Source organism: Kitasatospora cineracea (assembly GCF_003751605.1).
GTDB lineage: Bacteria > Actinomycetota > Actinomycetes > Streptomycetales > Streptomycetaceae > Kitasatospora > Kitasatospora cineracea.
In genome coordinates this window covers 339925-397595 of record NZ_RJVJ01000003.1, presented here as the reverse complement: position 1 = coordinate 397595, position 57671 = coordinate 339925, and the positions used below count along the sequence as shown (strand labels likewise).

General features: G+C 72.4%; 47 protein-coding genes (1 of these 47 running past the window's edge). 27 read left to right on the top strand and 20 right to left on the bottom strand.

The features are described from left to right. A protein-coding gene (locus tag EDD39_RS35935; protein WP_162870329.1) for an OmpL47-type beta-barrel domain-containing protein crosses the window boundary here: on the bottom strand, positions 1-2700 show its 5' portion. 423 nt of this gene lie to the left of the window's left edge; only the first 2700 of its 3123 coding nucleotides appear in the window; it begins with the start codon at positions 2698-2700; its stop codon lies off the left edge, out of view. A gap of 359 nt (positions 2701-3059) precedes the next feature. On the opposite strand from EDD39_RS35935, the gene EDD39_RS35930 reads away from it, so the two are divergent. From EDD39_RS35930 to EDD39_RS35905, 6 genes are all read left to right on the top strand, one after another. Beyond that, positions 3060-4355 (top strand): extracellular solute-binding protein, encoded by a 1296-nt coding sequence (locus tag EDD39_RS35930; protein ID WP_123563770.1) that lies wholly within the window; start codon positions 3060-3062, stop codon positions 4353-4355. An 11-nt stretch (positions 4356-4366) separates the two neighbouring features. Continuing rightward, the gene (locus EDD39_RS35925) at positions 4367-5392 is read left to right on the top strand and encodes a carbohydrate ABC transporter permease (protein WP_123563769.1); all 1026 of its coding nucleotides are present in this window, start codon (positions 4367-4369) and stop codon (positions 5390-5392) included. Continuing rightward, complete coding sequence (locus EDD39_RS35920) at positions 5392-6234, top strand: carbohydrate ABC transporter permease (RefSeq protein WP_123563768.1); 843 nt, start codon at positions 5392-5394, stop codon at positions 6232-6234. The genes EDD39_RS35925 and EDD39_RS35920 overlap by 1 nt, the downstream gene beginning before the upstream one ends. Positions 6235-6271: 37 nt before the next feature. Next, positions 6272-7771, top strand: a complete 1500-nt coding sequence (arfA, locus tag EDD39_RS35915; RefSeq protein ID WP_123563767.1) for an arabinosylfuranosidase ArfA — start codon at positions 6272-6274, stop codon at positions 7769-7771. Positions 7772-7841: 70 nt separating this feature from the next. Then, positions 7842-9359: a glycoside hydrolase family 43 protein gene (locus EDD39_RS35910; protein ID WP_123563766.1), complete on the top strand. Its 1518-nt coding sequence runs from the start codon at positions 7842-7844 to the stop codon at positions 9357-9359. 276 nt (positions 9360-9635) lie between these two features. Further along, the gene (locus tag EDD39_RS35905) at positions 9636-10331 is read left to right on the top strand and encodes a VC0807 family protein (RefSeq protein ID WP_123563765.1); all 696 of its coding nucleotides are present in this window, start codon (positions 9636-9638) and stop codon (positions 10329-10331) included. A 124-nt stretch (positions 10332-10455) separates the two neighbouring features. Here EDD39_RS35905 and tpg read toward each other — a convergent pair whose 3' ends face one another. Further along, positions 10456-10998, bottom strand: coding sequence for a telomere-protecting terminal protein Tpg (gene tpg, locus EDD39_RS35900; protein ID WP_123563764.1), 543 nt, complete (start codon positions 10996-10998; stop codon positions 10456-10458). A gap of 61 nt (positions 10999-11059) precedes the next feature. Beyond that, entirely contained in the window at positions 11060-13396 is a 2337-nt protein-coding gene (gene tap / locus EDD39_RS35895; RefSeq protein WP_244257482.1) for a telomere-associated protein Tap, read from the bottom strand. A gap of 469 nt (positions 13397-13865) precedes the next feature. Here tap and EDD39_RS35890 point away from each other — a divergent pair, with 469 nt between their 5' ends. Further along, positions 13866-14420 (top strand): hypothetical protein, encoded by a 555-nt coding sequence (locus EDD39_RS35890; RefSeq protein WP_148089591.1) that lies wholly within the window; start codon positions 13866-13868, stop codon positions 14418-14420. A 221-nt stretch (positions 14421-14641) separates the two neighbouring features. Here the strand turns inward: EDD39_RS35890 and EDD39_RS35885 are convergent, their stop codons facing one another. Beyond that, complete coding sequence (locus EDD39_RS35885) at positions 14642-14992, bottom strand: 5-carboxymethyl-2-hydroxymuconate Delta-isomerase (protein ID WP_123563761.1); 351 nt, start codon at positions 14990-14992, stop codon at positions 14642-14644. Positions 14993-15103: 111 nt separating this feature from the next. Between EDD39_RS35885 and EDD39_RS35880 the strand changes: the two genes are divergently transcribed. The 3 genes from EDD39_RS35880 to EDD39_RS35870 all read left to right on the top strand — a co-directional run bounded on the left by EDD39_RS35880 (position 15104) and on the right by EDD39_RS35870 (position 19950). Next, positions 15104-16132, top strand: a complete 1029-nt coding sequence (locus tag EDD39_RS35880; RefSeq protein WP_123563760.1) for an SCO2583/SCO2584 N-terminal domain-containing protein — start codon at positions 15104-15106, stop codon at positions 16130-16132. A 340-nt stretch (positions 16133-16472) separates the two neighbouring features. Then, the gene (locus EDD39_RS35875; RefSeq protein ID WP_162870328.1) at positions 16473-17297 is read left to right on the top strand and encodes an ABC transporter ATP-binding protein; all 825 of its coding nucleotides are present in this window, start codon (positions 16473-16475) and stop codon (positions 17295-17297) included. 85 nt (positions 17298-17382) lie between these two features. After that, the gene (locus tag EDD39_RS35870; protein ID WP_123563759.1) at positions 17383-19950 is read left to right on the top strand and encodes an FtsX-like permease family protein; all 2568 of its coding nucleotides are present in this window, start codon (positions 17383-17385) and stop codon (positions 19948-19950) included. A gap of 225 nt (positions 19951-20175) precedes the next feature. Here EDD39_RS35870 and EDD39_RS35865 read toward each other — a convergent pair whose 3' ends face one another. The 3 genes from EDD39_RS35865 to EDD39_RS35855 all read right to left on the bottom strand — a co-directional run bounded on the left by EDD39_RS35865 (position 20176) and on the right by EDD39_RS35855 (position 23696). Beyond that, positions 20176-21543 (bottom strand): oxygenase MpaB family protein, encoded by a 1368-nt coding sequence (locus EDD39_RS35865; RefSeq protein ID WP_123564078.1) that lies wholly within the window; start codon positions 21541-21543, stop codon positions 20176-20178. A 412-nt stretch (positions 21544-21955) separates the two neighbouring features. After that, on the bottom strand, positions 21956-22807 hold the full coding sequence (locus EDD39_RS35860; protein ID WP_123563758.1) for a DUF4253 domain-containing protein: 852 nt from the start codon (positions 22805-22807) through the stop codon (positions 21956-21958). Positions 22808-22925: 118 nt separating this feature from the next. After that, entirely contained in the window at positions 22926-23696 is a 771-nt protein-coding gene (locus EDD39_RS35855) for a GNAT family N-acetyltransferase (RefSeq protein WP_123563757.1), read from the bottom strand. A 327-nt stretch (positions 23697-24023) separates the two neighbouring features. Here EDD39_RS35855 and EDD39_RS35850 point away from each other — a divergent pair, with 327 nt between their 5' ends. Continuing rightward, positions 24024-25070 carry a C40 family peptidase gene (locus tag EDD39_RS35850; protein ID WP_123563756.1) on the top strand — a complete coding sequence of 349 codons (1047 nt, stop codon included), beginning with the start codon at positions 24024-24026 and terminating at the stop codon, positions 25068-25070. Between the two features lie 95 nt (positions 25071-25165). On the opposite strand, the gene EDD39_RS35845 is transcribed toward EDD39_RS35850, so the two are convergent. Then, positions 25166-26146, bottom strand: a complete 981-nt coding sequence (locus tag EDD39_RS35845; protein WP_244257481.1) for an EamA family transporter — start codon at positions 26144-26146, stop codon at positions 25166-25168. Positions 26147-26227: 81 nt separating this feature from the next. Here EDD39_RS35845 and EDD39_RS35840 point away from each other — a divergent pair, with 81 nt between their 5' ends. The 3 genes from EDD39_RS35840 to metX all read left to right on the top strand — a co-directional run bounded on the left by EDD39_RS35840 (position 26228) and on the right by metX (position 29905). After that, positions 26228-27112, top strand: coding sequence for a LysR family transcriptional regulator (locus EDD39_RS35840; RefSeq protein ID WP_123563755.1), 885 nt, complete (start codon positions 26228-26230; stop codon positions 27110-27112). A 322-nt stretch (positions 27113-27434) separates the two neighbouring features. Next, complete coding sequence (locus EDD39_RS35835) at positions 27435-28754, top strand: bifunctional o-acetylhomoserine/o-acetylserine sulfhydrylase (protein WP_123563754.1); 1320 nt, start codon at positions 27435-27437, stop codon at positions 28752-28754. Further along, on the top strand, positions 28751-29905 hold the full coding sequence (gene metX / locus EDD39_RS35830; RefSeq protein ID WP_425269811.1) for a homoserine O-acetyltransferase MetX: 1155 nt from the start codon (positions 28751-28753) through the stop codon (positions 29903-29905). The genes EDD39_RS35835 and metX overlap by 4 nt, the downstream gene beginning before the upstream one ends. 18 nt (positions 29906-29923) lie before the next feature. Here the strand turns inward: metX and EDD39_RS35825 are convergent, their stop codons facing one another. Then, entirely contained in the window at positions 29924-30346 is a 423-nt protein-coding gene (locus EDD39_RS35825) for a DUF350 domain-containing protein (protein ID WP_123563753.1), read from the bottom strand. Between the two features lie 156 nt (positions 30347-30502). On the opposite strand from EDD39_RS35825, the gene EDD39_RS35820 reads away from it, so the two are divergent. Both EDD39_RS35820 and EDD39_RS35815 read left to right on the top strand, forming a co-directional pair. After that, the gene (locus tag EDD39_RS35820; RefSeq protein ID WP_123563752.1) at positions 30503-30844 is read left to right on the top strand and encodes a hypothetical protein; all 342 of its coding nucleotides are present in this window, start codon (positions 30503-30505) and stop codon (positions 30842-30844) included. A 5-nt stretch (positions 30845-30849) separates the two neighbouring features. Then, a complete protein-coding gene (locus EDD39_RS35815; protein WP_123563751.1) occupies positions 30850-32079 on the top strand; it encodes a glutathionylspermidine synthase family protein in 1230 nt (409 codons plus the stop codon). A gap of 47 nt (positions 32080-32126) precedes the next feature. Here EDD39_RS35815 and EDD39_RS39135 read toward each other — a convergent pair whose 3' ends face one another. Then, complete coding sequence (locus EDD39_RS39135; protein WP_148089590.1) at positions 32127-32414, bottom strand: hypothetical protein; 288 nt, start codon at positions 32412-32414, stop codon at positions 32127-32129. Positions 32415-32667: 253 nt separating this feature from the next. Between EDD39_RS39135 and EDD39_RS40030 the strand changes: the two genes are divergently transcribed. Both EDD39_RS40030 and EDD39_RS40025 read left to right on the top strand, forming a co-directional pair. Then, positions 32668-32826, top strand: a complete 159-nt coding sequence (locus tag EDD39_RS40030; protein WP_162870327.1) for a hypothetical protein — start codon at positions 32668-32670, stop codon at positions 32824-32826. A gap of 14 nt (positions 32827-32840) precedes the next feature. Then, a complete protein-coding gene (locus EDD39_RS40025; RefSeq protein WP_162870326.1) occupies positions 32841-33095 on the top strand; it encodes a hypothetical protein in 255 nt (84 codons plus the stop codon). A gap of 30 nt (positions 33096-33125) precedes the next feature. Here EDD39_RS40025 and EDD39_RS35805 read toward each other — a convergent pair whose 3' ends face one another. After that, positions 33126-36071, bottom strand: coding sequence for an ATP-binding protein (locus tag EDD39_RS35805; RefSeq protein ID WP_162870325.1), 2946 nt, complete (start codon positions 36069-36071; stop codon positions 33126-33128). Positions 36072-36603: 532 nt separating this feature from the next. Here EDD39_RS35805 and EDD39_RS35800 point away from each other — a divergent pair. Beyond that, positions 36604-37098: a DUF5709 domain-containing protein gene (locus EDD39_RS35800; RefSeq protein ID WP_123563749.1), complete on the top strand. Its 495-nt coding sequence runs from the start codon at positions 36604-36606 to the stop codon at positions 37096-37098. A gap of 36 nt (positions 37099-37134) precedes the next feature. Here EDD39_RS35800 and EDD39_RS35795 read toward each other — a convergent pair whose 3' ends face one another. Then, on the bottom strand, positions 37135-37866 hold the full coding sequence (locus tag EDD39_RS35795) for a carbon-nitrogen hydrolase family protein (RefSeq protein WP_162870324.1): 732 nt from the start codon (positions 37864-37866) through the stop codon (positions 37135-37137). Positions 37867-38176: 310 nt separating this feature from the next. Here EDD39_RS35795 and EDD39_RS35790 point away from each other — a divergent pair, with 310 nt between their 5' ends. Both EDD39_RS35790 and EDD39_RS35785 read left to right on the top strand, forming a co-directional pair. Then, positions 38177-38581, top strand: coding sequence for an SAV_915 family protein (locus tag EDD39_RS35790; protein ID WP_208765752.1), 405 nt, complete (start codon positions 38177-38179; stop codon positions 38579-38581). A 303-nt stretch (positions 38582-38884) separates the two neighbouring features. Further along, entirely contained in the window at positions 38885-40588 is a 1704-nt protein-coding gene (locus EDD39_RS35785; protein ID WP_123563748.1) for a hypothetical protein, read from the top strand. A 134-nt stretch (positions 40589-40722) separates the two neighbouring features. On the opposite strand, the gene EDD39_RS35780 is transcribed toward EDD39_RS35785, so the two are convergent. Both EDD39_RS35780 and EDD39_RS35775 read right to left on the bottom strand, forming a co-directional pair. After that, complete coding sequence (locus EDD39_RS35780) at positions 40723-42927, bottom strand: NB-ARC domain-containing protein (RefSeq protein WP_244257480.1); 2205 nt, start codon at positions 42925-42927, stop codon at positions 40723-40725. A 325-nt stretch (positions 42928-43252) separates the two neighbouring features. Beyond that, entirely contained in the window at positions 43253-44581 is a 1329-nt protein-coding gene (locus EDD39_RS35775; protein WP_162870323.1) for an MATE family efflux transporter, read from the bottom strand. 336 nt (positions 44582-44917) lie between these two features. Between EDD39_RS35775 and EDD39_RS35770 the strand changes: the two genes are divergently transcribed. Next, a complete protein-coding gene (locus EDD39_RS35770; protein WP_123563746.1) occupies positions 44918-45133 on the top strand; it encodes a heavy-metal-associated domain-containing protein in 216 nt (71 codons plus the stop codon). Between the two features lie 635 nt (positions 45134-45768). Beyond that, on the top strand, positions 45769-46776 hold the full coding sequence (locus EDD39_RS35765; RefSeq protein WP_123563745.1) for a GNAT family N-acetyltransferase: 1008 nt from the start codon (positions 45769-45771) through the stop codon (positions 46774-46776). Positions 46777-46960: 184 nt separating this feature from the next. Here EDD39_RS35765 and EDD39_RS35760 read toward each other — a convergent pair whose 3' ends face one another. Further along, positions 46961-47806 carry a spermidine synthase gene (locus EDD39_RS35760; RefSeq protein ID WP_123563744.1) on the bottom strand — a complete coding sequence of 282 codons (846 nt, stop codon included), beginning with the start codon at positions 47804-47806 and terminating at the stop codon, positions 46961-46963. A 187-nt stretch (positions 47807-47993) separates the two neighbouring features. On the opposite strand from EDD39_RS35760, the gene EDD39_RS35755 reads away from it, so the two are divergent. Further along, a complete protein-coding gene (locus tag EDD39_RS35755; protein WP_244257479.1) occupies positions 47994-48947 on the top strand; it encodes an alpha/beta hydrolase in 954 nt (317 codons plus the stop codon). 76 nt (positions 48948-49023) lie between these two features. Here EDD39_RS35755 and EDD39_RS35750 read toward each other — a convergent pair whose 3' ends face one another. The 4 genes from EDD39_RS35750 to EDD39_RS35735 all read right to left on the bottom strand — a co-directional run bounded on the left by EDD39_RS35750 (position 49024) and on the right by EDD39_RS35735 (position 53803). Beyond that, positions 49024-50046 (bottom strand): AI-2E family transporter, encoded by a 1023-nt coding sequence (locus tag EDD39_RS35750; RefSeq protein WP_244257478.1) that lies wholly within the window; start codon positions 50044-50046, stop codon positions 49024-49026. 623 nt (positions 50047-50669) lie between these two features. After that, positions 50670-51377, bottom strand: coding sequence for a glycerophosphodiester phosphodiesterase (locus EDD39_RS35745; RefSeq protein WP_123563742.1), 708 nt, complete (start codon positions 51375-51377; stop codon positions 50670-50672). A gap of 263 nt (positions 51378-51640) precedes the next feature. Next, positions 51641-52054, bottom strand: a complete 414-nt coding sequence (locus tag EDD39_RS35740) for a TOBE domain-containing protein (protein ID WP_030461193.1) — start codon at positions 52052-52054, stop codon at positions 51641-51643. 381 nt (positions 52055-52435) lie between these two features. Then, complete coding sequence (locus EDD39_RS35735) at positions 52436-53803, bottom strand: ROK family transcriptional regulator (protein WP_123563741.1); 1368 nt, start codon at positions 53801-53803, stop codon at positions 52436-52438. An 84-nt stretch (positions 53804-53887) separates the two neighbouring features. On the opposite strand from EDD39_RS35735, the gene EDD39_RS35730 reads away from it, so the two are divergent. From EDD39_RS35730 to EDD39_RS35720, 3 genes are all read left to right on the top strand, one after another. Continuing rightward, a complete protein-coding gene (locus tag EDD39_RS35730; protein ID WP_123563740.1) occupies positions 53888-55084 on the top strand; it encodes an MFS transporter in 1197 nt (398 codons plus the stop codon). Between the two features lie 251 nt (positions 55085-55335). Next, complete coding sequence (locus EDD39_RS35725; protein WP_244257477.1) at positions 55336-56340, top strand: deoxyribonuclease IV; 1005 nt, start codon at positions 55336-55338, stop codon at positions 56338-56340. Positions 56341-56349: 9 nt separating this feature from the next. Next, on the top strand, positions 56350-57123 hold the full coding sequence (locus tag EDD39_RS35720; protein WP_123563739.1) for a TVP38/TMEM64 family protein: 774 nt from the start codon (positions 56350-56352) through the stop codon (positions 57121-57123). Between the two features lie 85 nt (positions 57124-57208). On the opposite strand, the gene EDD39_RS35715 is transcribed toward EDD39_RS35720, so the two are convergent. Beyond that, positions 57209-57565, bottom strand: a complete 357-nt coding sequence (locus EDD39_RS35715; RefSeq protein WP_162870322.1) for a YrdB family protein — start codon at positions 57563-57565, stop codon at positions 57209-57211. Positions 57566-57671: the final 106 nt, after the last annotated feature.

Here is a 57671-nt window from a genome sequence, read left to right as displayed (position 1 = left end):
GACGGTGCGGGTGCACTCCGGCACCACGTCCACGGTCGCGGTGCCGGTGGCGCTGCGGTTGCCGGCCCGGTCGGTGGCCCGGTAGGCGACGGCGTGCCGGCCCGGGGCGTCGACGGCGACGGTGCCGGTGTACGGCTGCCAGCCGCCGCCGTCCAGGGCGTACTCCAACGAGCCGATGCCGGAGGCCGCGTCCCCGCCCGTCAGGGTGAGGGCCGCGGAGCCCTCGTACAGGTGGCCCAGGTCGGGTTCGGGCAGCCGGGCGGTGACGGTGGGGGCGGTGGCGTCCCGCTTGACGGTGAGGCGGGCCTCCTCGCTGGTGTTGCCCGCGGTGTCGGTCGCCCGGTAGCCGAGCTCGGTGGTGCCCTCCGGCAGGGCGAGCGGAGCGCGGTAGGGCTGCCAACTCCCTTCGCCGAGGCGGTACTCGACGCCCGCGACCCCGGAGTCGTCGGTGGCCGACAGGTCGACGGCCACCGGGCCGGTGAACCAGCCGTCCGACCCGTCGGGCGCCGCAGGGGTGGTGCGGGCCGTGACGGCGGGGGCGGTGCGGTCGGAGCCGAACCGCCAGTCGTCGACGTCGAACAGCTCGCCGGTGCCGGTGCCCTCGGCGACGAAGAAGACGTCGTGCGTGCCGGTCACCCGGGTGGTCAGGTCGGTGCGGACCTCGGTCCAGGCGCCCGCGGAGGCGGAGGCGGCGGGGACGGTCAGCGTGCCGACGGGGGTGCCGGTGGCGTCCGGGTGGTCGAGGCGGACCTGGATCCGGCCGCCGGCCTTCGGCAGCACGTCGGCGGCCAGGGCGGTGGCGCCGTCCGAACCGAAGTCGACGCCGGCCAGCGCGGTCCACTCGCCGTCGTTGACGTCGGTGAGCTTCTGCTCACCGCTGCTCTCGGCGCCGATCGGCAGCACCCGGATGCCGGACGCGGGGTCGTAGGCGTCCTGGATGCCGGAGTCCCAGGCGATCGTCTCGGCCTCGATCCGGCGGTGCGCGTCGAGCGTCCCCTGCCGGGACGGGCCCCGGTAGGTGCCGGTGATCGGCGCGATGGAGCCGTCGGCGTTGACCGTCACCTGGTCGATGTGGGTGGAGCGGTAGCCGTGGGGCTTGTCCAGGGAGCCGCCGGCGACCAGCGCCGACTGCACGGTCTGGGTGTGGTAGGTGATGTAGGTCCGGCCCTTGAACTCGAACATCGCGTGGTGGTTGTTGCCGCCCGCGCCGAAGAAGGAGCCGGGGTTGCCGAGGATCTCGCCCTGGTAGGTGAAGGGGCCCGTCGGGCTGTCGGACACCATGTAGGCGATGTTGCCGTAGCCGATGGCGTGGCCGTCGATCGTGCCGGAGTGGCTGAAGTTGGTGCAGTAGCTGTAGTAGTACTTGCCGTTGATCTTGTTGATCCCGGAGTCCTCGAACACCGCGGGCGCGTCGATGGTCGCGGCCGTGCCGACGGTGCTGACCATGTCGTCGCCGAGCCTGATCACCCGGGTGCTGCGCGGGTGGTCGGTGCCGTCGGTGGGCACGCCGCCGCCGAAGTAGAGGTAGGCCGAGCCGTCGTCGTCGACCAGGACCGCCGGGTCGAACATCCACACCACGCCGGCGGTGCCGGGCGTCGCGGGGCTCACCAGCGGCCTGCCGATCGGGTCGGTCCACGGGCCGGTGGGCGAGTCGGCGGTGAGCACGCCGATGCCGCCGCCGCTGTTGGCGAAGTACAGGAAGAACTCCTCCTTGCCGCCGACCGTCTTGTGCGCGGCCGCCGGGGCCCAGGAGTTGGCGGCCCACTTCGCGGCGCCGGGCGCGCCCGCCACCTTGACCTGGCCCTCGTTGGTCCAGTTGACCAGGTCGGCGGAGGAGATGACGGTGAGCGTCTTGATCTGCCCGTAGCCGTTGTCCTTGACGTTGCCCGCGGCGTCGTGCTCGTACGACTGGACGGCGTCGCCGTTCGCGTCGTACGACGAGCCGTCCGAGGTCAGGTACTCGTACACGCGCCCGTCGTAGACCATGGCCCACGGGTCGGCGCCGTACTGGTAGTCCATCAGGGGGTTGGCGTTGCCGACGGCCTTGGCGGGTGCGGCGTGGCCGGGCGGGTGGGCCGCCGAGGAGTCCGCCTCGGTCAGCGAGACGTCGTCGGCCGCGAAGTCCATCAGGTTGGCGGCCGGGGCGCTCGCCGGGTCCTGGACCCAGGGGGTCTCCAGGAAGAGCTGCGCGGTGCTGACGTCCTGTCCGGCCGGGACGGTGAACGTGCCCCGGACCAGCCCCCACTGGCCGCGGGGCACCGTCACCGTGCCGAGGTTGGTGTAGGTGGCGCCGCCGTAGTGCATGGTGGCGAAGAACTGCTTGGTCGCCGGGGCGGCGGGGTCGTCGTACTTGACCCGCGCGGTGACGGTGTAGCTGTGACCGGCCCTCACCTTGCCCGAGACGTCCTGCATCGGACCGGAGCCGGTGGTCTTCCGGCCGGTGACGAGCACGGCGGCGGATCCGGAGTAGGCGTCGGGGGTGAGCGACAGCGCCGCGCCGTCGGTGGGGTTGCCGTGGTTGGCCGACCAGTCGGCCAGGCCGTTCTCGAAGCCGCCGTTGGCGACGAGCTCCGGGGCGGCCGCCCCGGCAGGGGCCGCCCCGGCGAGCAGGCCGGCGGCCAGGGCGGGGGCCAGCAGGGCGGCGGCCGCGGCGATCGCCGCGGCTCTGCGACGAGTGGTTCTGAGTCGGCGTCCGTACATGGGCATCCTTGGGTGGAGGGAGTTGGCGCACCATATTGTTAGCGCTAACAAACCCTGTCAAGCCTCATGCGCGGACTCTCCGGGCCGCGAACTTCGAAATGTTTCGGTGTTATCCGGCCGTAATCTGCCGCAACTTTCGCAAGCTTTTCGGAAACAAGTTATTGACGATCGCTCCGCGCCGAGCACATACTCTCCAGCATTCGAGCCGCCCTGCCGACCGCCTCACGCCCGGTCAGACCGGTCCGCCCACCCCCCGGCCGGACCGCAGGAGCAGCGGCGACCCCCGCCTGACGTGCCCTCACTTCGCGTACTCCCACCCCGGTGCCCCCGGCGACGACGACAGAACAGGAAGTCCCACGATGACGAGAAAGACCCGCCGCACGGCGGCCGCCGCGATCGCCCTGGGCATCACGCTCGCCGTCACCGGCTGCGCCGGCAGCGACGGCGGCGGGAGCGGCGGCTCGTCCGACGGCAAGGTGACGCTGACCCTCTGGGAGAACGCCCAGCCCGGCGCGGGCGCCGAGTACTGGAAGGCGGCCGGGGCGGCGTACGAGGCCCTGCACCCGAACGTCAAGATCAACATCCAGACGATCCAGAACGAGGACCTGGACGGCAAGCTGCAGACCGCGCTCAACTCCGGCTCCGCGCCGGACATCTTCCTGCAGCGCGGCGGCGGCAAGATGCAGGCCATGGTCCAGGCCGGCCAGGTCCAGGCGCTGGACCTCACCGACGCCGACAAGGCGAACGCGGGCGCGGCGGGCATCGCCGGGTACACGATCGACGGCAAGACCTATGCGATGCCGGTCGACACCCAGCCCGAGGGCGTCTACTACAGCAAGGACCTGTTCCAGCAGGCCGGCATCACCGCGCCGCCCACCACGATGCCCGAACTGCAGGACGCCGTCGCGAAGTTGAAGGCGATCGGCGTCGCGCCGATCGCGGTCGGCGCCAAGGACGCCTGGCCGGCCGCGCACTGGTACTACAACTTCGCCCTGCGCGAGTGCAGCCAGGACACTCTGAAGAAGGCCGCCCAGTCGCTGAAGTTCGACGACCCGTGCTGGACCAAGGCGGGCGAGGACCTCGCCTCGTTCCTGAAGGTCGAGCCCTTCCAGCAGGGCTTCCTGACCACCTCCTCGCAGCAGGGCGCCGGCTCGTCCGCGGGCCTGATCGCCAACCACAAGGCGGGCATGGAGCTGATGGGCAACTGGAACCCGGGCGTGATCGCCAGCCTGACCCCCGACCAGAAGCCGCTCCCCGACCTGGGCTGGTTCCCCTTCCCCGCCGTTCCGGGCGGCCAGGGCGACCCGGCCGCCATCATGGGCGGCCTCGACGGGTTCTCGCTGTCCAAGAAGGCGCCGAAGGAGGCCCTCGACTTCCTGCGCTTCCTGGTCACCACCGACCAGCAGAAGGAGTACGCCAAGGCGTTCGTCGCCATCCCGGTGAACAAGGAGGCCCAGGCGGGCGTCACCGAGCCCTACAACGTCTCGGCGCTGCAGGCCTTCAACAAGGCCCCCTACTCGGTGCTGTTCCTCGACACCGAGTACGGCCAGAACGTCGGCAACGCGATGAACACCGCCGTGGTGAACCTGTTCGCCGGCAAGGGCGGCGGGGCCGACATCGCCAAGGACACCAACGCCGCCGCCGCGAAGGGCTGAGTGCGCACACGATGAGCAACACCCTGGGCGCTGAGCCGGCCGACGGCCACCAGTCGCAGGGCACGCCCGGAGCCGGGAACGCGGCCGCGGCCGCGCGCCCGGCTCCGCCGCCGGCGGCCACCCGCCGCCGGCGCGGCCGTGCCAAGCTGCGGTTCGAGATCGCGGTCCTGTCCGGACCGGCGATCCTCGTCTTCCTGGCGTTCGTGATCTTCCCGGTGGCACTCGCCGCGTTCTACGGCTTCTACCGCTGGCACGGCTACGGTCCGCCCACCGACTGGGTCGGCCTGAACAACTACAAGCTGATCCTCACCGACCCGGCGTTCCAACAGGTGCTGTGGCACACCGGCGTGATCCTGGTGCTCTCGCTGGCCGTCCAGGGCCCGCTGGCGATCGGCCTCGCGCTGCTGCTCAACCAGCGGATCCGCGGCCGCTCGGCCATCCGCGTCCTGATCTTCGTGCCGTACGTGGTCTCCGAGGTCATCGTCGGCACCGGCTGGAGCCTGATGCTCCAGAGCAGCGGCGCCCTCAACGACCTGCTGCGGCACCTCGGCCTGGGCTTCCTGCAGGCCGACTGGCTGTCCGACCCGAAGCTGGCCATCTGGACGCTGCTGGGCATCATCTCGTGGAAGTACATCGGCTTCGCGGTGATCCTGATGCTCGCCGGCCTGCAGTCGATCCCCGAGGAGCTCTCCGAGGCCGCCCAGATCGACGGCGCCTCGTACTGGCAGATCCAGCGGCGCATCACGCTGCCGCTGCTGGGGCCGACCATCCGGATCTGGGCGTTCCTGTCGATCATCGGCTCGCTGCAGCTGTTCGACCTCGTCTACATCATCTGGGGCCCGTACGTGGCGGGCACCGCGGGCACCTCGACCATGGCGATCTACATGGTCGGCCAGGGCCGCAACGCGGGCAACTACGGCTACGGGAGCGCGATCGCGGTCGTGATGTTCCTGATTTCGCTCGTCGTCGCACTGCTCTACCAGCGCTTCCTGCTGCGCCGCGACCTGCAGGGTGCCATCACCGAAGGAGCCTCCTGATGCGCGCGCGGACGGCCGACCGGCCGCAGAAGTGGGGCAACCCCTTCACCTACTTCGTCGCCCTGCTGTTCATCGGGATCTGCGTCGCACCGGTGCTCTACATCGTGCTCGGCGGGTTCCGCACCAACGCGCAGATCAGCACCAGCCCGGCCGGCCTGCCCGGGCCCTGGGTGGTGAGCAACTACCTGAACGTCCTGAAGTCGGTGACGTTCTGGGGCGAGTTCGCCAACTCCCTCGTGGTGGCGCTCGCCAGCACCGTCGGCACCGTGCTCCTGGGCCTGATGGTGAGCTTCGTGCTCGCCCGCTACGACTTCAGGCTCAAGGGGGCGATGTACTCGCTGTTCGCGGCCGGCCTGATGTTCCCGCTGGTCATCGCGATCACCCCGCTGTACATCGTGGTCAAGGACCTCGGCCTGGTCGACAACCTGCTCGGCGTGATCGTCCCGCAGATCGCCTTCGGCCTGCCGATGACCGTCATCATCCTGGTCCCGTTCCTGCGCGCCATCCCGAGGGAGATCGAGGAGGCCGCCGCGATCGACGGCACCGGCCGGCTCGGGTTCTTCTTCCGGATGGTCGTCCCGCTGTCGCGCCCCGGCGTGGTGACGGTCGGCATCCTCGCGTTCATCAACAGCTGGAACAACTACGTGCTGCCGCTGTACGTGCTGAACTCGCAGGCGAACTTCACCCTGCCGCTCGGCGTCCAGGCGTTCTCCTCGCAGTACTCCGTGGACACCGCGAAGGTGCTCGCCTTCACCTCCCTCGCCATGCTGCCCGCGATGGCCTTCTTCGCCGCCTTCGAGAGGAAGATCGTCGGCGGCCTCACCGGTGCCGTGAAGGGCTGAACCCGCGCCCCGCGCCGACCGTTGAAAGGACCCCCACTTGCCCCGCGCCCACATCGGACTCGACCGCCGGGCCGTCGTCGGCCCCGTCCGGCGCCGCACCTTCGGCTCGTTCGTCGAGCACCTCGGCCGCTGCGTCTACACCGGCCTGTACGAACCGGACCACCCGACCGCGAACGAGGACGGCTTCCGGACGGACGTCGTCGAACTCGTCCGGGAGCTCGGCACCACCACCGTCCGCTACCCCGGCGGGAACTTCGTCTCCGGCTTCCGCTGGGAGGACTCGGTCGGCCCGCGCGAGCAGCGCCCGGTGCGGCGCGACCTGTCCTGGCACTCGCTGGAGTCGAACCAGGTCGGCCTCGACGAGTTCGCCAAGTGGCTCAAGCTCACCGGCTCCGAACTGATGCTGGCGGTCAACGTCGCCACCCGCGGCATCCTGCCCGCCCTGGACCTGCTCGAGTACGCCAACCACCCGTCCGGCACCGCGCTCTCCGACCTGCGCATCGCCAACGGCACCCCGGAGCCGCACGACGTGCGCATGTGGTGCCTGGGCAACGAGATGGACGGGCCCTGGCAGACCGGCTTCATGACGGCCGACGACTACGGCAAGATCGCCGCCCGCACCGCCGCCGCGATGAAGGCCGCCGACCAGGACCTCGAACTCGTCGTCTGCGGCTCCTCCGGCTCCGGCATGCCGACCTTCGGCGACTGGGAGCGCACGGTCCTGGAGCACAGCTACGACTACGTCGACTACGTCTCCTGCCACGCCTACTACCAGGTGCACGACGGCGACCTCGGCTCCTTCCTGGCCTCGTCGGTCGACATGGAGTTCTTCATCGACACCGTGCTCGCCACCGCCGACCACGTCGGGCACAAGCGGCAGTCGAAGAAGCGGATGAACATCTCCTTCGACGAGTGGAACGTCTGGTACCTGGAGGAGCACAAGGCGTCCGACGAGGTCAACGACGAGTGGCGGCACGCCCCACGGCAGTTGGAGGACGTCTACACGGTGGCGGACGCCGTGGTCGTCGGCAACCTGCTGATGACGCTCCTCAAGCGCAGCGACCGGGTCACCTCGGCCTCGCTGGCCCAGCTGGTCAACGTGATCGCGCCGATCATGACCGAGCCCGGCGGCCCCGCCTGGCGGCAGACCACCTTCCACCCGTTCTCGATCACCAGCCGGCTCGCCTCCGGCGAGGTGCTCCGCCCGGTGATCGACGCGCCGACGTACCTGACGGCCCGGCACGGCGAGGCGTCCCTCGTCGACGCCGTCGCCACCGTCGACGGGGACCGGGCCGCGGTCTTCCTGGTCAACCGCGACCTGACGGAGAACGCGCAGGTCACCATCGACCTCCACGGCCTCGCCGCGACCCGGATCACCGAGGCGCTCACCCTCGCCGACGCCGACCCGTACGCGAAGAACACCCTCGCCGACCCGCTCCGGGTCGTCCCGACCGCGAACACCGGCGCCGCCCTCGCCGACGGCGTGCTCACCGTCGAACTGCCCCCGGTGTCGTGGACGGCGATCGCCCTCGGCTGAACGACAGCAACGGCAGCAACGGCAGCCGGCAGCCCGTCGAGACCGGCGGCCCGTCGAAAGGACCCGCCCCGTGCGGACGTACGACAACCCCGTGATCCCCGGGTTCCACCCCGACCCGAGCGTCTGCCGGGTCGGCGACGACTACTACCTGGTGTGCTCCAGCTTCGAGTACGTCCCCGGGCTGCCGCTCTTCCACAGCCGGGACCTGGTGCACTGGCGGCAGCTCGGCAACGTGCTCGACCGCCCCGGGCAGCTGCCGCTGCCGCTGCCCGGCAGCACCGCCTCGCGCGGCCTGTACGCGCCGACGATCCGTCACCACGACGGCCGGTTCCGGGTGATCTGCACCAACGTCACCGCGGGCGGCAACTTCATCGTGACCGCGGAGCGGCCCGAGGGCCCCTGGTCGGACCCGGTCCGGATCGACCTCCCCGGGATCGACCCGGACCTGGCCTGGGAGGAGGACGGCACCTGCTGGGCCGCCTCCACCGCCCCCGGCATCCACCTCTCCCGGATCGACCCGGACACCGGCGAGGTGCTGGAGGGGCCCTTCCCCACCTGGTCGGGCACCGGCCTCAAGTGGCCCGAGGCCCCGCACCTGTACCGGATCGGCGACTGGTGGTACCTGCTGATCGCCGAGGGCGGCACCGAACGCGGCCACGCCGTCTCGATCGCCCGCGCCCGCTCCCCGCGCGGCCCCTGGGAGGGCGCCCCCGCCAACCCCGTGCTCTCCGCGAGCGGCACCGACCGGCCGGTCCAGAGCACCGGCCACGGCGACCTGGTCACCGCGCCCGACGGCAGCTGGTGGATGGTCCTGCTCGGCACCCGCCCGCGCGGCTTCTCCCCCAACTACCACGTGCTCGGCCGGGAGACCTTCCTCACCCCCGTGACCTGGGACGAGGACGGCTGGCCGGTCGTCGCGCCGGTGGCCGAACGGCACCCCGCCCCCGGCGGCGCCTGGCACCCCCTCCCCGCCCCGCCCGTCCGCGACGACTTCGACTCCCCCGAACTCGCCCCGCACTGGATCTCCCCGCACGCCCGCCCCGCCGGCTCCTGGTCGCTGACCGATCCCCCCGGCCGGCTCTCCCTCACCGCCACCGGCCCCACCCTCGACCGCCCCGGCCACACCTTCGTCGGCCGCCGCCAGCAGCACCACGACTGCCGCGCCTCCGCCCGGATCGACCCGGGCACCGGCCGGGGCGGCCTGAGCGTGCGCCTGGACGAGGCCCACCACTACGACCTGGAGGCCGGCGCGGGCGAGGTCCGCGTCGTCGCCCGGATCGGGCCGCTGCGGCAGACCCTGGCCCGCCGCCCGGTACCGCCCGGCCCGCTCACCCTGACCGTGACCGTCCGCACCACCGACCTGGTGCCCCCGTCCGCCGAACTCGCCGGCACCGAACCCTTCGGCCCCGACACCGTCGCCTGCTGGCTCGACGACCCCGACACCCCCGGCGCCCGACCGCTCGCCGAACTGGACGGCCGCTACCTCTCCACCGAGGTCGCCGCCGGCTTCACCGGACGCGTCATCGGCATGTACGCCACCGAGGGCACCGTCGCCTTCGACTGGTTCGACTACCTCCCGACCCCGTAGCCCGCCGAACCACCGCGACCGAGGACTCCAGCGGGCGAGTTGAGCGTTGGCAGGGCAACGGCCTGCTGTCCTCGGCCCGGGGACCCGGCCGCATCGCCCGCGCGTCCTCGATCGGCCGGCACGCGGTGGCCGGTTCAGACGTTGTCCGGAACGGAATCATCCTGAAGCCGGCGATCGACGTCGCGGTCGTGCGGATGGCGCGGCCGCCTCGCCCGGACGTGAGCGGCCGGGTCCGTGAGCTCACCGGCTCGGCCCTTCTCGCCGCGGGAGGACGTCATGACCAGGCGCAACGTGCCGGCGGCGGCGCCCTCCGAGAGGCCGCCGCGGCCGAGCGGGCGACGCCTGCTGCTCGGTACCGTCTGGGACATCGCGGTCCCGGTCGCGTTGTACTACGGCCTGCGTGCCGCCGGTGTCGGCGTCTTCGTCGCGCTGCTGGCCGGCGCCTTCCTGCCGGCGCTCACCACAGCGGTGCAGTGGCTGCGCACCCGCAGCCTGGAGGGCATGGCGGGGTTCGTCGCCGGGACGATGCTGCTCGGCGTCGCAGCCGCGCTGGTCAGCGGCAGCCCCCGGTTCCTGCTGGCGAAGGACGGTTGGCTGACCGGCGTGGCCGGGCTCTGGTTCCTGATCTCGATCAGGGCCAGGCGCCCGCTGCTCTTCCACGGCGGCCGCCCCCTGCTGGAGGGGCGGTTCCGATCGGACGGCACCTCCTGGGACGTGTTGTGGGAACGCGAGCCGGCCTTCCGGCGGATCTGGCGGGTCTCGACGGCGATCTGGGGCGTGGCGATGCTGCTCGACGCCGTCGTGCGGGTCGTGATGGCCTACACCCTGCCGATGGACCTGGTCCCCGGTTTCGGCGCACTGCTCTGGCCGGTCACGCTGGTGCTGCTGCAACTGGTCAACGGCGTCTACTACGAGGTGGCCGGGCTCTGGCGGCTGACCGCCGGCACGACCACGCGCTCACCGCGAGGCTGAGGGCCGCCTTCGGTGCTTCGGCCGCACCGGGCGACTCGCCGCAGGCGCCGACGCCGACGCCGAAGCCGACGGCCCGACCGCCCGGCGGGCGACTGCCCGGCGGGCGACCGCCGGTGACGGGGCGTCAGATCTCCAGTTCCAGCCAGCCGAGGTCGTTGATCTCGGCGGTGAGGCCCTCGGCGCGGCGGCCGCGGTCCTTGAAGTAGTGCTCCTGGAGCGCCCCGGCCAGGATCCGTTCCTGCTCGCTCTCGCCGGCCCCGGCGTCGCGGGCGGCGTACAGCTCGCGGGCGACGTCGCCGGGCAGGTGCTGGGTGATCAGGCGCTCGCGCGGGTCGTCGGTGGAGCCGCCGGCCGCGGTGTAGCCGAAGCGGGCCTGGATGTGCAGCATGAAGCCCTGCTCCTCGGCCCGCCGGCGGACCCGGCGGCGCACCCCCGGCTGCCAGCCGGCCCGGACCCGTTCCTCGATCCGCCGGGCGGCGTCCGGCTTCGGGCTGATGCTGCCCTTGAGCCAGCGCTGCACGGTGCGCTGGGAGACGCCGAGCTCGTCGGCGACCGCCCGGGTGGAACCCTTGGCCCGCTTGACCAGGTACCGGACCCGGGCGGGCACCGTGTGCGGGATCGGCCGGGTCCGCTCGGCCCGTTCGAGTCCTTCGTCGATCTCCCCCACGGGGCGTCACTTCTCCTCGCTGCTGCTGGTGGGTACTGGAACCGTCCCGCTGCCGGACGGGTCACTCGTCGGCGGAGACCAGTCCGCCGGTCTTGATGTGGCGGGCCGGGTTGGCGCCGTCGGCGAGCAGTTCGCGGATCTCGGCGATCGGCCGGCTGCCCTCGAACTTGACGTGCCCGGGCGAGACGCCGAGCCGCAGCGCGGTGCTGACGCCGCCGTCGGGGCGGCGCAGCACGTCCAGCGCCGAGGGGCCGGGGGCGGCGAAGACCGCGCAGTCGGAGAGCACGGCGAGCGGCGGGGTGCCGAGTTCGGCGTGCAGCCGGGCGAGTTTGCGGTGCAGGTTGACGGTGGCGGTGTCGATCACCAGGGCACGCACCAGCGGGTCCCAGGTCGGACGGTCGAGGGCGGACCAGCGCTGGCCGGGGCGGTAGCCGAGGCCGCGGGGGCGCTCGCGGAACTTGCCGATGGTGCCCTTGGCGGTCTGCTTGATCGCGCCGAGCACGGCCAGTTCGGCCGGGTCGCCGTCGCCGAGCGCGGCCATCGCGTCCAGGAACGCCGCCGGGTCGCGGTCGGCGAGGTCGGCCGGGACGCCGAGCGCGGCCATGGTGTCCAGGTAGGCCTGCCGCAGCCGCTTGTGCCACGGGTCGAGGTACGGGCCGGACTCGTGGCGCAGCCAGCCCTCGCTGGGGCGGACGTCCGCGCCGAGTTCGACGGCGTAGGCGAGTTTGGCGGTGCTGTACCAGGCGGGGCCGGTGGGCGCGCTGCCGTCGGCGGTGAACGGGTTGGGCAGTAGCGGGTCGAGGGCGAGTCCGCTGAGGTCGGCGCGCCAACTGCCGGGCGTCTTCTTGTCGAAGGCCGGGTTCAGCTCGTGCACGGGTTCGGAGAGCGGGACGTTGAGCCGCCCGGCGGCGGCGAGGAAGGCCATGTTGACGTCGAGTCCGACGGCGAACGGCGCGGCGGCCTCCCGGTCGGTGAGCGGGCGGTGCCAGTCCCAGGCCTCGGTGACCAGGACGGCGTCGTCCTCGCGCTCGGCGGCCAGCGGGTGCTCGTCGGGGACCTCGGGCGGCGCGGCGTCGAACACCCGGTGCCGGGAGCCCTCCACCGGCCCGGACGTCCAGCCGCTGTCGGTGCGGACCGGGCGGGTCGGCGGGCGCAGCGCGGTGACGAGTTCCAGCCCGGAGACGGCGGTGGAGCCGCGCGGGGTGTGCACCCGGCGGGCGTACGTGCCGAGCAGGCGGGCGAGTTCGGGCGCGGCGAGGCCGTCCGGGAGCTTCCAGCCGGCGCCGTCCAGGGCGCCCCACGGCAGCACGCACAGCTGCACGCACTGCCGGCGGCCGGCCTCGGGTTCGCGGTAGATCCGGGCCCAGGGGCCGAACCCGCGCCGGGTGAGCTGCCAGCCGTCCTTGGCCAGCGCCTTGACCTGCTTGTGGGTGTCGGGCAGGCGGCCGATCCGGGCGACGTACTGGGTCTTCTCGTCGCGTCCGGCGGGCGGCAGGCCGAGCTCGGTGGCGGCGGCGTCGGTCAGCACCAGCAGCGGGTCGCCGTCCTTGCCGTACCGGTGCAGCCGGGCCGAGCCGAGCCGGGCCCGCAGCGCCCACTCCAGCAGCTCGGCCACCCCGCGCCCGGCCGGCCGCTCCCCGGCCGCCTCCGCACCGTCCGCCCCGTACGCGACCAGCCCGCGCCCGTCCGCCGCCACGTCGACCACGGCCAGCGGCCCCGCCGGGAAGCGCGCGGCGGCCGCCTGCTCCCAGTCCTCCGCCTCCACGGCCCGCCGCCCCTTCCCGCCCCGCGCCTCGGCACCCCGCGCCCTCGCCCGCACGGGCGCCGACTCCGGCTCCGGAGCCGCCACGGGCGCGGCCACGGCCGTACGGGGCACAGGCGGCGGCGCGGGCACGGCCCCCGGCGCCGACACTGCCCCCGGCGCCGGCGGACGGCAGAAACCACCGAGGTGCATGGGCCGTCCCTGCGCCCGGTACACCGACGGCTGCCCGCACTGCACGCACGGCGCGGCCGCGGCCATCACCAGCGAACCGTCCGGACGCTGATCCAGCATCACCGCCTGCGGCACGCCCCCCTCGGCAACCGCCCCGGCCCCCGGCTCCTCCGGCTCTCCCTCTTCTTCCTGCTCCTCTTCTTCTTCCTCCTCCGCTACCAACTGCGCGGCGATCCCCTCCAGCAGGCGCGCGTACGCGGCCCGGCCCTCGCCCTGCGGGTCGCGGCGGCCCTGCTCCCAGGCGGTGAGCGTGCTCGCGCTGATGCCGAGGGCCTGCGCGGTCTCGGCCTTCCCCAGCCCGTACGCCACCCGCAGGCGTTCGCGTTCGGCCGGTTCGGGCAGCGGGACGACCCGGCGGGGGCCGGATCCGAGCAGGGCGCCGATGGCGTCCGGGGTGCCGGTCACCTCACGCCTCCTTCGCCAACGGAGCGCCGGTCGAACCGACTCCGCTCCCGTACCGCACTGCCGGGCGGGGGCCACACATCGCGCCGCTGCACCTCTTCTTGCATCCTGCCGAACGTCGAACTCCCGCCCAACATAGACACGCCCCGACCAGCGACACAAGCAAGCCCGCCCACAAGCCGCTCCCGCCTACCCCCGGCCCCGACCACCCACACCGGAAACACCCTGCCCCCGGCCCCGATTTCGCCCCCGTCTTCCCCCGGATCTTCCGCCGGCCCCGCCCCAGGACCGGGTCCGGGCCTCCCCCGCTGCGGAGCGTTCGTCTGTTCGTCGGGTGAAATCCGTGGCACCGGCGCGACGCTTCAACACCAAATCGTGACGCTGAGTACCGAAGACCGCCGCCCGAGTGACGGTCCGTCATGAAAGGGGGGCGCGCGCGTGCCCGGTCCGCGCGGGTCTCGTTGGGTGGGGCATGGAAAAGATGATCACTTGCGCCTCCGCCGGACTGCTGCTCCTGGCCGCTGCCGCCCCCGCAGGCGCGGTCACCGCCCAGCGCTCCGGCGCCCACCTGCTGCGCGGACACGGCGTCGCGGCCTGCCCGAGCGATGCGTTCTGCCTCTACGAGCACGAGAACTACAACGGCCAGGAGAACGGCCGGATCCGGGTGTTCCAGCAGGAGAAGGGCCGCGCCGGCACCCCGCGGCTGGACCTGGTCCGCACCGGGACGCTCGGCTTCGGCCGCTCCGCGGTGGCCAACGACAAGCGCTTCGCCACCGTCCGGCTCTCCCCCAACCCCTGCTCCACGGTGCACAATCCGGCCCGCGACTGGGAGTACCTGATCTTCCTCCCGGACAGCGGCTACCCGGACCGCACCGCCCGCGTCCCCGACCTGAGCAAGGCGAAGGGCATCCACCACACCGCGCGGGAGGTGGACGAGCAGGGCCGCCAGGTGGTCTCCGGACGCACCCTCGACCTGGACAACCGGGCCCGCTGCCTCCTGTTCGACGAGTCCACACCCGGCCTGTAGCGCCCGGCCCACCCACTGCCCCACCCGCCCCGGCCCCGCCGCCACCCTCGCACCACCCGGCGGGCGCGCCGTACCCCTCCCGGCCTCCCCGCGTCTCCCGGCCGAGCTGAAACGATTCTCCCCGGTACGGGAGACACCGGTCGCAGCCTTCCTTCGTCCTCGTTATCTCCCGGACCTCCCGGACCTCCCGGACCTCCGGGACCTCCCGGGCCTCCTGACCGTCACTGCCCGGAGTGCTGCACGAACACGTAGGTCTCCCGGTCGAGTTCGGTGACCTCCACGCAGAACGCGGCGGGCACCCGGACGTACGCGCGCAGCAGCTCCGTCACCCGGGCGGAGAGCGTGCTGCGGACCTCGACGCTGCGACCGGCCAGGATCTTGATCTCCACCAGCACCACGGCCTCCGTCGAGGCGCCGTCACCGACCAGGTGCTGCGCGGCCGGACGCACCAGCGTCTTGCAGTCCTCCACCCGGGTGTTGACGACCTGGGGAATCAGCTGGTGAACCTCCTTGGCGAAGCCCGTGACGTCGAAGTCCAGGTCCGGCGAGTGGTCGATCAGGATCTGCGGCACAGCGGTCGTCCTCCCCGGACGGCGGACTGCACCGGGGCCTTCCCGGATCTGCCGCGTCCGTGATCCAGAACATAGTCCCGCGGCGACACCCCCGGCGGGCATACTGGCGCAATGCCCGACCGCCGCCCGCCCGATGCCGTGGAACCCCCGGACCCGTTCGAAGGTCTGGTCCTGGACGAGGAGTTCATCCGCTCCGCCACCGTGAGCGAGCCGTCCGCCCGGACCAGGATGCTCACCGAGCGCTGGCGCCGCGAACCCCCGGTCGACCCGGGCGGCCGCCGCTGGTCCGCCGACGGCCCGGCCCGCACCCGTCGTACCCCCCGCCCCCGATCCGGGCGGCCCGGACGGCCGGCCCGGTTCGGCAACCGGTTCCGCACGCTGAGCCGGGGCGAACGGTGGACGGCCGTGCTCGGCGCGCTGATCGTCCTGTTGGTGGTCGGGGGGCTGCTGTTCGGCCCCAACCGGGCGCACACCCCGCAACTCGCCTCCTCGGGCGCCCGGGCGGCCAGTCCCCGTCCCACCGGCGACCAGGCGCTCCCCGACGGCGGGACGTTCGCCGGCAGCAAGTGCGGGCAGCACGGCTACCACCGCTTCCCGGCGGCCGCCGACGCGCTTCCCACCGAGAAGTCCACCGGCCCCTGGCTGCGCTTCGCCTCCTACGGCTACCAGCGGCTGGACGCCACCCGGCCCGGCGAGTTCGTGTTCGACCTGGAACTCGGCTCCGGCTCGAACACCCCGCTGGCGGTCTCCGCACCACTGGGCAGCGCGGGCATCGCGGTCGAGATCGAAGGCCCGAACGGTGTGGTCGCCGCCGCCTACGGCCTGCCCACCACGGTGGACGGCGCCACCCACACCCCCGACGGCCGGGGCTGGCTGATCACCGACAGCGGCACGACCGCCCACGTGGTGCTGCCGACCGCGGCGCTCTGCCCCGGCATCGACGCAACCGCCGTGGCCACCGGCCTCTCCCCCCGGGTCGACGGCAGCCAGAGCATCACCGGCCCCGCCCCCTACACCCTCACCGTCTCGGCAGCCGACCCCGAGATCGCCGAACTGCGCCGCCCCCTGGGCACCCAACCGGGCGGCGAGGTACTGGCCGCCACCAACCAACTGCCCCAGCCCGTTGCGAAACCGGTCTGACCCCACGTCAGCCGCCCCTCCCCCGTCTCCTCACCGGAAACCGACCGCCCACCCCACACCCGACCACCTCCCCAACGTCCGGCAGCCCTCCGCGCACCCGGCCGCCCACCCGAACTCAGCCGTCCTCCCAACGACCGGCCGCTTTACCTGAAACCTGAAATCGGCTGCCCCACCGGGAACCAAACCCCCTCCGGGGGGCTGGCTGCCCGGTGGGGGTGGGGATAGCCCCACCCCGAAGTCTCCTGTCGCCTTCATGGTGGGTGACCTGGGAGTTTCCTAGCGTTGACAGTGCCTCCGGAGCGCGTACACCGGGGGCGCCGTCTCCGAGGAAGGCTCCACCATGTCGCCCCGCCTGCGCCGTTTCACCTCCGGCCGGCCCGTACCGTCCGCCGCCCCCGGGTCCGCCCGGCCCGCCGCCGCTCCACCCGCCGTGGAGCTACGCGCGGTGCGCCGCAGCTACGGGCACGGCGCTGGCGCGGTGCACGCCCTCGGCGGCGTCGACCTGGTGCTCCCGAAGGGCACCTTCACGGCCGTGATGGGGCCGTCCGGCTCCGGCAAGAGCACCTTCCTGCAGTGCGCGGCGGGCCTCGACCGGCCGGACGCGGGCCAGGTCCTGCTCGCGGGACAGGAGATCAGCTCGCTGGGCGAGGACCGGCTGACCAAGCTGCGGCGCACCCGGATCGGCTTCGTCTTCCAGTCCTTCAACCTGCTGCCGTCGCTGACGGTCCTGCAGAACGTGCTGCTGCCGCAGCGCCTGGCCGGTCGGCGACAGGACCGCGCCCGGGCCCACGAACTGCTGGCCCGGGTCGGCCTGGGCGAGCACGCCTCGCGCCGTCCCGGACAGCTCTCCGGCGGCCAGCAGCAGCGCGTCGCGCTGGCCCGGGCGCTGGTCACCAGTCCCGACGTGATCTTCGCGGACGAGCCGACCGGCGCGCTCGACACCCGCAGCGCCCACGAGGTGCTCGGCCTCCTGCGGGACGCGGTGGACGGCCTGGGCGCGACGGTCGTGATGGTCACGCACGACCCGGTGGCCGCCTCCTTCGCCGACCGCGTGGTCTTCCTGGCCGGCGGCACCCTCTCCGGTGAACTCCACCACCCCGATCCGCGCACCGTCGCCGACCGCATGCTCACCCTCTCCGGCACCCCCTCGGCGGCCGCCGCATGACCCGCCCCGGCCCCGGCCCCCGCCCCGGCCCCGGCCCCGACGTCGCCACCCTCTCTCCCCGCCCTCTTCCCACGGAGCCGACCGCATGAGCAACGGACTGGCCCGCGCCGCCGTGCGCTTCCGTCCCGCGTCCTTCGCGGGAACGTTCCTCGCCCTCCTGTTCGCGTCCGCCATCGTGACGGCCTGCGGCGTCCTGCTCCAGACCGGCCTGACCGCGAGCGTGCAACCTTCCCGGTACGCCGACGTACCGGTCGTGGTCGCGGCCGACCAGCAGGTGGAGCTGACGGTCAAACGCGGTGAGGACCGCGAGACCATCGCCCAGCCACTGCCCGAACGGGCCCGCCTGGACGCGGGATTGACCGCCACCGTGGCAGCCCTGCCGGGCGTCGCCCAGGCCCTGCCGGATTCCTCCTTCCCCCTCTCGACCACCACCGCCCCCGCCACCCCTCCCTCCTCTTCCTCTTCCTCCTCTTCCATCAACGGACCCGGGCTCACCGGCCGGGGCTGGAGCGCACTGGGCATCGGCCCGGGCGAACGGCTGACCGAGGGCCGCGCGCCCTCCGACGGCGAACTGGTGCTGGACAGCGCCAGCGCCCGGGCCGCCCACCTCTCCCCCGGCGGCACCCTCACGCTCACCACCCCCACCGGCAGCGCCTCCTACCGGATCTCCGGCCTGGCCGAGGCCCGGCCCGGATCGCCCACCGCCTGGTTCTCCGACCGCACCGCGGACCGGATCTCCGGGCACCCGGGCCGGATCGACGCGGTCGCGGTGCGACCGGCCGCCAGTACCGACCCGCGGACCCTGGCGGACGAGTTGCGCCACGCACTGAACGGGCAGGCGCAGGTGTCGACCGGCCAGCAGCGCGGCACGGTCGAGCAGCCGGTCCTGCACGAGGCCAAGGCGATGCTGACGGCGCTCGGCGCGTCCTTCGGCGGAATGGCCACCATGACGGCGGTGTTCGTGGTGGTCAGTACGGTCGCGCTGGCGACCGGCCAGCGGGCCCGCGAGTTCGCGCTGCTGCGCACCATCGGGGCGACGCCCCGGCAGATCCGCCGGTCGATCGCCGCGGAGGCGGTGCTGGTGGCACCGTTGGCCGCCGCGATCGGAGTGCTGCCCGGGCTGGCACTGGCCCGCTGGTGGTTCGGCGAACTGGTGGCGCGCGGCGCGGTGCCGTCGGACGTGGAGCTCGGGGTCGGCCCGCTGCCGGTGCTGGCCGCCGTCGTGGCGTGCACGGTGACGGCGCTGGCGGCCGGCTGGTTCGCGGCCCGGCGCAGCGCCCGGATGCGGCCCGCCCAGGCGCTCGGCGAGGCGAACACCGGCCCGGGCCGCCCCGGCCGGGCCCGGACGGTGACGGGCGCGGTGTTCACGGCCGGCGCGGTGGCGTTCGCCGTCGTCGCGGCCAACCTGACGGGGGCGACCGCGGCGAACACCGCGCTGGGCGTGGTGCTGTGCTTCCTGGTCGCGGTGGCGCTGCTCGGCCCCTGGCTGGTGCGGGGCGCGGTGGGCCTGCTCGGGGTGCTGCTGCGGGTGGGCGGCGCGCCGGCCTCGCTGGCGGCGGACAACGCCCGGGCCTCCTCCCGCCGGCTGGCCTCGGCGACCGTGCCGATCGTGATGGTGACGGCGTTCTGCGGGACGCTGGTGTTCCTCCAGTCGAGTCTGCAGCACACTGCGGCCGAACACGTCCGCCAGGGCCTGACGGCTGATCAGGTGGTGACGGCGCAGGCCGGACGGCCGGGCCTGCCCGCGGGCACGGTGGAGCGGGCCAGGCAGGTTCCCGGTGTGTCGGCGGCGGTCGGGCTGCGGCCGACCGGGCTGGTGTACCAGCAGTCCGACATGCTGGCCACCGCCACCGCGCTGGGTGTGGACGGCGATCCGGCGGCCCTCCCGGCGGTGCTGGACCTGGGCGTCCGCTCCGGTTCGCTGGCCGACCTGTCCCGTTCCCCGGACACGGTCGCGCTGGACGCCACGCTCGCCGACAGCCTCGGCGTCCGGGTCGGCCAGCGGGCTCCGCTCTGGCTCGGCGACGGCACCAAGGCCGAGCCGACGGTGGTCGCCACCTACAGCCGTGGTCTGGGCCTGGGCGAGGCGCTGCTGCCGGGCGCCACCGTCGCCGCGCACAGCAGTTCCGCGTACCCCACCCAACTGCTGGTCGCGGAGGCTCCCGGCGCGGACCGGGCGGCCACGGCCCGGGCCCTCTCCGAACTCGCCCCCGGCCAGCTGTCAGTGACGGACCGTCAGGGCTACGCGGCGCAGGCCGACCGCCAGCGCGAGCTGAGCGGCTGGGCGAACAACGTGATGGCGGCCGTGCTGGCGGGCTTCGCGGCGCTGGCCGCCGCCAACACCCTGGTGATGACGGTGCTGGACCGTCGCCGCGAGATCGCCTTGCTGCGGCTGGCCGGCACCACCCGCCGCCAGGTCCGCGCGATGCTCCGCTGGGAGGCCCTGCTGATCGCCGTGACCGGTCTGGCCACCGGCGCCGCCATCGCCTGGACGACACTCACCCCGATCACCCGTGCCCTCACCTCCTCCACTCCGCACATCCCCCTGGGCACGGCCCTCCCGCTCGCCGCCGGAGCAGCCCTGCTCTGCCTCGCCGCCACCGCCCTCCCAGGCCGTGCACTGCTCCGCTCCCGCCCCACCGCCACCCGCTGACCCTCACCCTTGCACGGGCCGCCTCCCCTCCCGGGGCGGGCGGCCCTGGCTCGAGCGCCCGCCGAACGAGTTCGGCCAACCTCTCACCTATCTCCCACCTTCCCCGCCCGCGTGCACTGTTCAGTTGTCAAGGAACTGTCCGCCCCCGCAATCTCAGGACCCGCTTTCAATCCGCACCAGGCCCGGCGTCAAGGCGGGGCAAGGCAGAGGCAGGTGTCCGGTCCGTCATGGTCGGCCCAGCAGTTGAGTGCCGGCGATGCTCTCCGTTCGGACGGTGAAGAACTCGGTGAATCCCCTCACGAACTCCTCCTCGGTGATCTGGCCGTCCCCGTCGGTGTCCAGTTGTCGGAAGCCGTGGGTCAGTTCGGCGGGATGGACCCGGGAGCCGCCGAACAGGGTGCGGTACTCCTCGGCGTCCAGCAGGCCGCTGTGGTCGAGGTCGGCGGCGTGGAACATGGCGCGGACGGCGACGTGCAGGCCCCGGGCCAGGTAGTCCGGGTCCCGTTCGATGCCGGCGAGCATCGTGGTGACGAACTCCTCGCAGGAGATCTCGCCGTCACCGTCACCGTCCATGGTGGCCAGCAGGTGGTGCCACCAGGTGTCGAAGGCGGCGTACACGGCGGACTCACCGGCCTGGTCGAGTTCCAGCGGCCAGCAGATGTTGTGCGCCATCGCCTCGAAGTCGGCCGAGGTCAGCTGCCCGTCCCCGGTCTGGTCCATCACCTGGCGGTAGAACGCGGCCATCCGCGCCGGCCGGTTGTCCCGGCGCGGTGTCCGCACCGGGCGCGGTGCGTCGGCCTGCCGTGGTCGGGCCCGGCTGCCGTCCGGCAGGGTCCGGTAGCGCAGCCGGTCCGGCAGTTGCACCGCCACCGCCCGGGCGCCGTGGTGGACTATCCAGGAGAGCAGGGCCGCGCCCCGACTGCGCCGCAGGCCGAACTTGGCGCGGAACTCGGCTGGCAGGTCCGCCAGGGTGAGCGCGGTCAGGAAGCGGGCGACGAGTCGGCGCAATAGCGGCCAGGCGGGGCGCAGTCGGCCGAGGCGGCGCGGGGCCGGTGCGCGGGTCAGGACGGTGTACAGCATGTCCTGGGCCGCTTCGGTGAACTCGAGGGTGTCCCGGATGGTGGTGCGGATGTACCCGGGCACGTCGGCGGCGGTGGGCGGGAACAGTTCGTCGGGGAGTTCGAACGCAGCGCAGACCGTGCGGAACTCCCGGTAGAGCCGGTCCAGTTGGGCGGGGCGCAGCGGGCGTCCGGCGAGTGCCTGGAGTGCGGTCATCGCCTCGTAGAGCGTCACCAGCACCCAGACCCGGACGGCGGGGTCGAGCGCGGTGTAGGGGCGGCCCTGGCCGTCGACCCCGGCGATTCGGCGGTGGCTCCGTTCGAGTCGTTGGATCTCCCGGTGCGGGGCTTCCCGGTCGGAGAAGAACAGGCGGCGTCCGCTGTCCATGGTGTGTTCGATCCGCCGCCACGGGTGGCTGCGGTAGGTGGACAGTTGGCTGACCCCGGCGGCGACCGCCGGGTGTGCGTTCTGCAGGACCAGCAGCCGCCAGGCGACCAGCGCGATCCGCTGCTCGCCCAGGGTGCGGCGGAGCATCGAGTCGCTTCCCGGCCGTTCCACTCCCCGACCTCCCGTTCCTCGTCTTCCCGTTCCCCGTCCTCCCGTTCCTCGCTGTCCCGCGCCCGGGCGTCGCCGCCCAGGCGGCCACGCGGTGCCCCTCGTGGCCGCGCTCGCCGCGCTCGCCGCGCCGCTGTTCGTCCTGGTCGTTTTCGTCATGGTCTGCTCCCCCTGGGTACTTCAGCCCGGTCCGTACCGCTCCGTCCCCGTCTCGTCGGCAACCCTAAAAGCCTCAAGGCCGGGAATTCGGTACTGCGGAAGCCAAACCACCCCCCGGGGCGAATCTTCGTGCGATTCTTCGCTCGCGCGAGTGGAGCGCGATCAAGAAGAATTGACGTTCCCCGGGGAGAGTTCGAGGAGAAAGCGGGAGCACCTCCTCACCGGATGCCCGTCAGTCCCACCAGAAGGACCACTGCTCGGCCCCGATCAGTCCGGGCGCGTACGCGGTGAGCGTGCCCGCGCCCTGGAAGATGTTGTCGGGGCAGAACGCGAGGTGCTCGGCGGCGACCCGGAGCGCGGTCTCCTCCTCGCGGGGCGGGGCGGCCACGCTCAACTCCAGCTCCGCGAAGCCGACCTGGACCAGCCGGGTGCCGTAGCGGCGCTCCCAGTCCAGCAGAACGGCGGACACCTTGGCGATGTCGCCCTCGTGGTTGACCGGGCCCGACCAGCCGCAGGCGGTCAGCGCCTCGGCCCCGCCCCCCGCCGCGACCAGGCCGATCCGCAGCTGCGGGTTGCCCTCGAGCAGTTCCCGGGCGAGTGCCCGGGCCGCTCCGTCGGGGTCGCCCGCGTACCCGGCAGCGGGCGCGGTGCCGGGCCAGCCGGTGAGGAACGGGGCGACGGACCGGCCGAGTTCGGCGGCCTCCTCCGGATCGAGCGGGTCGCCCTCGGAGTCCACGGTCGTGGAGTACTCCCAGCCGGTGCGCAGCAGCGCGGCCGGGTCGTACCAGTCGGGTTCGCTGGCCGAGTCGGTGTCGAGTTCGCCCGTCGCCCAGGGCCGGAACTCCTCGTCCCCCACCCGGAGCGGCGCGAGCAGCAGCGGCCACAGCCCGCTGCGCGGATGCCCGCGGTGCAGTTCCTCCCACAGCCCGAGCGGGGCTGGCCCGTCGCTCAGCCAGAGCACGGGGGTCATCTCCTCCCCGTGGTGGCGGGGGCCGACCAGCCTTCCGGCGGGCAGCAGTCCGGCCACGGCGCTCGGTTCCCCGCTGGGCAGCAGACGGCGCAGGTCGTGCTCGACATCGGTCATGCGAACACGCTAGCGACTCGAGACGACACTCTCCGCCACCACACCCGCACCGCCGAGCGCCACCCGTCGCCGCTTCCCCTTCGGCCGTCCGCCACCGCCCGGCCCCTCAGCACCCCGTCTACGCCTCGTCGGCCCCGCGCTGCGCCGCCGCGCCCAGGAACCGGTGCTCGAAGCCGAGCCGCCGGTAGAGCCCGATCGCCGACGTGTTCCAGTCGTCCACCATCAGCGCCGCGTGCGGCGAGCGCCCGAGGATCCCGCCGAGCACCAGGCGGCAGGCGGCCGCCGCGTGCCCGCGTCCGCGCCCGTGCACGGGATCGCTGACGACCCCGGCGAGCAGGCCGACCGCCGGGGCGGGCCAGGCGTCGGCGGCGAGCGCCGTGAGCCGTCCCGCCGCGTCACGGACGCCCGCCCAGGCCCGGACGCCCGGCCGGCGCGGGTGGGCGTGCGAAGCCGGGAAGTGACGGTCGATCAGCTCCGCGGCCTCGTCCAGTTCGCCGGGGGCCAGCCAGTGCGCGACGCCCGTCCCGCCGCCGAGCGGTGGAAGGCCGGTCGCGGCGCGCTGCATCCACCCGAACCGCCCGCGCGACTCCAGGCCGTCGTGGCGGGCGCAGAGCTCCGCGAGCAGGTCGGCGTCGCCGAACGGCCGGTAGCTCGGGCCGACCAGCGCCGTCACTCCGTCCAGCAGCGGCAGCAGTTCCGCGACGGGCCCGCGGACGGCGATCCGGTCGCGCCCGGAGAGCGCGGGCGAGGCGACGGCGACGGCCCGGCCCGGCCCCTGGCCGGAGGCCCAGGCGCGGATGCCGCCCGCGAAGTCCTGGGCGGCCCAGAGCAGCACGCTGTCGTCGTCGGTTGCGGTGCGGAGTTGCCCCTCCGTAGTCAGTTCGAGCACGGATCCATTCTGCGCCGCGACACCCCCGCCGCTTTCCCGGCCCCGCCACCCACCAGTCCCGCTCGCCCCGCCCGAGCCGGTCCGAAACCCACCCAACAGCCCTCAAACCCATCAGCCACGCCACATGTGACACCTCACCGACCCCCCTTCCCCTGCCCGGTTGTCAGGCTGACGTACAGTCAGCCACTCCTCTCCTCTGCCGGGTTCGGGAGCGGAGGGGAGTGGACGCGGGGCCCGCTTTTGATTACGGTCTGGCGTCGAACCTATCTTCGGACGATCACTCGAATGAATGAGTCCGACCGGAAGAACCGGAAGAAGGAGCCTCGGATGGCCTCCCACCGCCGCCCCAAGCAGCCGAGCCGAGCCCGGGTGACCGTGCTCACCGGTGCCGCCGCGACCGTGGTCGCCCTGTCGGCCCAGGTCGGTGCGCACGCGGCGCCCGCGCAGCCGTCCAAGGACGAGGTGAAGGCCCAGGTCGACAAGCTCTCCGAGGAGATGGAGCAGGCCACCGAGAAGTACAACGGGGCCAAGGAGCGGGCCGACCAGCTGCGCCAGCAGGCGGGCCAGCTGCAGGACCAGGTGGCCCGCAGCCAGGAGCAGCTGACCGAGCTGGCCTCGGGGCTGGCGGAGGTGGCGGGCGACGAGTACCGGCAGGGCGGCGTCGACCCGTCGATGCAGCTGATGCTCTCCACCGACCCGGACCAGTACCTCGCCAAGGCGTCCTCCTTCAACCAGGCCGCCAGCACCCAGAGCGAGGTCCTCAAGGCGCTCAAGGACCAGCAGCGCCGGCTGGACCAGCAGAAGCAGGAGACCTCGACGGTCCTGGCCGAGCTGGACGGCGAGACCAAGACGCTGAACGACACCAAGAGCGAGGTGCAGTCCAAGCTCGCCGAGTCGCGGCGGCTGCTCAACCAGCTCAGCGCCGCCGACCGCGAGGCGATCCTCGCCGACAACGGCGGCACCGCCTCGCGCGGCTCCGACCGGGTGGACCTCTCCTCCCTTCCGAAGGCCTCCAGCGGCGCCGCCCAGCTCGCCGTGGACACCGCGCTCGCCCAGCGGGGCAAGCCGTACGTCTGGGGCGCCGAGGGGCCGAACAGCTTCGACTGCTCCGGGCTCATGGTGTACGCGTACGCGAAGGCCGGCATCGCGCTGCCGCGCACCTCGCAGGAGCAGGCGGGCGTGGGCAGCAGCGTGGGCCGCGACTGGCACAACGCCCAGCCCGGCGACCTGGTGATCTACAACGTGCACGGCGCCCAGGACCACGTCGCCATGTACATCGGCAACGGCACGGTGGTGCACGCCCCGAAGCCCGGCGCCCCGGTCCGCACCATGGCGGTCGACGCCCTGACCATCAGCACCATCCGCCGGGTCTGACGGCCCCGCCGCACCCGCCGACGCACCACGGCCGCCCCGGTTCCGGGGCGGCCGTCCGCAACTGACGGGACATCGGCCCTCGACGGCACACCGCGTCAGCCCCGGGCGCCCGCCCGCCGTTCGGGCAGCTGTCCGGCCACGATCGACGCCAGCGCCAGCGCGAAGCCCAGCAGCTGCACCGGCCCGAGCGTCTGGTCCAGCAGCAGCGCGCCGAGCACCGCCGCGACCAGCGGCGACAGCAGGCCCAGCACCGCGACGTTGGTGACCGGGAGGCTGCCGATGCCCTGGAACCAGAGGGCGTACGTGAGCAGCCCGCCGACCAGGCCGAGCCACAGGTAGCCGAGCGCGGCCCGCCCGTCGACCGCCGGGGGCGCGCCCTCGAACAGGAAGGTGGTGGGCAGCAGGAACAGGCCGCCGGCGGTAAGCTGCCAGCCGGTCAGTGCGAGCGGGCTGACGCCCTCGGGCCGGCCCCAGCGCTTGGTGAGCGTGACGCCGAGGGCCATGGCGGCGGCGCCGCCGAGCCCGGCGGCCACGCCGACGGCGTCCAGCGCCGCGCTCGGGCCGATCACCACCAGTCCGACGCCGACCACGCCCACCAGCCCCCAGCCCAGTCGCCGGCCGGAGAGCCGCTGGCGCAGCATCAGGACGGCGAGCAGGGCGACGATCATCGGCTGGACGGCGCCGAGGGTGGCGGCGGCGCCGCCGGGGAGGCGTTCGGCGGTGGTGAACAGCAGCGGCAGGAACAGTCCGATGTTCAGCACCCCGAGCACGGCGGCCCTGCCCCACCAGCGGCCGCGCGGCAGCGCCCGGGTGACGGCCAGGGCGATCAGTCCGGCGGGCAGGGCGCGCAGCAGGGCGGCGAACATCGGGTGGCCGGGGGGCAGCAGTTCGGTGGTGACCACGTAGGTGGTGCCCCACACCGCCGGGGCGAGCGCGGTGAGCGCGGTGCGGGGCAGCGAGCCGAGCGCGCGGCCGCCGCGGGACGGCCCGGCGGCCGGGCGCGGGGTCTCCGGCGAGGTCCCAAGCTGGGCCGCCGAGGTCGTGGTCGGAGTGGTGGTGCCGGGGTTCGCTCTCATGGGCAGCAGTCTGGCCCCGGCCCGATCGATGAGTCCAACACATGTTTGTCAGCCCATCGATCTCGATTCATGATGGATCGCATGGAACTCCAGCAGGTGCGCTACGTCCTCGCGGTGGCCGAGACGCTGAACTTCACCCGGGCCGCCGAGCGCTGCCTGGTCGTGCAGTCGGCGCTCAGCCACCAGATCGCCCGGCTCGAACAGGAGCTGGGCGCCCGCCTGTTCGAACGCACCAGCCGCCGGGTCCGGCTGACCGCCGCCGGGGAGGCCTTCCTGCCGGCCGCCCGGCAGTGCCTGGAGGCGGCGGAGCGGGCCGCCGCCGAGGTCGCGGCGGCGGTCGGCGAGGTGCGCGGGCGGCTGGCGGTGGGCCTGATCTCGACCGTCACCGCGGTGGACATCCCGGTGGGCCTGCGCGACTTCCGCGGCCGGCACCCGCAGGTGCGGATCAGTCTGCGGGTGGGCGCCAGCAAGAACCTGGTCGAGCAGGTCCGCGAGGGCGAGCTGGACGTCGCCTTCCTCGGGCTGCCGACCACCTTCCGGCCCGAGGGGGTCACGGCCCGCGAGCTCGCCCGCGGCCGGCTGGTCGCCGCCGTCGCGCCGGACCACCCGCTGGCCTCCCGGGGGCGGGTGCCGCTGCGCGAGCTGGCCGCCGAGCCCTTCGTCGACCTCCCGTCGGGCACCGCGGGACGGGCCCAGACCGATCTGGCGTTCGCCGCCGCGGGGCTGGTGCGCGACGTGGCCTTCGAGGTCGACGAGGCGTCCTACATCCCCCGCCTAGTGGGGCCTGGCCTGGCGGTGGCGATGCTGCCCGCCGCGTACGTCCCGCGGCTGACCGGCATCGCGGTCGTCGAGGTCACGGACGCGCCGGTCCGGATCGAGACGGTGGTCTGGCCGCGCACCGGTCCCACCCCGGCGACGGCGGCGTTCCTGGCCCTGCTCGGCATCCCGGACACCGCCCCGACCTGAGCGCCCCGGCGCCCGTCCGGCCCCCGACCGAGCTGCCGGTTCCCCTCAAAACCCATGGTCGGATGATCGGGTGATGTCCTGTCAGGTCTCCGGGACATTGCGCCCCGTGTCGTCCCGTTTCCGCTTCCGCGATCCGCTGGCGGGGCGTTCGCGGCCTGTGCTTACCTGACGCCGTGACCGTCCGGCAGCGCCGCCGCGCCGCCGGTACGGCAGGCACCCCGGCCGCGCAGACCCGCCGGCGGTGCCCTCCTCCCCGCCCTCCCGCGTCCGAGCGACGGCTCCGCCGTGCCCGCGTCGCGCCCGTGATCCGTACAGGAGCAGCATGTCCGAGCAGAGCCCCGAGGCCGTTCCCGGCTGGTCGTTCGAGACCCGGCAGATCCACGCGGGCGCGCAGCCCGACCCGGCGACCGGGGCGCGGGCGGTGCCGATCTACCAGACCACCTCGTTCGCCTTCCGGGACACCGCGCACGCCGCGGACCTGTTCGCGCTCGCCGAGCCGGGCAACATCTACACCCGCATCCACAACCCGACCACCGACGTGCTGGAGCAGCGCCTGGCCTCGCTGGAGGGCGGCGTGGCGGCGGTCGCGCTGGCCTCCGGGCAGGCCGCCGAGACGCTGGCACTGCTGACGCTGGCCCAGGCCGGCGACCACCTGGTGTCCTCGGCCTCGCTGTACGGCGGCACGTACAACCTGCTGCGGCACACCCTGCCCCGGTTCGGCGTCGAGGTGAGCTTCGTCGAGGACCCGGACGACCCGGAGGCGTGGCGGGCGGCGATCCGCCCGAACACCAAGGCGCTGTTCGCGGAGACCCTCGGCAACCCGCGCGGCAACGTGCTGGACGTGCGCGGGGTCGCGGACGTCGCGCACGCCGCCGGGGTGCCGCTGATCGTCGACAACACCGTGCCGACCCCGTACCTGCTGCGACCGCTGGAACACGGCGCGGACGTCGTGGTGCACTCGGCGACCAAGTTCCTCGGCGGGCACGGCACCACCATTGGCGGCGTGGTCGTGGACGGCGGCAGCTTCGACTTCGGCGCCGACCCCAAGCGCTTCCCCGGCTTCAACGAGCCCGACCCGAGCTACCACGGCCTGCGCTTCTGGGACGCCCTCGGCCCGGGCGCGTTCGCCGCCAAGCTCCGGGTCCAACTGCTGCGCGACCTCGGCCCCGCGCTCTCCCCGCACTCGGCGTTCCTGCTGCTGCAGGGCGTGGAGACGCTGTCGCTGCGGCTGGAGCGGCACACCGCGAACGCCCTGGAGCTGGCCCGCTGGCTGGAGCAGCGCGACGAGGTCGCGGTCGTCCACTACCCGGGGCTGCCCTCCAGCCGCTGGTACGGGGCGGCGCAGCGCTACCTGCCGCGCGGCGCGGGCGCGGTGCTCTCCTTCGAGCTGCGCGACGGCATCGAGGCGGGGCGGCGGTTCGTGGACGGGCTGGAGCTGTTCAGCCACCTCGCCAACATCGGGGACGTGCGCAGCCTGGTGATCCACCCGGCCTCCACCACGCACAGCCAGTTGGACGCCGAGCAGCTGACGGCCACCGGGGCGGCGCCGGGCCTGGTGCGCCTGTCGGTCGGGCTGGAGAGCGTCACGGACCTGCGGGCCGACCTGGAGGCCGGTTTCCGCTCGGCGAAGGGCGCGTCCTGAACGGCCCGCCGCTGCCCGCCGTCCCGCCGCCCTCCGGGGCGTGGCGGGACGGCGACCCGGCCGGGGGGCGGCGCTGGTTCGCGCTGCCCGGGCCGCTCGCCCTGGAGGCGGGCGGCGCCCTGCCGGGGGCCCGGCTGGCGTACCAGACCTGGGGCTCCCCGCGCCCCGACGGCTCCAACGCGGTGCTGGTGCTGCACGCCCTGACCGGGGACAGCCACCTCACCGGGCCGGCCGCCCCCGGGCACCCGACGGCCGGCTGGTGGACGGAACTGGTCGGACCGGGGCGAGCGTTGGACACCGACCGCTGGTTCGTGGTCGCGCCGAACGTGCTCGGCGGCTGCCAGGGCTCCACCGGTCCGTCCTCGACCGCGCCGGACGGTCGGCCCTGGGGCAGCCGGTTCCCGTTCCTGACCCAGCGCGACCAGGTCGCCGCCGAGGTGCGGCTCGCGGACGCGCTCGGCGTCGACCGCTGGGCGCTGGTGGTCGGCGGGTCGATGGGCGGGATGCGCGCGCTGGAGTGGGCGGTGGCGCACCCGCGGCGGGTCGGGGCGCTGCTGGTGCTGGCCACCGCGGCGGCGGCCTCCGCCGAGCAGATCGCGCACGCCTCGGCGCAGTTGCACGCGATCCGCACGGACCCGGGGTGGCACGGCGGCGACTACCACCACCTGCCGCCGGGCGGCGGCCCGCACCGGGGCCTGGGCCTGGCCCGCCGCCTGGCCCAGATCACCTACCGCAGCGAGCCCGAGTTCGCGGCCCGCTTCGGCCGGGCCGCGCAGTCGGGTGAACACCCCTGGCGGGGCGGGCGGTTCGCGGTCGAGTCGTACCTCGACCACCACGCCGAGAAGCTCGCCCACCGCTTCGACGCGGGCAGCTACGTGGTCCTCAACGAGGCCATGAACGCGCACGACCTCGGCCGCGGCCGGGGCGGGACGGCGGCGGCGCTGCGCCGGGCCGCCGTTCCGGCGCTGGTCGCCGCGGTCGACTCCGACCGGCTGTACCCGCCCGCCCAGCAGGCCGAACTGGCCGCGCTGCTGCCGGACGCCGACGCGCTGCGGACGCTCTCCTCGCCGCACGGCCACGACGGGTTCCTGCTGGAGGCCGGGCAGGTCGCGCCGCTGTTCGCCGAACTGCTGCCGGCCGCCCGCCGCTGACCCGGCCCCTGCGGATGCTCAGGCGATCGAGGCGGCCACGATCGCGGCGGCGGCCAGGTTGCAGCTGGCCGACACCCACACCGCCGGGTGCGGCTCGGTGGAGACCAGGATCGCGCCGAGCCGCCCGGGGGTGAGCAGGTCCAGCAGCCAGAACGCGAGCGCCATCAGCAGCAGGCCCAGGACGCCGAAGCAGAGCGTGGACAGCAGGCCCTTGCCGAAGTCGTCGTAGGTGTACCGGATCGCGGTGTACACGATGCCGCCGATGCCGAGCAGCGCGGAGCTGAGCAGCACGGCCGCGTTGCGGTTGCCGTCGGCCCAGATCAGCCGGCCCAGCTTGCCGGGGGTGAGCACGTCGATCAGCAGGTAGCCGAGCAGCAGCAGGACCAGGCCCACCAGGCCGTAGACGGCGGCCGCGCCGAGGCCGTGGAGTATGTCGTTCATCTGCGGGGGCTCCCCGGAGGTCGGGCGGCCGCCCGGGCCGCCTCATGGTCAAGGATCGGCAAAAGATATCTCACGAACGCCTCACGCCTCTGGTGTCCCGTCAGTTTCCCGGGGTCCCTCACCTATCATCCGGCAGCACGCGTACGATGATCCGCCATGACCTCGCCGCCGCCTTCCTCCGCCACCGGGCCCGACCGGTCGGCCCCCGGTGCCCGCCGCCGTTCCGGCTTCGTCGCCCTGGGCATGGTCGGCACCCTGGCCCTGACCCTGGCGGGCTGCTCCTCGTCCACCAAGACCCCCAGCCGCTGCGTCGACCCGGGCACCCTCAAGGTCCTCGACGCGCACTCCTGCTCGGCGGGCGGCTCGGGCGCGGGCCAGTGGTACTACTGCGGCTCCGGCACCACCACCGCCGGCGGCGGCACCTTCAGCAAGGCGGCCGCCAAACGCGGCGGCTTCGGCTGCCCCAAGGGCAGCAGCAGCGGCTCGGGCGGGGGCTGATCCGGTTGCGCCGCCACACCATCGCCCCGCGTCCCGACTGGCTGGCCACCGTCGAGTCCCAGGGCCTCGTGTACGCGATGTGCTCCGACCCGTGCAACCAGGGCGGCCCGCACGCCTACTGGGACGAGAGTGCCTACTACGAGTTCTCGCTGCCCGAGGTCGAGGCACTGGAGGAGGTCGTCGAGGAACTCCACGAACTCTCCCTCGCCGCCGCCGAGCACGTGGTGCGCACCGACCGCTTCGCCGACTTCGGCATCACCGACCCGCGACTGGCCGCCGTGGTCGCCGAGTCCTGGCGCCGCCGCGCCGAACAGCCCAGCGTGTACGGCCGCTTCGACCTCGCCTACGACGGCACCGGGCCGGCCAAGCTCTTCGAGTACAACGCCGACACCCCGACCTCGCTGATCGAGGCCGCCGGACCCCAGTGGTTCTGGCTGGAGGACCGCTTCCCCGGGGCCGACCAGTGGAACTCCCTGCACGAGCGGCTGGTCGAGTCCTGGTCCGACCAGAAGCACCTGCTGCCGCCCGGCCCCGTCCACTTCGCCCACTCCCGCGGCGACACCGAGGGCGAGGACTGGCTCACCACCCTCTACCTGCAGGAATGCGCCGAACAGGCCGGCCTGCAGACCGTCGGCATCGCCATGGAGGACATCGGCTGGGACGAGATGTCCGGCCGCTTCGTCGACCTGGAGCACCGCTTCATCCGCTCCGCGTTCAAGCTCTACCCCTGGGAGTGGCTCGTCGACGACGAGTTCGCCGACCACCTGCTGAACGTCATCGACCTCGGCGGCGGCACCGGTTCCACCCTGTGGATCGAACCCGCCTGGAAGATGCTGCTCTCCAACAAGGCGCTACTGGCCGTGCTGTGGGAACTCAACCCCGGCCACCCCAACCTGCTGCCTGCCTACCTCGACGGCCCGCGCGAACTCGCCGACCCCGACGGCCCCGGCTACGCCGCCAAGCCGCTGCTCGGCCGGGAGGGCGCCGGCATCCGCATCGTCGAACCCGACGGCAGCCAGACCCGGCTCGCCGACTGGGCCGGCGACCCCGACCGCTACGGCGCCGAAGGCCACTGCTACCAGCAGTACCACCCGCTCCCCGACTTCGACGGCAACCGTCCCGTCCTCGGCACCTGGGTCGTCGACGGCGAATCCGCCGGCCTCGGCATCCGCGAGACCGACGACAGCCCCATCACCCACCAGGGCGCCCGCTTCCTCCCCCACCTCATCCGCTGACCCCGCCCGCTCCCTGACCTCCCGTCAGGGAGCGGCGCCTCCCCCGCTCACCCTCCTCCCCGCTCAGTCGTCCGCCCCGCCCGGACGGTCTCCGCACGACCGCTGCGCCGGAATCCGCACGGCCCCGATCCCCTCGGCCGTCCGCCTCCGGCCGTCCCGCCGTCGACCGCCTCCGGCAGCGGGTACCTGGGGGTGATCCGCGCCAGCGAGGCCAGCCGGGCCCGGCTGGTCTGCCGCTCCACCGTCCCCCGGCAGCGGGCCCGGTCGGCGGCCGGCACGTCCGAGGCGGTGAAGTGCTCGGCGGCGTAACGTCGGAAGAGTTCACGGCGGGTCATCGAAACCTCCTGGGCGGCCGGGGGCCGGCGGGCAGCCGTCATCGGGAACACTCCAAGCAAAACCCCGCCCTCCCGGCCCGAACAATGCGTATCCCCTACCCAACCTCCGCCCGAACCCTGGGTATCCCCCGCCCCTTCCCGGCCACTACCCACCCTTCACCCACCACGATGGGTACCACTACGCATTGATCACCGCGCTCAACTCCCGCTTAGCTGGTAGCCGTTCCCTCCCACCCTCGCCCCGGAGGTCCGGATGACCCGCCGCGAACGCTTCCGCCTGTACGCCAGCGAGCACTTCACCGTCCGCGCCGACCAGCCCGTGTCCCCCCGGCGCCGCGGCACCGTCGAACGCCAGACCCGCCGCGCCGCCCTCTCCCGGCTCGCCCGCCTCCCCCACCACCCCCGCCCCTGACTCCGGCCACCACCATGACTCTCACCGCCTCCCCCGTCCTCCCGACCCCGCGGTTCCGCCCGGCGGCCGACCTCCCGCTCTGGCTGGTCACCATGCCCACTACCAGCCCCACCGGCGCCCGCGGCGAACAGACCTTCGCCGTCCGCGCCCTCACCTGCACCGAGGCACTCACCGCAGCCATCACCACCGCCCACACCCGCCCGGCCCTCCGTCACCGCCGCGGCGCCCGCATCGACACCACCGACGCCCACGCCACCCTCCACCACTGACCTCCCGTCACCGTTCCCGCCTCTCCTCCCTCAGCTCTCGGTCTCCGCCAATGCCTCCGCCACGTCCTTCCGCCCCACGCCCAACTTCCTCAGCACGCTGGCCACATGGTGCTCGACCGTGCGCGGCGACAGGAACAGGGCCTGGGCGATGTCCTGGTTGCTGACTCCCTGCCCGACCAGCTCGGCAACCTGCCGCTCACGTGGCGAGAGCGCCTCGCCGTAGCCGCGCCGCCCGGGCGAGGCCATCCGCCCCAAACCCAGGTCCCGTCGGACGTGCTGGCAGCGGGCCGCGTCGGAGGCCGCGCCGAGAGTGGTGTAGGTGGCTTCGGCAGCGGCCAACCGCTCGGCCGCCGTCTGCGGGTCGCGGTCGGCGAGTGCCCGGGCCAGCCGCTCTTCGGCCTTGGCGACCTCGTAGGGGCGTCCGATGCCGCGCCAGGCGTCCCGCGCCTCACGGTAGGACTCGATCGCACCGCACGAGTCCGCCCCCTCCAGCAGGACGCCCCGGGCCAGGGCCAGCCCCGCGTGCGCGGCGGGCGCGTCCGCCCCGTCGATCGCCTCCGCCGCCTCCTCGGTGAGGTGCCTGGCCGCGCCCTCGTCGCCGACACCCCGTACGGCCTCCACGGCGATCGGCAGCAGTTCCCCGGCCCGGGCCCATGCCCCCGCCTGGCGCAGCATGGCCACGGCCGGTGCCAGCACCGCAGCGGCCGCCTCCGCACCGCGTTCCACCAGCTCCACCGCCCCCAGCCCGGCGGCGGCCCTGATCGCCGTGGTGACCTGTGATTCCCGTTCCCCGTACCTGGCGGCGGACTCGAACTCGGCCCGCGCGACCACCAACCGCCCCCGGGAGGCGGCCATCCGACCGAACAGCATCGCGCGTTCTACCCGGGCCATCGCCACGTCCGGGTACTCGGTGCCGATGGTCTCGAACCGCTCCTCCAGGCCCTGCCACCGCCCGGCCAGGCCGTCGAGGCGCAGCAGGGCGATCCGGCTGTAGCACTCCAGGTAGGAGATCGCGGCCTGCCGGGCCAGGGCGCGGCTCTCGGCGAGCAGCCGTCCGGCCCGCTGGTCGTGGCCGGTCTCCATGGCAATGTCGCCGACGTTGAACAGGGCTCTGGTGGTCTGCCGGACGAGTTCGGGGCTTGAGGCGTCGCGGGGCAGCCGGTCGAGCTCGGGCCACAGCTCGGGGTCGCCCTCGCGGGCCTGGAAGGTGAGCCCGGTGGCGCGGTAGGCGGCGGCGACCTCCTCGTCGGGTTCGCTCTCCAGGGCGGCGGCGGCCTTGGCCATCCGCTCCCGGACGGCCGCGCCCGCGCCGTCGCGTTCGTTCATGGCGAGCGCGACCAGGGCCCGAGCGGCGCGGGCCGGGCGTTCGGCGATGAGCTCGTCGGCGGCCTGTTCGATCAGTGCGAAGCCGGCCCGGTCACCGCCCTGGACGGCCACCCGCAGGCCCAGGGTCAGCCGGACTTCGCCCCGGTCGGCGACCGGCAGCCGGGGGTCGGCGATGATGTCGGCCAGCACCTCGGTGCTGGCTGCGTCGTAGGCGGCGTTCGCGGCGAGCCCGGACAGTGCCCGGGCGGCCCGTCCCCGGCGCTCGGGCGCGAGGTCGGTCTCGGCGAGCAGTTCGCGCAGCAGCGGCCCGGCCACCGCGGTGTCGCCCTGTTCCACCGCCTGATCGGCGGCCGCTTCGGCGGCCTGTTGCCAAGCGTCCCGGTCGCCGAGGGCCCGGGTGTGCGCGGCGATCCGGGCGAGCGGCTGCGGTCGCCCGGTGCGCAGCGCGTCGATGGCCCGGCGATGGAGCGCGGAGCGCGTCGGACCCGGTATCCGCCGGTACGCCACCTGCCGAGCGGGCTCCCAGCGGAACGCGTACCTGGCAGGCTCCGGCTCGCTCAGCACGCCCGCCCGCAGGGCCTCCACCAGCCCGGGGGAGACCTGCTCGGCGGGCAGCGCGGAAACCTCGGCGATCAGCCCCTCACCGGCCGGCTCCTCCAGCACGGCGACCGTCTCCACCACCGCACGCGCCTCGGCGCCGAGACCTGCCAGCCGCTCGGCCACCGCGTCCCGCAGGCCACGCGCCAGCTCCGCCCCGCTCAGGAACGCGACGGGGTCCGTCTGCCGGCCGTCCTCCTCCAGGGCCGCCAGGTCCTCGACGATTGCGGCCGGGAAGCCCCCGGACCGTTCGTACAGCAGACGCGCCACCGCAGGCACGGTGCCGGGCCCGGCGCCCGGGCCGGCGCCGGACGCGAGGCCGGCACCGGCAGCAACACCGGCGCTGGAGGCGGGAGCGGCAGCGGGCCCGGCCGCGCCACCGGTGCCGGCACCTAGCACGGTGCGGGCCAGCTCCAGTACTTCCGCCTCGTCCAGGGGCTCGATCCTGAGCAGCCCGCCGGAAACCCCGGGCGGACAGCGGTAGGCCGTTCCCAGCACGGGCACCCCGTCCGGCAGCTCCTCCGGCCGGTAGGTCACCACCAGCGACAGACCGGGGTGCGGGTCCCTGGCCAACAGCAGCAACAGCTCCCTGGTCGCCCGATCGGCCCACTGCGCGTCCTCGACCAGCAGCACCACCTCGCCCAGTGCCCCGAGCAGCGCCTGCAGGCCTTGAGTCAGCCGGTACCGCTCGTCGGCTGCCGCACCTGCGGTGCCCTCCGGCAGCAGGTCGGCCAGGTCCGGCAGCCAGGTCCGGAGCGCCCCGGCACTCGGTGGCATTTCAGCGACTCCGGCCAGCACCGGGCGGCCCCGCCGCAGCGCGTCCAGCAGCGGTCCGTAGGGGGACGGTTCGGCCACCGGATGGCACCGGCCGGTCAGCACCCGCTCGCCCGGCACCTCGGCCTCCGCCAGCGCCCGCCCGACCAGTGCGGACTTGCCGACACCGGCGTCACCCTCCACCAGCACCACCGCCGGCACGGCCCGCAGCGCCTGGACCAGCCGCGCCACCTCGCGCCGCCGCCCCACGAAACCCGGCGCTCCGTCGTCGTGCCTCATCGCCGCGCACCCCATCCGCACGCCCGACCCGACTGCACCGACCGGCGAGGGCATGTCCGTTCCATGCGCCTCATCATGCCGCGCCGCCCCGACGCCCCGACCGCCGACCGTCATTCCGCCGCCTACCTGTGCCCCTCGCCTGACTTCCGCGTTACCGGAGCCCTTCATCCCCGCCTCCTCTCCCGCTCGGAAACCCTTCACCGCCTCCACCCGCCCACCGATCCTGATGCTTCTCCCCTCCACCGCGACACCCCTATCGACATGGCCTCGACAAATTCCCGCCACACCGCCACGAACCGCGTCGACCCGTCCGCCCCTCTTCGACCGGCCTATGCCCAGCGCAAGCCCCCGACCAGGCGTCTTGCCCACCGACAGCTACTTCACCTCCTTCCTCCGGACCTCCGGAGGCCGCCCGTCCCGCCCGTGTTCCGAGGCCTTCGGCGCCGCGCCGTGTTGCGGGCGGGGTGGCTCCCTGGCGAGCATGAAGAAACTGCGTGTGACCTCACCCCGAGTGACGAGGACAGGTGCTGTCATGACCGACTGGGACGCCCAGGACCCGGAACCCGCCGAGGACGACGGCGTTCTCGAACCTGCCGACTCCCTGCTCACGGACCGGCTGGACGACGACCCGCTCGACACCGGAGTGATCCCGCCGGACGGCTACCGCGGCGCCACCGCGTACGGCACCACGCCCGAGGAGGCCGAGCGCGGCGAGTCCCTGGACCAGTTGCTGTCTGAGGAGGAACCCGACGACAGCCCCGAGGCGGTCGACGACCGATGGGCCGACGGCCCCTCGCCCCGAGCCGGCCGCCTGGTCGAGGACGGCATCGACACCGAGGGCACCGATGTCGGACCGGACGCCGGCGCCGCCAGCGCGGAAGAGGCCGCGGTACACCTGGTGTACCCGGACGAGGACACCGAAGCCGAGTTCGACGACGCCGAGCCGGACGAGCCGCTGCGGGAGGCGGTCCGGTTCACCGTCCTCGACGATCTGGCCGACCGAGTGCCCGACGACGAATACCGCTGAGCCGCGCCTCTCCCGGTCCCACCGTTCCCTCCGCCTTCAGTCGCCCGTCTCCACCTCCAGGTCGGCCACCAGCAGCCGGGGCCCGCTCTCGTCCGCCTCGGCCACCACGGTCCCGTCCGGCGTCCACACGGCACTGCCTCCGCAGCCCGTCCACGGCCCGGCGGGACCGACGTGGTTCGCGAGCACCACGTACATCCCGGTGGCCTTCGCTATTGCCGGGTGGACCGTACGCCGCTCCTCCCGCCCGCCCCCAGTCCCGTACAGCGAGCTCGCCAGGTGAACCCGGCAGCCCCGGGCCGCGTTCCGCTCGGACACCTCGGGGAAGTGGTTGTCGAAGCACGTCGCCAGCGAGTAGCCGACGCCGTCCGCCCAGAAACGGCCGCCACCGCTGCCCGGCTCGAACACCTCGCGCTCGTTCTCGTACAGGTGCTCCTTCGCGTACACCGCCGCCACGGAGCCGTCCGGGGCGTACACGGTGCTGGTGATCTGCGGTCGGCCTCCCGGTCCTGCCGAGGCTCCGTTGACCACCACCGTGATCCCCACACCACGTAGCGGGTCGAGGCGGGCATCCTCCGCCTCTGTCCACAGCGTCCGGTCCTGACCGATCAGCCCGGGTTCGTATCCGGTGAGAGCAAGCTCCGGGCAGACCACCACCGCGCTGCCGACCGCCCGGGCCTCCAGCGCCAGTTCCGCGATCTGCCGCACATTGGCCACCACGTCACCCACAACGCACTCGAACTGAGCCGCCGCCACTCGTACCTGTGCCATCTCGCTCTCCTCTCCGTCGTCCCGCGCACTCGAACGCTACCGCCACCGCCCACCGCAGCTCGTTCCGCAGAGGTCCCAACGGCCCCCGCCTCCCGACTCGTCCAACGGAACTGCGGTATTCCGGCACTCACCACACATGCCCACCGGCCTCGGTGCCGCAGCCGCACCGCTCCATGATCCGGGGATCAAGAAGCCGTCAGGACGCGGTACCGCACCAAGATTTCCGGCGTAGCGTCGATGCCATGACGTGCTGGTGCTGGACGGCCACCCGGCACCCTCCTGCGACCGCCACCCACCACGGAGGCACCCCATGCAGCAGCGCCACGACGCCACCGATCCGGAGCCTGCGAAACGCGTTCCTTCTGGCTTCCTCTTGGTACCGGTCAGACCCAATCCACTGGGCTGCACCGCTCAGCTCTTTCGCACCGCACTCGGTGACCGAACCGCTGTCGCTTTCACCTCCGAAACCCTCCTGACCCGCGTCCTCGGCCCCACCCAGTCCTGGGCCGAGTTCTCCGAACCGGCGCTGCGCACACTGGTCGCTCCACTGGGCGTTACCACCCTCACCATCGACCCTCAGCTCGTGGCAGCTGCTCCGCGAAGCCGGCCGCGCCCCGAGGCCGCACGCGCCGCACACACCTTCTATCCTTCCGCCGTCTCCCAACCTCTCCTGGGGCCCACGCCACCACCGACCATCGCCTTCCCCACCGGCTGAACCGTCATCAGTCGGCAGCCGGCTCCGTCAGGACCACCTTCCGCACTCCAGTAGCCTTCAGAGGAAACCCGGCAGATGCGGAGGAACAGGTGGTGAGTGCCTTGTCTCAGCCCCTTCGATCCGCTACAAAGTGCCGCGAACCGCGAACCGCGAACCGCGAACCGCGAACCGCGAACCGCGAACCGCGAACCGCGAACCGCGAACCGCGAACCGCGAACCGCGAACCGCGAACCGCGAACCGCTTCACTGAGCGTCTGACACTGGCCAATTCGATACCATCGCTCGCAGGGGCGGAGGTGTCCGGTGGACTTCGATAGGCGCATCCTCGTACCGGTAGGCCCGGATGCCTGGCGCTGGCGGACCTTCAACAGCGAGCGCACCGTGGCGGTCGCGGCCCGAACGGTGACCTCCCTCGTTCGCGTTCTGGAAGTCCTGCCTGATCTGCTGGGCGATGATCCCCGGTTGGCGGTCGTATTCGCCCACGATCCCACCTCCGCCTTCGGCGAAGGCGTTCCGGAACTACTCCGCTCCTTGCGCTGCCGTACTCTGCCGTGGGCCCAACTCCCTGAGGCGAAGCCTGATCTGATGGTCTCGGCGAGCGAGAACATCGGCGTTCCACCCGGCGACTACCCGGTACTCGTCCTCCCACATGGTGTCGGCTTCCAGAAGCTCGTTCCTGATTCGGCGTCGTCGGGCACCCGACTCTCCGGTCTGGTTTCGGAAGGGTTGTTGGCGGCACGCCGGGCCTGGCTCGCCGTGTCGCACCCCGATCAGGAGAGCCAACTCGCCGCCGCTCACCCGGCCACCGTGGGCCGGACCGTACTGGCGGGCGACCCGTGCCTGGACCGTCTGCACGCCGGCTTGCGCTGGCGAGACCGCTACCGCTCTTCGCTCGGGGTCGAGCCCGGGCAACGGTTGGTCTTCATGACGTCCACCTGGGGTCCTGGCTCGCTGATCGGCCGTCACCCCGATCTCCCCGCCCGGCTGCTGGCGGAGCTGCCGGCTGACGAGTACCGGCTCGCCCTGGTGCTGCATCCGAATGTCTGGTCCGGCCACGGAGCCTGGCAGATCCGGGTGGCACAGCGTTCGGCTCTGGCCGCCGGTGCGCTGTTGATCGACCCGACGGCGGGTTGGCAGCAGGCGTTGACCGCTGCCGATGTGGTGGTCGGCGATCACGGTTCGGTGACGCTCTACGGAGCTGCGCTCGGCAGACCTGTCCTCTTGGCGGCTTTCGGGGAGGAGGCGGTCCCCGGGACGGCCGGACACGCACTGCGCCGCTCCGTGCCGCTGCTCGACCGGTCGGCTCCGTTGCGACCGCAGATCGACGCGGCGCTCTCGAGTCACCGCCCCGATCTGCTCGCAGCTGTCGCCAGGTGTGCGTTCATGGAGCCGGGATCGTCCTTTCCGAAGCTCCGTCAGTTGCTGTACCAACTGCTGGAACTGGCCCCGCCGACAGAGGCGGGTGGCCGACCGATGGCTTTTCCGCCCATTCCGCAGCCTGATGCCGAGGTATCCACCTCCTTCTACGTCGAGACGACGTTTACTGGTACTGATGCATCGCCTTCCCTTGTATCGGTGCGCCGCTACCCGGCAGCCGTACGTGAACCGGGTGAGGAGTCGGAGCAGACCTTCTGGCATCTTGCGAGTGACACCGAAGAACCCGATACGCACCTCACCGACAGCGCCTCCGTGTTGGTCTGTCGGCGCCCGTCCACCTCGCTCGACGCTGCCCACCGCCGGATCGCCGGACTCCGGGCCCACTACGCCTCTCTCCTGATCGCCGCTTCGCTGCCCGATGGCGCTCTGATCGATCTGGCGGGCGGACCGCGGTTCGCGGTCCGCTCCGCCGACGGGGCGCCGCTGGCCCCAGGTCAGGCTTCCGCCGCGCTCTACACGATGCTGCGCGTCAAGCTCCGCCCCGAACTGCTCGATCACTCCGGCCTCCTGCTGGATCTGGGCTCGCACTGCCGCGAGCTGACGATCCGAAAGGTGCCCGAGCCGCACTGAGCCCACACCCGGAAAGGGCGCAGTAGGCGTCAAACCAACCAAGTGGATATTTCTGGAGTTCCAACCGGTTGACTCGAACATCCATCATCAGCATGATTTCCTGGAGAGAATCGAGAAACGACGGAGAGCGGGTTTCACCCCGCAATTCGCGCCTGTAGCTCTGCCGCCTTCGGATTCCCGTTCTCCCGGTAGATGGTCAGGGCGCGTTCGAGCAGTTGTTGCTGTTCGCCGCTGTCTTCGACCAGTTCCACGAGGGCTTCGATCGCCTCCGCCTCGTAGTGGAAGGCCCGCTGCTCCCTGAGCACACCAACTGCCCGTCCAAGCGTCGTCCGGGCCTCCCCCGTCGCGCCGGCCAACGCCTGGGCGCGCCCCAGGTCGGCCAGCGCCCTGGCTGCCATGCGTCGATCCGGCGCCGGTTTCCCGTCGGCTCCGGTCAGACCGAGGAATTCCTCGTGCACGGCGCGCAGTTCCCGTTCCGCCTCGGCAACCCGCGAGCCGTCGACCCCCCGCTCCGGCACCCCGGCCGCTCCGCCGGCCGCAACCAGCAGCGCCCGTCCGAGGAAGTACCGAGCGAGGGCTGCGCCGCGCGCCTCACCGGCCCTCTCGTTGAGCTCCAGCGACTCCCGGTAGGCTGCGGCCGCCCGTTCCGGATCCCGCCGGTCCCAGTAACGCCCGAGGAATTCCCGGACCGAGCCCGGCAGCACCGGATGCCCCGAGCAGTCGGCCAGGTCGATCGCGGTTTCCAGTTCCGCGAGCGCGCGGTCGTCCTGGCGGAGGTCCAACAGCGGGCGGGAGAGCATGCTGCGCAACCGGGCTTCGGCCGCAGGCTGGTGGTCGCGGCGGGCCGCGTCCGCACCGAGAGCCAGGGACTCCCGCCAGTCGGCGAGGTGACGGTGGTGGAGGAACAACACGGTCAGGGCTTCGGCGAGTTGCCACGCCTGTCGATCGAACCCGAACCGAACCGCCGCACGCAGCACAGCCATCAGGTTCGGCCGCTCGGCCTCCAGCCACTCGATCGCATCGCGGTCCGGCGTGTCGGAGGCGGCGAAAGGCGAGTGGTCCGCGAGCGCGTCGAGCCGGTCGGCGGGCTGCTGCAGTGCCTCGCCGACATCGAGGATGCGCAGCCGGTCGGCCCGAACGGTTAGGTCGGCGAGTATGACGAGTGCCAGGTAGTGGGCGGTCACCCGTTGGACGATCTGGCGCTCGGTCTCCGGCGGATCGGCCTCCCGTGCCGTCTCCTGGGCGTGCAGTCGGACCAGGCTGTGCAACCGGTAGCGTCCGTCGTCGGTGCGGTGGACGAGGTGCGCGCCTGCCAGATCTGCCAGGAGCCTGGCACTGGCCCCTGCGTCGAGGACGGCCGCGGCCGCGACAACGCCGGAGTCGAAGCTGACTCCGGGCAGGTCGCCCAGGACGCGGTACAGCCGTGCCGCGGGTTCGGCCTGGTCGCGGTAAGCCAGGCTGAGTGTCGCAGAGACGCCGGTGGAGTCGGTGCCCTGGACCGTGAGCCGGCCGAGGCGTTGGCGTTCGTCGGCGAGTTGGTCGGCCAACTGTGCGAGCGTGAGCCGGTCGCTGTGCAGGCGGGCAGCAACGATGCGCAGTGCGATCGGAAGGCCGCCGCAGAGTTCGGCGAGCCGGTCGGCGGAGCCGGGATCCGCTTCGACGGCTGCGCGTCCGCAGAGCTCGCCGAGCAGTTCCTTGGCAGCGGCCCGGTCGAAGACGTCCAGTTCGACCAGTTCGACATCGTGCAGGGCGAGTTCGCCGAGCCGTCGATTGGAGGTCGCCAGGACGATGCTGCCTTCGCCCTTGGGGATCAGGCTGCGGACGTGACCGGGTTCGGTGACTTCGTCGAGCACCACCAGCAGCCGCCGATTGCGGGAGACGCTGCGGAAGGTGTTCTCCAGTTCGGCTGTTCCGCTGCCGATCTGTTCATCGGGCACGCCGAGGGCGCGCAGGCACATCGTGAGCGCCTCGGACAGGTCCGCACCGGCTGCGGAACGCAGTTTGGTGAAGTCGACGAAGAGTTGGCCATCCGGAAAGTGCTGCTGGTTGTCGTGCGCCCAACGGTAGAGCGTGGCGGTCTTGCCGATGCCAGGCATGCCGTTGAGGACGGCGCTGGCTCCCTCGGCCAGCAGCCCGTCCAACCGGGCCAGATCGGCTCGACGGTTGACGAAGCGTCGGGGCGGCCTCGGTACCTGATCTGGCCTGGTACCGGGGGCCGGAGCCGTCGCGTAGTGGAAGGTGATGCCTCCGTGCACGGTGCCGACCTGCATCGAAGTGCCGTGCACGGTGCCCGACATCGTGTTGTCGACCCGCGCCGTCGAGATGCCCTCGCCGTCCACCACGCCGATCGTCCCCACTCTCTCCGCACCGGCTCGTCGGCTGCCACGCCCCCGGGTGCCGCTGCGGTCCCGGCTGCACGGACCTCGCGGCTGCTGGCAGACTGCCACGGTACTGGAGATCCCCCTGCTGATCCTCGGATTCGCCGGAGCGGGTCACCGGTTCGTCCTCGGTGGAAATCATTTTTCGACACCCAGAAGAAGACCGACTGGCCAGCCCGAGTGGGCGAGGATCGCCCGGGCTGTCCGACCGGTCACACCATGCTGGACAACCCGGAAACCAGCGCGCCCTGTTCGGTATCGGGCGCCCGTCGGCAGCTACGAACCGTCATCGGCGCAGGACCAGGAAGCGTGCGCTGAACCAGAGCCCACCGAATCCGACCACGTTGCCGGCGGCTATCAGCTTCGCCAGCGTTCCGGCGTCCACGGGCCCGGGTATGAGGAACGCGGCGGCCAGCATCACCGTGAAGTACACGACGTTCAGCAGGAAGGCCGCTCCCGCCCGGCCGATCTGCTCCAGATAGCTGAGCAGTGCCAGCGTTCCCCCGAAGAGCACCAGGGTGGGGCCGACCCAGGCGAAGTAGTCGGCTGCGACAGCGGCAGCGGCCCGGTCCGTGGTCAGCGCTCGGGCGACCGGCTCCCGCAGCAGGAACGCCGCCGCACCGAGCAGGAAGTACGGAGGGACCGACAACCGCAGAGCCGTGACCAGGCCCGCGTAGTTGATGCCTCGTCGGCTCGCGCTCGGGCGCAAGGTCACCGCGACGGCCGTACCGGAGCCGACAGCCATGGCGATCACCATCAGCAGTGCGACGGCCATCTGACCGAGGGCGAATCCCGCGACCTCGGTCGGCCCGGCCTCGCGCAGCGCCCGCAAATAACCGAAGGTCACGGTGGACAGCAACAGGAACGTACCCGCCACCGGCGCTCCCAGGCCCAGGAGTTCACGCACCGCACCCCGGTCGATGGCCATCCCGGGCCAGGCCAGCTGCTTCCGTCGGAGGACGAGCGCCACGGACGCACCGACGATCACGATGGCGGGTAGGCCGCCGATCGGCACGGCCAGCATACCGAGCCCCGTGACCGCGTGGAGCGCGACCGTTCCGACAATGGACAGCACAGTGAACAGCACTCCCAGCCACGCAGCCGAACCGGTATGACCCAGACCGCGCAGAACACTCGTGCCGAGGTAGGGAATCAACCCGGCCGCCCCGGTCAGAGCGACGGCGACGACGAAGACCAGTACTTCGTGCCGGGTCTCAGGAGCGACCCCGAGCGCCGTCAGGACCGGTCCCGAAGCCACCGTCGCCATGACGGTTTGCAGAACCAACAATCCGGCGCCAACAGCGAAGAACGTCGGCAGCGACTTGAGCGAATCACGCTCCCTTCCGCTCCGTGCGGCAATGCCTGCGGAGACCTGGGCAGCCACCACCAGCCCCTCGGTCACCGCGAGCACGAGGTAACCGACCGGCGTGTACACCGAGCGGACGTAGAGCACCTCCGGGCCCAGTCGTCCCAGGAAGGCCACCGTCCAGATCTGCAGCACCAACCCGGCCACCAGTCCGAACAGGATGGATATGGCGAATCGCCCGGCTGAAACGTCCAACGATGCGAACGCGGGCTGCTGCTCCTCGACGGCGACCGCGGTCTTTCCCACCATGCCTCCCCCTCTTGATTTTTCCGACAGCCATCCCTTGGGCGTCAGCGGCATCAACGCGGCAAACCGTAACGGGAGATTTTTATGATTTCAAGAAATAAATTCTTTCAATCCGTTCGACTCCAACCGAAACCCCTCCCGTCGGCACCACGACACCGCTCCCCCGGGTGTCACTGCCTGCCATCGGCCACCGGCGAACTCCCATGCAGCACACCACTCATTGGGGTCATCCACCGGCGTGTCCCAATGCCCCGCCCCGCTCGGGTGCGTTGTGCTGGACGGCGCTCTTCGGCCTTGAGTGGCCGCCTGCCGAGTCCCGCACGTTCAACGGAGGTACCCATGTCCACCACTGCCGTCTTTTCTGTCGAAGGAATGAGCTGCGGCCACTGCGAGCGCACCGTCACTGCCGGGTTGACCGCGTTGGACGGCGTCACCAACGTCACCGCCGACGCGAAGTCCGGCCAGGTGACGATCGAATCCGCCGGGCCCCTGCTGGACGACCAGATTCGTTCCGCCGTCACCGATGCCGGCTTCGCCCTGGTGGGTCGAGTCTGACCCACCGGCAGGACGTCGACCATCGAAATAACCCTGCGGTTTCTTCGATCTCGCCGCGCCACTGCTACGCACCCGACGACGAACCGAAACTCCCCTCCAGTTACCGCTGCGGGGACCGGGCTAATCCGTCCCGGGGTAGAAATCATCACTTCCACCCCTTCGGGTAGTTCTGCGTAACCAGCACACGACCTCGGGAATCGCCCGGGTGGCCACCGCATCGCGGCAGGCCACCCGGACAAATACCGGATCCCGTCCGCGCCCTCCGACGAATCGTTTCTCGGGTTCAAATCCGCTCTCGGCGCCGCCATCGCCCCTCTCACCCGCCCTGCACGATCGAGAGATTTTTGGCCTCGAATAATAATTTGCAGGCGATCTGCCATGCTCCTACTCTTGGGCATCACTGACAGCAGCTCAGGTCCCGTTACCAGCTTCCCTCGGCGTTTTCTCAGTCAGGTCCCGGGGGCTCGCAGTGCCGCGTCTAGAGAGGGGTTCCGCACGATGGTTCCGATAGTCAGCAGCCGTTCTGCGGCACTCCCGGTCGTCTTTCTTCCTGGCCGCTCCGTCTCCGTGCAGTAGTCGCGGCGGATCGCCACGATCGGGTTTGGCGCCTCTCGCTCCTTTCTTCCGGAGGCACTGTGATCTTTCGTCCGATCGTTCCGCGGGAACTCAACACCGTACTGGGGCAGGTCCGACCCGATCCGTCCACCACGATCTCTGCGGAGACCGTTCGCTCCCGCCTGGCCACCGGCGAGTACCGCCCCGGTTGGATCTGGGTGGCGGAGCCCGCCCCCGACCGGGCACCGCTGGCCGTCGCCATCTGGTGGGGAAGTCCCGCCGACACCCACCCGAGCAATCTGGACGCGCTGTTCGCCCGATCCGATCCGGCTCGGGCTCCCGCCGATCCGTACGAACGCAGGGCTTGGACGTCCAGGGCGACCACCGACCCGCGCAGTGCGATCGCCGCCGCACTACTGACGGCTGCCCACCAGGTGTTCGCCGCCGATGGGCTGACGCCCCCGCCCGATTACCACCTCTTCCTGCCGCCCGACTGGCGTGATCGCCCCGAGGTCGCCGCTTCGGTGGCATGGCGCCGCAGAGCAGCCGAGGCAGTCGGCTTGCACCTCTCCGCCGAGCGGCTCCGCTTCGAACGCGAGACCGACCGTCCCGTTCCGACCCTGTCGGGCCGCCTTCTCTTCACCCCGGAACCCGACGACGAAGTCTTCGTCGATCTGTTCCGCCGATCCTTGCCGAACAGCATGGACACGATGTCCACTCGAGAAGTACTTCTGATCGGAGCAGAGGCACATGCAAGGCGCGAGGTGGCGTTCTACCGGCAGGAAATGCACGGCAAGCGTTCCTGGTGGCGAATAGTCCGGACGACAACGGGGCAGGTGGTCGGTTTCGCCATCCCCTCGCACAACTCCGTTGTGCCAGTGGTGGGGTACCTCGGAGTCCTCCCCGAATTCCGGGGGCGGGGCTTCGCTGCCGAGATCATCGCCGAGATCACCCGCATCCTGGCCGTCGAGAGTCAGGCCGACGTGATCCGGGCCGAAACCGACCGCTCAAACCACCCCATGGTCGCCGCTTTCGAGTTGGTCGGCTATCGCAACCGCACGCGCCGGCTAGTCCTGTCCGCCGTCTGATCGGTCGACCAGCTGGACGCTGCACGCGTAGGCCACCGGCTGCTCGCCCAGCCCGTTTCCCTCACAACCGGCCTTCGGCCTGCGATCCGTCTCGGACCGCACCACGCCTGCCGTCTCACTGCCGAAAGGAGCACCTCCCATCAGGTACGACTTCCAGCACAGTACCCCGCCACACCGTTCCGACTCAGCCCAGCGAGAACGCCCCGCTGGGCGGGGGCGGCGAATCCTCGGCCGTCGCATCCGTGACCGGCTCTGCCGCTTGCTCCGGCGTTTCCGTCAGCCTGGCGGGAAACGGATCGGCAGCGAGCAGTCGGGCCAACTCACTGCTGGGGAGAGGCTCGTCGGAGCCGATCAACAGGACATTTCCGTAGCGCCGGCCCCGCAGCACCGCGGGCTCGGCCACCAGGCAGACGTGCGCGAAAACTGCCGCGACCGTGGTGGCCTGGGCCTTGGCGAACGCGAGCGGGGGACCGTCCGCCAGGTTCGCCGCGTAACAGCCCCCCGGCCGGAGCGCGGCGGCAGCCAGTCGTACGAACTCGACACTGGTGAGGTGCGCCGGCGTCCGCGAGCCGCGGAACACGTCGGCCACCACCACATCGACGCTGGCAGCCGCCACGGATTCGAGCACGGCCCTGGCATCGCCGACCGTCACCTCGATACCGGACGGCCAGGGCAGGTGTTCTGCGATGAATTCGGTCAGCGGGCCGTCCAGTTCGACCACCTGCTGGCTCGAGCCCGGGCGGGTCTTCGCCAGATAGCGGGGCAGGGTGAGCCCGCCACCGCCCAGGTGCAGTACGTCCAGCGGTTCACCGGAATCCGCCACCACGTCCAGCAGGTGCGCGATCCGCTGTACGTACTCGAATTCGAGATGCGTCGGATCCTGGAGGTCGACATACGACTGCGGGGTGCCGTCGAGAGTAAGCAACCAGCCGCCCTCGATGTCGATGTCGGGAATCAGCTTGGCGGTGCCGAGCCTCACCTCGCGCTCCGCCGGCCGCGGATCCGCCCCTTCGGCGGTGGGGCCGCTCATCGGTGGGGCTTCCGGGAAATGACGGGGCGAAGAACGATCGACGAAGGGACAGCCATGCGGGCAGCTTAGGCCCCACCAGGGCAGTCTTCCCAAACAAAGGGGCCTACTGACCGGTATGGTCACGGAGGTGGTCCCGCACGGGGTGGTCCCGGGCGGCACGACGGAACAGGGAATGGACGTGGCTGGCGTGGACTTCCGTGAAGACATCCTGGGCGCCCCTTACGAGGCAACGGAGCTCCCGCTCGTCCCGGACGAGGAGGGCGAGGTCAGTGCCACGCTGGTGCGTCGGCTGGTGGAGGGCTCCCGACAAGCAGTGCTGTACTTGCACGGCTACACCGACTACTTCTTCCAGACCCACCTCGCAGACCATTTCACGGCTGCCGGTTTCTCCTTCTACGCGCTGGACCTCCGCAAGTACGGCAGGTCGCTCCGCCCTCACCAGTCCCCCAACTTCGTGACGGATCTCGCCACCTACGACGAGGAGTTGGACGAGGCAGTCCGGATCATTCGGGAGCTCGACGGCCACACCCGGCTCCTGGTGAACGGGCACTCGACGGGTGGACTGGTGGCAGCCCTGTGGGCGAGTCGACAGGCTGGCCGCGGGCTGGTCGACGGACTGTTCCTTAACAGCCCGTTCCTGTCGATGCCTGCCGCCCCGGCCGTACGGACCCTCGGCGCCCCCGCGCTCGACGCCATCGGGCGGACCGCTCCCACCCGGAAGCTGCCTGCTCCGCTCAATCCGCACTACGTCCACAGTCTCCACCGCGATCACCGCGGCAGTTGGGAGTTCGATCTTGCTCTGAAGCCCGCCGAAGGGTTTCCGCTGTTCGCCGGTTGGCTGGCCGCGATCCAGCGCGGCCACCGGAAGGTACGCCGCGGGCTCTCGGTCGACTGTCCGATCCTGCTGATGGCCTCGACCGCCTCCACCGTCACCAACCGGTGGGACCCGGCCCTGATGCGTACCGACGCGGTCCTACGGGCCGACGACATCGTCGCGCTCGCACCGCGGCTCGGCCGACACGTCACCACCGTCCGGATCGAAGGGGGCGTGCACGACCTGGTCCTGTCGGCCGACTCGGCCAGGGCCGAGGTGTTCGCCGAGTTGGACCGCTGGATGGCCGCCTACTTCCCGGCCTCCTGACCGCCCGACCGAATTCGGCGGATCCCACACGGATACCGGCAGGGCCGCACGCGTCCACACCTGCAGTACGGAACGCTCACGGCTCGATTCGGTGGCGCTTTCGACGGCTGCCGGGCAGTCCTGGGCCCTCCGTCTCACCTCGGAGAACGGACACCACTCCGAGTCCGGCAGCACTGACCGGCACCGCGAGCAGGGCACCGATAATTCCGGCGATCCCGGAGCCGGCCACCACCGCGATCATGATGGTGGCGGGGTGAAGTTCGACGGTCCGGCTCTGGATGAGGGGCTGCAGGATGTTCCCCTCGATCGCCTGCACCGCCAGCACCACTCCGAGGGCCCACAGAGCGGTACCCAGTCCGCCGTTCGCAAGGGCCACGAGAACGGCCACCGTTCCTGAGAGGAAGGCACCGACAAAAGGAATGTAGGCGCCCATGAAGACGAGCGCACCGAGTCCGGCCGCTCCGGGCACTCCCAGGGCGAGCAGTCCGATGGAGATGAACGTGGCATCGATCAGCGCGATCAAGGTGGTGCCCCGCATGAAGCCGGCCATCGCCGTGAACGCCTGCTGACCGCACGCGATCACCGTGTCTGCGTGCCCACCCGGGATGAGCTCGTGAACCGCGTCGCCAAAACGGTTGCCGTCGCGCAGGAAGAAGAACACCAGCGCGAGGGAGAGCACTCCACCGGTCAGCAGCTGGGTGACCAGACCCAGCCCGGACAGGACTCCGTTGGCGAGCGAGTCCACCAGGGTGCTCCCGGAGCCGGAGCTCTCCTTGAGCGCGTACTGGATCTTGTCGCCGAACGGCCCCAGCCAGGAGGCGATACGGTCACCCGCCTGCTGAAGGCCGGAGGCGATCTGCGGTGCGCTGTTCACCAGGGAGTTGACCAGCAGTGCGATCCCACCGGTCACCACGAGCACCAGGATCGTGCAGGTCAGTCCGGCAGCCACCCCCCGTTTGACGCCCCGACCCACCAGCCAGGGCATCACCGGGTAGAGCAGGGCCGTGGCCAGCAGCGCAACCAGCATCGGGATGGTCGCGGCCCGTAGTTCCACCACTACGAAGATGGCGAACGCAGCCACGGCGATGAAGAGGATCACCGCAGCGGACCAAGCCGCAGCCGACCGAACCGAAGCGGGCAACATCTGGGCCGGCCGTCGATCGTCCAGCCCCGCCCCACCCGCAACGATCACGGGCACTGCCCCCGCAGTCCCCTCATCCTTCAAGGAGGGATGTGCACTTGATGTGGCTTTTCCTGAAAGGCCGTCGGGGACCTCGACGCCACCACGTCCCGCTGAACTCTCCGACCGCCGGTCTGCGGCTCCTGACCACCTCTGCGACTGGCCACCTTCACCAGAGCTGCCCGGCGGCCGTTCCGCCCCCGTCGCCCCAGGGCCGCCCCTTTCTCCCCTTCCCTCGCTGCCTCCGGCTCCGGCTCCGGCTCCGGCTCCGGCTGCAGAAGGTGCTGGCGGATCCTGGCGGTCCCCCGGGTCCTGCGGGTTCGGAGAGCCCTCTGCCGTCACCGCCACCTCCGCAGCCAACGCACCGTCATGATCGTCTTATTTCAACAGACAACGGTCATATCGACGGGCAGGAGCCAACGGCGTGGCGTGGCGACCGGAGCAGCCGACCGATGCCGGGCGGAACCCCGGTTCGGGCAAATGTGCACACCCCTGCCGACCCCCGCCCCAGCGGTACTGGCGTGGGCGCCGGCGCCCACGGATCACCCCTGGTACTGGTCGATCGTCCGGCGCAGCAGCGCGATTCGGTTGGAGGTGAGCGAGTCGACGCCGAGGGCGAGCATCCGCCGCATGGTGCGCCGCAGATCCACGGTCCAGGTCGCCAGGCCCATGCCGGCGTCGTGGACGGAGCCCACCAACTTCTCGTTCACCAGTCCGAAGGGCGGATTGAGGTAGTCGGGGCGCAGTTCGTCGAGCAGCCGCTGCTTCGGCAGTTGGAGACGGTTCCAGGTCAGGGAGATTTCCGCGCCGGGCGCGAGTTCGCGGATGGCGAGCATGGCCACGACCGACCCGCAGAAGGCGACGCGGTCCGCCATCCCGAGATCGTTGACGACCTTCCACGTGGCTTCGGCCGGGCCGCTGTCGTCCAGGTCGATCATCAGTTGCGCGCCGTCCGTGGCGTCGATGACCTGCAACACCTCGGCAAGGGTGGGAATCCGAAGCCCGAGCCCGGGAGCGGCTACCTCTTCCAGTTGGTCGAGCGTCACTCGGGCGATCTGACGCTGATCGTTCCACAGCCGTTCGAGAGTGCGGTCGTGCAGCAGCACGGGCACCCTGTCCCGGGTGAGCTGGACGTCGACCTCGACGGCATCGGCTCCCGCGGCGAGCGCGGCGCTGACCGCCGGCAGGGTGTTCTCGCGGTGCAGGTACGGGTCACCACGGTGGGCAACGGCGCGCACGCGGCTCTTCAACGGGGTCGTCCTCTCGCACGGTCGGGGTACTCACAACGCTGGCCGTCCCGCTACCGGTCGGCCGCAGGTCTCCGCATCCTAGGCGGCGTCAGTTCACGCCTCGTCCCCGGCCATCGGTACCACCCGGGCGACCCTGCCCCGGTACCGCCCTCGCCCCCACCGCTGCCTCCGTCCTCGATTCCTGGCCTGATCAGCGCAGAGTCGAGGACGCCCAAAGGACCGGTCGCGGGTCGACGGGAGGATCTTCTCCGCCAGACCAGACCTCAACGCCGTTCGACCACGACATTGGTCGACTTGATCACCGCAGTGGCGGGCGCCCCGGGGACAAGCCCGAGTTCCTCCGCCGAGTCACGGCTGATCAGCGAAACCACCCGGAACGGGCCCGCCTGGATCTCCACCTGCGCAGCGACGTCGCCCAGGACGACGGCGGTCACGATCCCGGGAAAGCGGTTCCGGGCCGATGAACGCCCCTCCACCTCGCTGTTCTCCGGTCGGGCAAGCTCCCGGGCGAACGCCGCGAGTTCCGCCCCGGCGATGATCCGGTGGCCGTGCTCGTCTCGCGTCGCCGGCAGTCGGCCCGCGTCCACCCATCGCCGCATGGTGTCGGCGCTCACCCCCAGCATCGAAGCAGCCTCGCCGATGCGGTACGGGTGGACGGGCCGGTCGGACATGACCATCGATGCGACTCCGGGCGATTCAGGAACGAACTGGCAGACCCCGCCATCCTGCCGTACCGAAGCCCCTCCCCACGCACGCCCCACCACCCGCCCGGGCACCCACTCGCCCCCGACCGGCCGCCCGACCGCCCGCCCGCCCGACCGCCAGCACGGCAACCCCACCCGCTGCCCAACGGCCCGACCCACCACATCCGCCCCTCCCGGCCTGCGCACTCCACCGACCGCGGCATCGCAGACCGACGGCACCGCACGACAGCAGAACGGCCACGGCACGGCACCACCACGGCGGGCGAAGGACAGATCGACGGCGCGGCACCGCCGACGGGGCGGCAGCGCGCGCCCCACTGCAGCAGCCCACGCAGCGTTAGGCGAAGGCCGGCCTCAGTCGCCGCCGAACAGCTCCCGCCTGACCGCGTCCCCTGCGGTCAGCACGGCTCCCGCCAGAACGGCGCCGCCGCCCGCGGTACCGGCCCGGACCTCAGTGGCGAGCGGAGAGAGCCGGGAGAGGTGGCGTTCGACACGGCTTGCCAGTTCCGGGCCGCCGGCCTGCCCGATCTCGCCGCCCAGCACTACGCATCCCGGATCGAGCACGACGCAGATCGCAGAAGCCCCGACGGCGATCCGCAGCGCCAGCTCGTCCAGGAAGTCATCGGCGCCGCTCTCGACCGCCCGACGGACCACGGCCCCGGCCGCAGGCTCCCGGTCCCCAGCTTCGACTCCGGGCTCGGCCCCCGCCCTCGTTCCTTCCTCGGTGTCGGGCTCCACCTTGAGCCCGTGGCGGCCCGCCAGTTCACAGATCGCCGCGCTCGACACCGTGGAGTGGAACCCGCCGTCGCACTTCTTGGAGTCCGGCAGCCCGATCGTCCCGGGCACGGGCAGGAATCCGATCTCGCCGGTGCCGCCGGAGGCCCCGCGCCGCAGACGGCCGTCCAGTATCACGGAAGCTCCGACGCCGTGCCCCAGCCAGATCAGTGCGAAGTCCCGCCGGTCCTTGGCCGCACCGATGCGGTGTTCGGCGATTCCGGCGAGATTCACCTCGTTCTCGAGGATCACCTCTGTCCCGGGGCGGGAGCGCAGGGCGGCGAGCAGTTTGGTGTGCCACTCGGGCAGCTTGCCGGAGTTGTTGAGCGTGCCCGTCGCCGGGTCGACCAGGCCGGGAGCGCCGACGGCCACGGTGTGCAGTTCCCCCGCCCCGGCCTCGGCCGCGGTGGCGAGCAACGCCTCGACGGTCCGTTCTACCAGCAGGTCGCCGTCCGTCATCACGACGCTCGCACCGCCGCCGCCCGATCCGCCAGCACCGCCAGATCCGCACGAGCAGCCCGCACTCTCCGTCGCCCCCGCGTCACCCGATCCACTCGGCTCTTCCCCGTCAACCGCAGGAGCAGCAGAAGCGGCAGGAAGGGAGGCAGCGATGGTGGCCGTGCCGAGGGTCCGGCCGGTCAGGTCGGCGACCACCAGGCTGACGCCGCTGGCGCGGATGTCGATGCCGGCGAGGTGCGCGCGGTCGGCGACCAGGCCGTACAGGCGGGCGTTGGGGCCGCGGCGCAGCGCGGCGCTCTCCCCGGCGTGGGCGACCAGGCCGCTGCGCTGGAGTCGTTCGAGCAGGTCGGCGACGGTGGGCCGGGACAGCCCGGTCAACGCGCGCAGGTCGGATGCGGTGAGCGGGCCCCGTTCGAGCAGCAGGTCGAGGGCGAGCCGGTCATTGATGGCCCGGGCGGTGCTCGGCGTGGCGGTGCGAGCGGTCGTCATGAGCCTGCATCCTTCCAGAGGTTTCTATCAGGCAGGGTCCCTGATAGTTTATCGGCATCCGACCGACCCAAGGGGGAGCCCAGCATGGGCGAGACTCTCAAGGACGTCCGGCGCGCAAGGATGAGCGTGGCGCTGGTGTTCGCCGTTCACGGTGCCGTCACCGGCACCTTCGTCAGCCGCATTCCGTGGATCAAGGACAACCTCGACCTGAGCCCCGGTCAGCTCGGTCTCGCCCTGGTCTTCCCTGCCATCGGCGCGTCGGTGGCGATGCCGCTGGCCGGCCGGATCGTGCACCGCTACGGCGCCCGGACCGCACTGCAGGGCCTGCTGACGCTGTGGTGCCTGTCGCTGGCACTGCCGGCTCTCTCCCCCCACCTGGCGGTCCTCTGCCTGGCGCTGTTCCTCTACGGCGCGACGGCCGGCATGTCGGACGTCGCAATGAACGCGCAGGGCGTCGAGGTCGAGGAGCGGATCGGCCGGTCGATCATGTCGGGGCTGCACGGCATGTGGAGCGTCGGCGGCCTGGTCGCCTCCGCGTTCGGCGTCCTGGCGGCCCATCAGCACGCGGACGCCCGGGTGCAGTACGCGGTGACCGCGGCGGTCTTGGCGGTGCTCGCCCAGGTGGTGTCCCGCGGAGTGCTGGACGTCCGGCCGACCGCCGGCGAGGAGGCCCCGCCGCGTTTCGCGCTGCCCCCGAAGGAAGCGCTGGTCATCGGCCTGGTCGGGTTCTGCGCGGTGTTCGCCGAGGGTGCGTCGATGGACTGGAGCGGGGTCTACCTCCGTGACATCACCGGTGCCTCCCCCTCCGTCGCGGCCTCCTGCTTCACTGCTTTCGCCGCCACCATGGCCGCGGCCCGTCTGGCCGGTGACGCGGTCGTCCGTCGGCTCGGTCCGGTGCGCGCCGTCCGGTTGAGCGGCATGATCGCCACCGTCGGCGGCCTGCTGGTGGTGTTCGCCGATTCCCCGTACGTGGCCATCCCGGGCTTCGCACTGATCGGCATCGGCATCGCCGTGGTCGTCCCGCTCGCGTTCGCCGCCGCCGGCCGGGCGGGCACCAACCCGAGCCAGTCCATCGCCGGTGTCGCCACCATCACCTACACCTCCGGCCTGGTTGCCCCGGCCGTGGTCGGCGGCATCGCACAGGCCAGTTCGCTCACGGTCTCCTTCATCGCAGTCACCCTGCTCGCCGCCGCGCTGATCCCCTCCGCGACGGCGATGCGCCACCGCAAGCCGGCCGGTGCCCCGGTCGCGGCCTCCAGTTCCTTGGAGCCGACCCGCTGACGGGCCCCACTGCCGGACGGCCGGACAATGGGCGGATGGCCGTCCGTCGAGGGGCGCGGGAGGTCCACTCCCGCGCCCCTCGGCATGCCCGCCCCCTGAAACCGCGGCCCCCACCCACGCGAACCACCGCAGAGCAGCCGAGCAACAGCCCCGCCCCCAGCCCTCAGCCCCACCCCCCGAGTCCCGAAGTACCGGAACCGTGCCGACCCCGGTGAGCTGCGCCTCCGTCCTGCCGTGCGATGCTCCTGGTCATGGATCCCGCCCCGCGCAACCCGATCGGTGCCCACGTCCCCGTCGCCGGGAAGGGCCTGGTGGGCACGGGGCTGGCCTACGCCGAGAAGGTCGGGGCGGAGGCGGTGCAGGTGTTCGTCGCCAACCCGCGCGGCTGGGCGACCCCGGCCGGGAACCCCGCGCACGACCTGGCCTTCCGGGCGGCCTGCACCGAACGGGGCATCCCGGCCTACGTGCACGCGCCGTACCTGATCAACTTCGGCTCCGACTCGGCCGCGACCCGGGAGCGTTCCGCCGAATCGCTGACGCACTCCCTCCACCGCTCGGCCGCCATCGGCGCCCTCGGCACTGTCGTGCACACCGGGTCCGCGCTCTGCGGCACCCGTGCGGAGGCGCTCGCCCAGGTCCGCGACCAGGTGCTGCCGATCCTGGACGGCCTCGACCGGTACGGGGCCGACGCCCCGTGGCTGCTGCTGGAGCCGACGGCCGGCCAGGGCAGCTCGCTCTGCTCCCGGATGGACGACCTCGCCGCCTACCTGGACGCCCTCGACCACCACCCGCTGGTCGGCGTCTGCCTGGACACCTGCCACGCCTTCGCGGCCGGCCACGACCTGGCCGCGCCGAACGGGGTCGAGGAGCTCTTCGAGTCCCTGCACCGCGCGGTCGGCCCCGGGCGCCTGCAACTGATCCACGCCAACGACTCGCAGGACGTCGCGGGTGCCCGCAAGGACCGCCACGAGAACATCGGGGCTGGCCACATCGGCGCGGCCGCGTTCGAGGCACTGCTCGCCCACCCGGCCACCGCCGGCATCCCCCTGATCATCGAGACGCCGGACGGCCGCCACGACCCCGCCCGGGTCGAGGGCGCCCGCCACGCCGCCGACATCGCCCTGCTCAGGCAACTGCGCCGCCCCGCCCCGCTGCACCGCTCCGCCCTGCTACACCGCTCCGCCCCGCCGAACCATCCGTCCAGCCCGCGGCCCACGGACGCACCGCTGGACGGCACTACTCCCAGCGCGGGTTAAGCTCCCCGGGTGCATGCCCCGGAGCCGATAGCCGCGCCCACCCCACCGGCCAAGACCACCGCCCCCGCCTCGGCCACCCCCACCACAGCCGGTGCCGACCCGGAGGCCCCCGCCACGGCTCCGCACCGGCCCTCCCCCCGCCCGTTCCGCCCGTCCCGCCGGGCCCTGCTGCGTCTCGGCGCCCTGCTCGCCGTCCTCGCCGCCGCCATGGCTTCGCTGCTGCTGTGGGACCCGTCCGCCGTCCTGGCCGCCGCCTCGGGGCCGTGGCGGATCCCGATCGCGCTCGCCGCCTACGGTTTCGGCTCGATGGCTTTCCTGCCCCGCCCGGCGATGAACGCGGGCATGGGGCTGCTGTTCGGCTCGTTGTGGGGCGTACCGCTGGCGGTCGCCGGGTCGGCGATCGGCGCTGCGGCGGCGTTCGTCCTGGGACGTTCGCTGGGTCGCGAGGCGTTGCGGCCGCTGGTGCGCGGCCGGGTGCTGACGGAGATCGACCGGCGCCTGTCGGAGCAGGGTTTCCGCAGCGTGCTGCTGATCCGGCTGTTCCCGGGCGCGCCGTTCCAGGCGGGCAACTTCGCGTGCGCGTTCTCCGGTGTGAAGTTCTGGCCGTACCTGCTGGCCACCGTCATCGGCGTGGTGCCGACCACCACCGCCTACGTGGTCGCGGGGGCGAGCGCGGGTTCCCCCACCTCACCGGCCTTCTTGATCTCCGCCGGGGTGATCGCCGCGATGTGCGCGTTCAGCGCCTTCTCCCTGTGGCGCGCCCGCCCCCGCCGCTCCGCCTGACTCCCTCCCGCCGCTCCGCCCGACCGCCGCTCCCGAAGCCCCACCCCAGTGCCCACGAAGCCCCGGGCGACCGGCGACCACCCGCCTAGCGTTCGATCGCGGGCGACCACTCGCCGAGCGACCACAGCACCACCGTGTTGACCACCATCACGATGCCGAGCCCGACCGCCCACCCGGGGTGCCCGCCGACCGCCAGCAGCGCGACCGCCCCGCCCCAGACCAGCAGTTGCACCCCGTACCAGAGCACCGCCGAATCGCGCACCGGCCGCCGGGGCGCCGCGTAGCGGCCCCACAGCACGACCGCGAGCGCCGGCAGCGCCAGGGCGATCAGCCCTCGCAGCACGACCGGGCCGTCCGCCCAGACCCCGTACCCGCCGATGGCCAGGGCCACCAGAGAGGCCAGTTCCAGCAGCAGGCGCACCGCCAGCTGAGTGCCCGTCATCACCTTGCGCATGCCCGTACCCGCCCGTTCCCCCGCCGCACCAACCAGCCCGATGATCCGATCTTCCCACCCCAGCCCCACCTCACACCCCCAGCCCCACCTCACA

Bases quoted from the DNA above. Each gene is read 5' to 3' on its own strand.
- EDD39_RS40030 (WP_162870327.1), top strand. From the start codon at position 32,668: ATGACCCGCCGCGAACGCTTCCGCCTGTACGCCAGCGAGCACTTCACC.
- EDD39_RS35770 (WP_123563746.1), top strand. From the start codon at position 44,918: ATGTCCACCACTGCCGTCTTTTCTGTCGAAGGAATGAGCTGCGGCCAC.
- EDD39_RS35845 (WP_244257481.1), bottom strand. From the start codon at position 26,146: ATGAGAGCGAACCCCGGCACCACCACTCCGACCACGACCTCGGCGGCC.
- EDD39_RS35805 (WP_162870325.1), bottom strand. From the start codon at position 36,071: ATGAGGCACGACGACGGAGCGCCGGGTTTCGTGGGGCGGCGGCGCGAG.
- EDD39_RS35790 (WP_208765752.1), top strand. From the start codon at position 38,177: ATGCAGCAGCGCCACGACGCCACCGATCCGGAGCCTGCGAAACGCGTT.
- EDD39_RS35715 (WP_162870322.1), bottom strand. From the start codon at position 57,565: ATGACGGGCACTCAGCTGGCGGTGCGCCTGCTGCTGGAACTGGCCTCT.
- EDD39_RS35795 (WP_162870324.1), bottom strand. From the start codon at position 37,866: ATGGCACAGGTACGAGTGGCGGCGGCTCAGTTCGAGTGCGTTGTGGGT.
- EDD39_RS40025 (WP_162870326.1), top strand. From the start codon at position 32,841: ATGACTCTCACCGCCTCCCCCGTCCTCCCGACCCCGCGGTTCCGCCCG.
- EDD39_RS35865 (WP_123564078.1), bottom strand. From the start codon at position 21,543: ATGCTCCGCCGCACCCTGGGCGAGCAGCGGATCGCGCTGGTCGCCTGG.
- EDD39_RS35840 (WP_123563755.1), top strand. From the start codon at position 26,228: ATGGAACTCCAGCAGGTGCGCTACGTCCTCGCGGTGGCCGAGACGCTG.
- EDD39_RS39135 (WP_148089590.1), bottom strand. From the start codon at position 32,414: ATGACCCGCCGTGAACTCTTCCGACGTTACGCCGCCGAGCACTTCACC.
- EDD39_RS35725 (WP_244257477.1), top strand. From the start codon at position 55,336: ATGGATCCCGCCCCGCGCAACCCGATCGGTGCCCACGTCCCCGTCGCC.
- EDD39_RS35875 (WP_162870328.1), top strand. From the start codon at position 16,473: ATGTCGCCCCGCCTGCGCCGTTTCACCTCCGGCCGGCCCGTACCGTCC.
- EDD39_RS35820 (WP_123563752.1), top strand. From the start codon at position 30,503: ATGACCTCGCCGCCGCCTTCCTCCGCCACCGGGCCCGACCGGTCGGCC.
- EDD39_RS35870 (WP_123563759.1), top strand. From the start codon at position 17,383: ATGAGCAACGGACTGGCCCGCGCCGCCGTGCGCTTCCGTCCCGCGTCC.
- EDD39_RS35800 (WP_123563749.1), top strand. From the start codon at position 36,604: ATGACCGACTGGGACGCCCAGGACCCGGAACCCGCCGAGGACGACGGC.
- EDD39_RS35890 (WP_148089591.1), top strand. From the start codon at position 13,866: ATGGAAAAGATGATCACTTGCGCCTCCGCCGGACTGCTGCTCCTGGCC.
- EDD39_RS35925 (WP_123563769.1), top strand. From the start codon at position 4,367: ATGAGCAACACCCTGGGCGCTGAGCCGGCCGACGGCCACCAGTCGCAG.
- EDD39_RS35760 (WP_123563744.1), bottom strand. From the start codon at position 47,806: ATGAGCGGCCCCACCGCCGAAGGGGCGGATCCGCGGCCGGCGGAGCGC.
- EDD39_RS35735 (WP_123563741.1), bottom strand. From the start codon at position 53,803: ATGACGACCGCTCGCACCGCCACGCCGAGCACCGCCCGGGCCATCAAT.
- EDD39_RS35920 (WP_123563768.1), top strand. From the start codon at position 5,392: ATGCGCGCGCGGACGGCCGACCGGCCGCAGAAGTGGGGCAACCCCTTC.
- EDD39_RS35880 (WP_123563760.1), top strand. From the start codon at position 15,104: ATGCCCGACCGCCGCCCGCCCGATGCCGTGGAACCCCCGGACCCGTTC.
- EDD39_RS35825 (WP_123563753.1), bottom strand. From the start codon at position 30,346: ATGAACGACATACTCCACGGCCTCGGCGCGGCCGCCGTCTACGGCCTG.
- EDD39_RS35860 (WP_123563758.1), bottom strand. From the start codon at position 22,807: ATGACCGATGTCGAGCACGACCTGCGCCGTCTGCTGCCCAGCGGGGAA.
- EDD39_RS35835 (WP_123563754.1), top strand. From the start codon at position 27,435: ATGTCCGAGCAGAGCCCCGAGGCCGTTCCCGGCTGGTCGTTCGAGACC.
- EDD39_RS35930 (WP_123563770.1), top strand. From the start codon at position 3,060: ATGACGAGAAAGACCCGCCGCACGGCGGCCGCCGCGATCGCCCTGGGC.
- EDD39_RS35775 (WP_162870323.1), bottom strand. From the start codon at position 44,581: ATGGTGGGAAAGACCGCGGTCGCCGTCGAGGAGCAGCAGCCCGCGTTC.
- EDD39_RS35730 (WP_123563740.1), top strand. From the start codon at position 53,888: ATGGGCGAGACTCTCAAGGACGTCCGGCGCGCAAGGATGAGCGTGGCG.
- EDD39_RS35850 (WP_123563756.1), top strand. From the start codon at position 24,024: ATGGCCTCCCACCGCCGCCCCAAGCAGCCGAGCCGAGCCCGGGTGACC.
- EDD39_RS35740 (WP_030461193.1), bottom strand. From the start codon at position 52,054: ATGGTCATGTCCGACCGGCCCGTCCACCCGTACCGCATCGGCGAGGCT.
- EDD39_RS35905 (WP_123563765.1), top strand. From the start codon at position 9,636: ATGACCAGGCGCAACGTGCCGGCGGCGGCGCCCTCCGAGAGGCCGCCG.